The sequence below is a fragment of the Proteus hauseri ATCC 700826 genome, from assembly GCF_001654965.1.
GTDB classification, from domain to species: Bacteria; Pseudomonadota; Gammaproteobacteria; order Enterobacterales; family Enterobacteriaceae; genus Proteus; species Proteus hauseri.
This window is the reverse complement of sequence record NZ_LXEV01000034.1, coordinates 115,344-165,977: the sequence shown is the minus strand read 5'-3', so window position 1 is coordinate 165,977 and position 50,634 is coordinate 115,344. Positions and strand designations below refer to the sequence as shown.

Annotated in this window: 40 protein-coding genes, 1 tRNA gene and 1 pseudogene; 27 read left to right on the top strand and 15 right to left on the bottom strand. The window is 37.1% G+C overall.

Annotation, left to right across the window (positions count from 1 at the left end):
- A partial coding sequence (locus M997_RS17635) for a hypothetical protein (protein WP_211267752.1) occupies positions 1-205 on the top strand: 205 nt, incomplete at its 5' end.
- A 39-nt stretch (positions 206-244) separates the two neighbouring features.
- Here the strand turns inward: M997_RS17635 and M997_RS16080 are convergent.
- From M997_RS16080 to M997_RS16065, 4 genes and pseudogenes are all read right to left on the bottom strand, one after another.
- The gene (locus M997_RS16080) at positions 245-2,008 is read right to left on the bottom strand and encodes a hypothetical protein (RefSeq protein ID WP_064721125.1); all 1,764 of its coding nucleotides are present in this window, start codon (positions 2,006-2,008) and stop codon (positions 245-247) included.
- Positions 2,009-2,160: 152 nt separating this feature from the next.
- Complete coding sequence (locus M997_RS16075) at positions 2,161-3,027, bottom strand: YjjW family glycine radical enzyme activase (protein ID WP_064721124.1); 867 nt, start codon at positions 3,025-3,027, stop codon at positions 2,161-2,163.
- Complete coding sequence (locus tag M997_RS16070; RefSeq protein WP_064721123.1) at positions 2,999-4,540, bottom strand: YjjI family glycine radical enzyme; 1,542 nt, start codon at positions 4,538-4,540, stop codon at positions 2,999-3,001. Before M997_RS16070 ends, M997_RS16075 begins: the two co-directional genes overlap by 29 nt.
- A gap of 376 nt (positions 4,541-4,916) precedes the next feature.
- Positions 4,917-5,600 (bottom strand): annotated as a pseudogene (locus tag M997_RS16065) (YtjB family periplasmic protein); the annotation flags it as partial.
- Between the two features lie 109 nt (positions 5,601-5,709).
- Here M997_RS16065 and serB point away from each other — a divergent pair.
- From serB to M997_RS16020, 9 genes are all read left to right on the top strand, one after another.
- Entirely contained in the window at positions 5,710-6,687 is a 978-nt protein-coding gene (serB, locus tag M997_RS16060; protein ID WP_064721122.1) for a phosphoserine phosphatase, read from the top strand.
- A gap of 54 nt (positions 6,688-6,741) precedes the next feature.
- Positions 6,742-8,133, top strand: coding sequence for a DNA repair protein RadA (gene radA / locus M997_RS16055; protein WP_064721121.1), 1,392 nt, complete (start codon positions 6,742-6,744; stop codon positions 8,131-8,133).
- A gap of 11 nt (positions 8,134-8,144) precedes the next feature.
- The gene (gene nadR / locus M997_RS16050; protein ID WP_064721120.1) at positions 8,145-9,389 is read left to right on the top strand and encodes a multifunctional transcriptional regulator/nicotinamide-nucleotide adenylyltransferase/ribosylnicotinamide kinase NadR; all 1,245 of its coding nucleotides are present in this window, start codon (positions 8,145-8,147) and stop codon (positions 9,387-9,389) included.
- Between the two features lie 411 nt (positions 9,390-9,800).
- Positions 9,801-10,940: an ElyC/SanA/YdcF family protein gene (locus M997_RS16045; protein ID WP_082918459.1), complete on the top strand. Its 1,140-nt coding sequence runs from the start codon at positions 9,801-9,803 to the stop codon at positions 10,938-10,940.
- Between the two features lie 174 nt (positions 10,941-11,114).
- Positions 11,115-12,677 carry an alpha/beta hydrolase-fold protein gene (locus tag M997_RS16040; protein WP_239994701.1) on the top strand — a complete coding sequence of 521 codons (1,563 nt, stop codon included), beginning with the start codon at positions 11,115-11,117 and terminating at the stop codon, positions 12,675-12,677.
- A 193-nt stretch (positions 12,678-12,870) separates the two neighbouring features.
- The gene (gene phoA, locus M997_RS16035; RefSeq protein WP_064721118.1) at positions 12,871-14,310 is read left to right on the top strand and encodes an alkaline phosphatase; all 1,440 of its coding nucleotides are present in this window, start codon (positions 12,871-12,873) and stop codon (positions 14,308-14,310) included.
- A gap of 420 nt (positions 14,311-14,730) precedes the next feature.
- Positions 14,731-16,362, top strand: coding sequence for a Na/Pi cotransporter family protein (locus M997_RS16030; protein ID WP_064721117.1), 1,632 nt, complete (start codon positions 14,731-14,733; stop codon positions 16,360-16,362).
- Between the two features lie 2 nt (positions 16,363-16,364).
- Positions 16,365-16,913: a GNAT family N-acetyltransferase gene (locus M997_RS16025; protein WP_064721116.1), complete on the top strand. Its 549-nt coding sequence runs from the start codon at positions 16,365-16,367 to the stop codon at positions 16,911-16,913.
- A gap of 199 nt (positions 16,914-17,112) precedes the next feature.
- Complete coding sequence (locus M997_RS16020; RefSeq protein ID WP_064721115.1) at positions 17,113-17,376, top strand: DUF1435 family protein; 264 nt, start codon at positions 17,113-17,115, stop codon at positions 17,374-17,376.
- 48 nt (positions 17,377-17,424) lie between these two features.
- On the opposite strand, the gene M997_RS16015 is transcribed toward M997_RS16020, so the two are convergent.
- Positions 17,425-17,511, bottom strand: a tRNA-Leu gene (locus tag M997_RS16015).
- A gap of 169 nt (positions 17,512-17,680) precedes the next feature.
- Positions 17,681-18,697 carry a 16S rRNA (guanine(1207)-N(2))-methyltransferase RsmC gene (rsmC, locus tag M997_RS16010; protein ID WP_064721114.1) on the bottom strand — a complete coding sequence of 339 codons (1,017 nt, stop codon included), beginning with the start codon at positions 18,695-18,697 and terminating at the stop codon, positions 17,681-17,683.
- Between the two features lie 129 nt (positions 18,698-18,826).
- On the opposite strand from rsmC, the gene M997_RS16005 reads away from it, so the two are divergent.
- From M997_RS16005 to deoD, 11 genes are all read left to right on the top strand, one after another.
- On the top strand, positions 18,827-19,237 hold the full coding sequence (locus M997_RS16005; RefSeq protein WP_064721113.1) for a DNA polymerase III subunit psi: 411 nt from the start codon (positions 18,827-18,829) through the stop codon (positions 19,235-19,237).
- On the top strand, positions 19,206-19,652 hold the full coding sequence (gene rimI / locus M997_RS16000) for a ribosomal protein S18-alanine N-acetyltransferase (RefSeq protein WP_064721112.1): 447 nt from the start codon (positions 19,206-19,208) through the stop codon (positions 19,650-19,652). Before M997_RS16005 ends, rimI begins: the two co-directional genes overlap by 32 nt.
- Before the next feature lie 722 nt (positions 19,653-20,374).
- Positions 20,375-21,964 (top strand): peptide chain release factor 3, encoded by a 1,590-nt coding sequence (gene prfC / locus M997_RS15995; RefSeq protein WP_064721111.1) that lies wholly within the window; start codon positions 20,375-20,377, stop codon positions 21,962-21,964.
- A gap of 433 nt (positions 21,965-22,397) precedes the next feature.
- Positions 22,398-22,739 (top strand): BON domain-containing protein, encoded by a 342-nt coding sequence (locus M997_RS15990; protein ID WP_064721110.1) that lies wholly within the window; start codon positions 22,398-22,400, stop codon positions 22,737-22,739.
- Positions 22,740-22,867: 128 nt separating this feature from the next.
- On the top strand, positions 22,868-23,929 hold the full coding sequence (locus M997_RS15985; RefSeq protein ID WP_064721109.1) for a patatin-like phospholipase family protein: 1,062 nt from the start codon (positions 22,868-22,870) through the stop codon (positions 23,927-23,929).
- Positions 23,926-24,720: a TatD family hydrolase gene (locus M997_RS15980; RefSeq protein ID WP_064721108.1), complete on the top strand. Its 795-nt coding sequence runs from the start codon at positions 23,926-23,928 to the stop codon at positions 24,718-24,720. The genes M997_RS15985 and M997_RS15980 overlap by 4 nt, the downstream gene beginning before the upstream one ends.
- 354 nt (positions 24,721-25,074) lie before the next feature.
- A complete protein-coding gene (locus M997_RS15975) occupies positions 25,075-26,376 on the top strand; it encodes a NupC/NupG family nucleoside CNT transporter (protein ID WP_064721107.1) in 1,302 nt (433 codons plus the stop codon).
- A 519-nt stretch (positions 26,377-26,895) separates the two neighbouring features.
- Complete coding sequence (deoC, locus tag M997_RS15970) at positions 26,896-27,675, top strand: deoxyribose-phosphate aldolase (RefSeq protein ID WP_064721106.1); 780 nt, start codon at positions 26,896-26,898, stop codon at positions 27,673-27,675.
- Positions 27,676-27,745: 70 nt separating this feature from the next.
- Positions 27,746-29,068: a thymidine phosphorylase gene (gene deoA / locus M997_RS15965; RefSeq protein WP_064721105.1), complete on the top strand. Its 1,323-nt coding sequence runs from the start codon at positions 27,746-27,748 to the stop codon at positions 29,066-29,068.
- 66 nt (positions 29,069-29,134) lie between these two features.
- Complete coding sequence (gene deoB / locus M997_RS15960) at positions 29,135-30,361, top strand: phosphopentomutase (protein ID WP_064721104.1); 1,227 nt, start codon at positions 29,135-29,137, stop codon at positions 30,359-30,361.
- A gap of 79 nt (positions 30,362-30,440) precedes the next feature.
- Complete coding sequence (gene deoD, locus M997_RS15955; protein WP_064721103.1) at positions 30,441-31,157, top strand: purine-nucleoside phosphorylase; 717 nt, start codon at positions 30,441-30,443, stop codon at positions 31,155-31,157.
- Between the two features lie 89 nt (positions 31,158-31,246).
- Here deoD and M997_RS15950 read toward each other — a convergent pair whose 3' ends face one another.
- Positions 31,247-31,696 (bottom strand): hypothetical protein, encoded by a 450-nt coding sequence (locus tag M997_RS15950; RefSeq protein ID WP_064721102.1) that lies wholly within the window; start codon positions 31,694-31,696, stop codon positions 31,247-31,249.
- A 707-nt stretch (positions 31,697-32,403) separates the two neighbouring features.
- Between M997_RS15950 and M997_RS15945 the strand changes: the two genes are divergently transcribed.
- Positions 32,404-34,140 (top strand): pyridoxal phosphate-dependent decarboxylase family protein, encoded by a 1,737-nt coding sequence (locus M997_RS15945; protein WP_064721101.1) that lies wholly within the window; start codon positions 32,404-32,406, stop codon positions 34,138-34,140.
- A 99-nt stretch (positions 34,141-34,239) separates the two neighbouring features.
- On the opposite strand, the gene M997_RS15940 is transcribed toward M997_RS15945, so the two are convergent.
- From M997_RS15940 to M997_RS15925, 4 genes are all read right to left on the bottom strand, one after another.
- Positions 34,240-34,506 (bottom strand): DksA/TraR family C4-type zinc finger protein, encoded by a 267-nt coding sequence (locus M997_RS15940; RefSeq protein WP_064721100.1) that lies wholly within the window; start codon positions 34,504-34,506, stop codon positions 34,240-34,242.
- A 178-nt stretch (positions 34,507-34,684) separates the two neighbouring features.
- Positions 34,685-35,845: an MFS transporter gene (locus M997_RS15935; RefSeq protein ID WP_064721099.1), complete on the bottom strand. Its 1,161-nt coding sequence runs from the start codon at positions 35,843-35,845 to the stop codon at positions 34,685-34,687.
- Between the two features lie 28 nt (positions 35,846-35,873).
- Positions 35,874-37,163: a hypothetical protein gene (locus tag M997_RS15930; protein WP_064721098.1), complete on the bottom strand. Its 1,290-nt coding sequence runs from the start codon at positions 37,161-37,163 to the stop codon at positions 35,874-35,876.
- Positions 37,164-37,204: 41 nt separating this feature from the next.
- Positions 37,205-38,392 (bottom strand): ROK family transcriptional regulator, encoded by a 1,188-nt coding sequence (locus tag M997_RS15925; RefSeq protein WP_239994700.1) that lies wholly within the window; start codon positions 38,390-38,392, stop codon positions 37,205-37,207.
- Positions 38,393-38,664: 272 nt separating this feature from the next.
- On the opposite strand from M997_RS15925, the gene M997_RS15920 reads away from it, so the two are divergent.
- A complete protein-coding gene (locus tag M997_RS15920; RefSeq protein ID WP_064721097.1) occupies positions 38,665-39,063 on the top strand; it encodes a Rap1a family protein in 399 nt (132 codons plus the stop codon).
- 104 nt (positions 39,064-39,167) lie between these two features.
- Here the strand turns inward: M997_RS15920 and pyk are convergent, their stop codons facing one another.
- Together pyk and M997_RS15910 are read right to left on the bottom strand one after the other, a co-directional pair.
- On the bottom strand, positions 39,168-40,619 hold the full coding sequence (gene pyk, locus M997_RS15915) for a pyruvate kinase (RefSeq protein ID WP_064721096.1): 1,452 nt from the start codon (positions 40,617-40,619) through the stop codon (positions 39,168-39,170).
- A gap of 65 nt (positions 40,620-40,684) precedes the next feature.
- On the bottom strand, positions 40,685-42,022 hold the full coding sequence (locus tag M997_RS15910) for an MFS transporter (RefSeq protein WP_064721095.1): 1,338 nt from the start codon (positions 42,020-42,022) through the stop codon (positions 40,685-40,687).
- Positions 42,023-42,334: 312 nt separating this feature from the next.
- Between M997_RS15910 and M997_RS15905 the strand changes: the two genes are divergently transcribed.
- The 3 genes from M997_RS15905 to M997_RS15895 are packed head-to-tail and all read left to right on the top strand — an operon-like array spanning position 42,335 to position 47,312.
- Entirely contained in the window at positions 42,335-43,624 is a 1,290-nt protein-coding gene (locus M997_RS15905) for an ABC transporter substrate-binding protein (protein WP_064721094.1), read from the top strand.
- 57 nt (positions 43,625-43,681) lie between these two features.
- Positions 43,682-46,057, top strand: a complete 2,376-nt coding sequence (locus tag M997_RS15900; RefSeq protein ID WP_064721093.1) for an ATP-binding protein — start codon at positions 43,682-43,684, stop codon at positions 46,055-46,057.
- Complete coding sequence (locus tag M997_RS15895) at positions 46,035-47,312, top strand: sigma-54-dependent transcriptional regulator (RefSeq protein ID WP_064721092.1); 1,278 nt, start codon at positions 46,035-46,037, stop codon at positions 47,310-47,312. The genes M997_RS15900 and M997_RS15895 overlap by 23 nt, the downstream gene beginning before the upstream one ends.
- A gap of 100 nt (positions 47,313-47,412) precedes the next feature.
- Here M997_RS15895 and M997_RS15890 read toward each other — a convergent pair whose 3' ends face one another.
- Positions 47,413-48,006 (bottom strand): common pilus major fimbrillin subunit EcpA, encoded by a 594-nt coding sequence (locus tag M997_RS15890; protein WP_064721091.1) that lies wholly within the window; start codon positions 48,004-48,006, stop codon positions 47,413-47,415.
- A 630-nt stretch (positions 48,007-48,636) separates the two neighbouring features.
- Between M997_RS15890 and M997_RS15885 the strand changes: the two genes are divergently transcribed.
- The gene (locus M997_RS15885; RefSeq protein WP_064721090.1) at positions 48,637-49,590 is read left to right on the top strand and encodes a hypothetical protein; all 954 of its coding nucleotides are present in this window, start codon (positions 48,637-48,639) and stop codon (positions 49,588-49,590) included.
- A gap of 58 nt (positions 49,591-49,648) precedes the next feature.
- On the opposite strand, the gene M997_RS15880 is transcribed toward M997_RS15885, so the two are convergent.
- A complete protein-coding gene (locus tag M997_RS15880; protein ID WP_064721089.1) occupies positions 49,649-50,335 on the bottom strand; it encodes a fimbrial biogenesis chaperone in 687 nt (228 codons plus the stop codon).
- Between the last annotated feature and the right edge of the window lie 299 nt (positions 50,336-50,634).

The window sequence follows — 50,634 nt, the reverse complement described above, 5'->3', positions numbered from 1 at the left end:
AGGCGGTCTTGCTCTGCTTTATCTTGCTCTGCTTTGTCTTTCTCCGCTTGTACTTTGTTTAGGCGGTCTTGCTCTGGTGCTTGTTTATTTTTTTGAATTAGCGTACTTAATGTTAATGTTGCCTTACTCTTTTTATATTCATATTCAGTTAGTTTTAGTGTTTTATCTAGTAGTTTTAGTTTGTTACCACCTAGCTTGTTATTAAATTCGTTATCATTTAATAAGTCTTCAGGCTTACTATTATTTAATAGTGTGATTTTTTTTCTATTTCTTCTATTTTTTCTTCTTCTTTATCTTTATAGAGGTTATGTTTATCGCTATATTTATTATATCTTTCAGACTCACTACTAATGGTGCCATCGCCATCATCAATAAGTTTTTCAATTCTCTCTTTTTCTTTTCTCGCTTCTTCTTTTTCTATCTGTAATGTGTTTAATTCAGAGTTTAATTTAGTGTTTAATTTACTTTTTTCTTGTTCTTGATTAAGTATCGCTTGATTAATTTCATCTGTAAGTTTCGTTATTTTTTTGTTTGCTGAATCAGAAAAATTTTTAATTTTAGTTATGTCATTATTGGCCAGAAGTGTATCGTATTTAATATCTATTGCTTTTCTATTTTTATTATTATTTAAATCTTCTTTTGACATTCTATCTATATCCCATGCGACAGTAACCCAGCGATTATTTGGTTTTTTTGATACGCCAAAAATAGTATTGCCATCCTTAGATATAGAGTGTGCTTCTGTTTCGTAATTACTTTCTAATAATGTTAATTCTTTATTGTTAATAAAATATATAAATCCACTTCTAGGATATTCTGATTTAAAATGTTGATTTACTGTTACATGCGTACTGTTTTTGAATTCTGTCCATCCAACAAAGAAATCGCCATTTTCTGAAATATCCATTGCTTCTGAATTATAATAATTATTGCTCTCCATTGGAGGTTTAATATTTGGAATGTGAACTTCTTTTTTTGATGAGTCATAGATAAAAGCTTGGCGGATAAGATAACTATCGGCTTGACCTATAGATTTTACTAATGATTCAGTCCAACCAACAAAAATATCATTTTTAGAAACAGCATTTATTTTTGATGAACCATAACCTGATGTGGTAATGGTGTTAATGCTATCACTTGATTTATCATAGATAAAAGCAAGCTTAACATTGTTACTCTCTTGGTTTTCTCGCTTTAAAGTACCATAAAGATATTTTCCACTATGAGAAACGCTAGTAAGATTTGGTGTTAACGCTATAAATTTACCAAAAAAATTTAAATTACTAAATGCTGTGAATTTATCTTTTTCTATATGATTTTTTAGGGGGGAATTATCAATTTCATTAAGTGGTATCGATTTTTTATTTACAATATCATAAATAAAAAATATTTTTTCATTAATTGGAAGATACCGTTTTTCAGGGTTCATATCTTCAGAATAAAGGCTAAATAATCCATCTTTAGTTGTAAAATAATAATCATCCTCAACAGTATATGAAAATTCGTTGTTAGTAAATAAACTCGTTTCTTTTAAATAAGTATCATAAACAAAAAATAGATCAGCTGTATTTTTATTTTTATTTTTATAAATTATATCTTTATCTCTATCTTTATAATATTGGCCATGAGCTATTAAGTAACGACCATCCTCAGAGAGAGAGAGAAGTGTTATATTATCGAAATCTTTAAGGTCTAGAGTGCTAAATATTCCTCCAGCTCCAGAAAGATAATTAAATTCTATTTTATCTTTATATGATATTATTTTTCTGCTTTGATATTTTGATGTTAATACTTTCGGTAGAAATCTATCATTCATGGTACCATGATGATGTTTATTACTTTCAATTGAAAGATTATATTTACCAGCATCAAAAAAACTGAAATTAATTTCTTTAATTTCAGTATCACTTAATTGGTTTGCATTTTTATTTAATGAATAACAATATGTTGAGCTAAGAATAAGAGGTGTTATTATTAATGTTTTTAATTTCTGTTTTTTTATAGGCATGAGTTATAGTTCCATATTTTATCAGCAGGTTTCTGGAGATTAATTATGGATTATAATTCTGTCAATATAAGTGTTCTTTATTTTAAAAAATAAATAATAATTATTATTATTGTTATTTATTTTGGTGATACTTTAAATTTTTATTATTTTATTTATGTATAAATCTCTGGTGTTTTTATCAATTTAATCCCTTTCAATATTAGTTTTTTTTGTAATAGATAAATATCATCTTTCTTGGCTGAGTGCCATGTGCTGGCAACACCATAGACTCCATGTTGATGAAATGCATTAATTTTAATTAGTATTGATTCACCAAGTGAATTAATAAAACAAGAAAGTTCATCTATATATTCTAAATAATCAGTTTTTCCCGGAATATATAAAATACGTAATTCTGTAAGTAATTTATTATTCGCTAACCATTTTATTGACTCTTTAATTCGTTTATTTCCTCGACCCGTTAAATAACGATGTGAGTCTTCACTCCAACTTTTCAAGTCGATCATCGCCCCATCCATATAAGGTGCTATTTTTTGCCAGCCGTTAATAGAAAGCGTGCCATTGCTATCAATTAAGCAAGTGAGATGCTGAAGATCGGGAGATTGTTTTATTGCTTTAAAATATTCAATAAGAAAGGGAAGTTGCAGTGTTGATTCGCCACCACTTACTGTTACACCATTAATAAATGCAGCGTATTTACGTGTAATAGCGATTAATTCATCAACGGTATAACTTAATGTCATTGGGCTAGATTGGCGGGGGCATTGTTGAATACAAGTATCACATTGTCCACAGCTGTTGCTGTTCCAACTGATAATTCCTTGTTGCAGAGTAAGTGCTTGCTGAGGGCAAGTGGGAATACAGTCGCCACAATTGTCACAGATCCCCATAGTGTAGGGATTGTGACAATTCTTGCAGCGTAGATTACACCCTTGTAAAAAGATGGCTAGGCGATTGCCCGGGCCATCGACACAAGAAAAGGGCAGAATTTTATTTATCGAAACGCATCTGCTGTTCATAACTGATAACTCGTGGTTTACGCTCAGTAATATGGCAGTTCGCGGTGGCTTCATCGCCTAACCAAGTGGTGTTTAAACGAGAGCCTTCTTCTTTGTATTTTTTCAAATCAGATAAGCGCACCATATAACCGGTGACTCGCACTAAATCATTTCCACCCACGTTTGCTGAGAATTCTCTTAAGCCTGAAGCGAAAGCGCCTAAACAGAGTTGCATCAATGCATCTGGGTTTTGTTTAATGGTTTCATCTACCGTTAAAATATCGCTAATACCTGAAGTATAAAACGCATGATGTGGTGCAACAGTCATTAAGTGGGTAACAGGATCTGGCTCTTTACCATAAGGAATACGCGTTGCAGGAGTTGTGTCAATATCCGAACTAATGCCCGATTGCGCATGTAGCATAGCGCGTTGTTGCCAACCATATTTTACCGGTGTATCCGCAACAAATTGCGCTAATTTTTCACTGATAACATAGCTAAGTTGATTGGCTGATTCATTATCGCCATAAGCCGCATTTTTGCCTTCTTTTTCAAGTAATAAAGCAACAGCTTCTGCCATTGCGTAAATACCAAACATCGGGGCAAAGCGATCCGGCGAGATCAAACCCTCTTCCACTAAAAAGCTTTGTTTAAAGAAGTTTGATTTTTCATACAGGAATTCGCAGCGAGCATCGATAATCTCGATTTGTTTTTGCATATAAAACGGCAATATATTTTCAAGAAAATCTTGGCTATTTTGGCTGCGCTTTGCCACTTCTTTTAAGTTAATACGGACTAACGTACTACCGCCACCACTTTGTGGTAATGAGTTATAGCAGCTCACAATACCGTATTCATCTTTCCCAAAGACAGCATCTTGTAATGTGCCATTGGCAATATGGGGCTTGCTACTATGGCAAATATTGGTGATTGCCTGATGTAATAAATCAGATGGCGTTAAATTAGCGTCATAAATAAAAGTGAGGTTAGGAGCCACTTGCTGAAGCTCGACATCTACTTTTAGAATTAATCGCGTAATAATCGAGTCTTCAGGGCCAATATTGGCATGCATAAACGCATCAGGCAGTGTTCTATCAAGATAGCGCCAAAAACGTTTTAATTTAGGATAAAGCTGCTCTTCGGTAAGAGAACCGACATAAGGCAGTAAAATTTTATCAATACGTCCTAAGTAAACGGGCATTGAGGTAACTGATGGAACATGATGATAAAGAATGGTCAGCATATTTAAAGCATCATCAAAATCTTGTGCAGGTTCTAGCTCTAAATAGTGAGAACCTTGTGCTAAAAATTTCGCGTAATCAGGTAATACATAACGAGGTTTATAAGGTGCATGACCTTCATACATATCGCAAATGACCCGTTCATCTAATGCGCTAGCTGCATCTTTAGGAAGTGCAGGATAAGGCAGCATATTTTCAGCTTCTAAAGCGAGAAAATGACGTTTTTGTTCAGGGGAAAGGGTTGGGTTTTCTACGATTTGTTGACAACGTTGGATAACAGATTGTTCAGTCATAACCACCTCGGTACTTAAAGAACGAGAAAAAGATCCAAAACTTATTCTTTTAGGTTAATGAATCGATAAAGGTATTTCTGTGATATTAAACAAATCCCCTTTGAAGATTAAGGGAATAGCACGAAAAGACTCACTTTTCACGCTAATATACGATTAAACGGATTTTAAAAATAAAAAAGAGCTAGCAATAAAACGATTAAATTCAATTGGCTAGCTCTTATAAATTTAAATAGATGCTTTATGTCTTGTTATTTTTCAGACTGTCGATTTTTTCCATATCATCGCTGGTATCTTGCTGAGCATTATTATCTGCGGCTAATTCTTTGTTATCCGTTTCTATATCGATGGGCTTTTTAAATTCAGTACTGTTCTCATCTTTATTTTTTTTTGTATTATTCTCATCTTTTTCCTCTCCATCTTTCTCTTCATCTTCTTCAGGGCGAGAATACAAATTTGCCGTGAGTAAATAAGGCGATTGTTGCCAATGGACGGGCGTGAGTTGCAAAAGATTATGAGATAACAAAAAGCCAATGGCCAATGCGACTAATAACATAACTCGTAATAAGTTAGTGGTGTTATCGACTTGGCTTGATTCGGTCACTAATTGGTGGGTATCTAAAGTGAGTCTTAAAAAGCCTTTAGGTTTATCTTTACCTGGTACAGGTACAACAAGCTGATGATTAAATGAACCACCACTTTTTTGCCCTTCCAATGCGAGTCGCTCTTTAACGGTGACGTTTTCACCGCTATGGGCGATTTGTGTACCGTCTTCTAAATAGAGACTCGCATCAAGCACCCGACTATTGTGAGTCAGATGATTTAAATTAGCCATAATGAGGGGATTTACGTTATCTTTGCTGCTGTCATCCATATAATTGGATAAAGAGAACGCAACTTGTTCTGCCAGCGTTTTAGCAAGCTCTTCAAACTGAGTAATACGGGCATGTTGATTAGCACGACTAAAATAAGACGCGCCTTGCATAAGAAATGCCAATAATGCGATACAAATCAGTATAATCGCCGTTTTTTGTAGTTTGAATTTTAGTTTATCTTTAAGCATGTTCATCCTTTTGCGTAAGCAAGTATATGCATGTTGCCAGATGAGCCAGAGATAGAATAGGCTGAATAACGATTATTTTGTTCCGACAGGGGAAAACAGGAGAATAAGTATGTCAAATAGTCTGACCTATTGCTATTTACCGGATGAGATCCGTAAATGGCCGGGTCTACCGTTATCATTAAGTGGTGAAGAAGTAATGCCACTTGATTATCGTGCTGGCGATAGCGGTTGGTTACTTTATGGGCGTGAACTCGATAAAAAAAGAATAAGTGAGTTCCAACATAAACTGGGGGTCGCTATTGTTGTTGTCTCTTCATGGCGTATTGATGATTATCAAGTTGTTCGAATTGCTGGCAGTTTAACGCGTCGTATTCGCCGTTTATCTGATGAATGTGGTTTAGATGTCGTGCCATTGGGTGAAATTCCGCGTTTGCGTTCACCGGGACTTTTAGTGATGGATATGGACTCAACCGCCATCCAGATTGAGTGCATTGATGAAATTGCGCGCCTTGCAGGGGTTGGCGATAAAGTGGCTAAAATCACTGAACGTGCAATGCAAGGTGAAATGGATTTTAGTGAAAGCTTAAAACTGCGTGTCGCGCAACTTGAAGGGGCAGATGCTGCTATTTTACAAACAGTAATGGAAGATTTGCCACTGATGCCGGGTTTAACCAGCTTAGTTCGTAAGCTCCAAGCAATGGACTGGCATATTGCAATAGCATCAGGCGGTTTTACTTATTTTGCTGATAATTTAAAACAAAAGTTACGTTTAGTGGCCGCGGTTGCCAACCAACTTGAAATTAAAGATGGTAAATTAACGGGCAAAGTAAAAGGCACAATTGTTGATGCCAAATATAAAGCACAAGTGCTTGCGCGATTGGCGAAAGATTTAGATATCCCAATGGAACAAACCATTGCTATTGGCGATGGTGCAAATGATTTAAAAATGATCAGAAAAGCGGGGCTAGGTATTGCTTATCATGCAAAACCAAAAGTGTATGCGCAGGCAAAAGTCGCTATTCGTCATGCCGATTTAATGGGTGTGATGTGTATTTTAAGTGGTGGTTTAAAACACGAAGAGCGCTAAGTTTTTCTGGTATGAGCTGTAATTTAGGATTTGAGTCATAAACGGGAGAGAAGTGTGGCAAAAGCAGCAAAAAGAGCCTTTGTATGTAACGAATGTGGTGCAGATTATCCTCGTTGGCAAGGACAGTGCTCTGCGTGTAATGCGTGGAACACAATAACAGAAATACGACTTGCGGCTGCCCCTTCTTCTCGTAATGAGCGCTTTAGCGGATTTGCGGGTGATGCAAAAGGTGTTAGTCGGGTTCAAAAGCTATCTGAAATTAGTTTAGAAGCGTTACCGCGTTTCTCAACCGGATTTAAAGAGTTTGACCGCGTATTAGGCGGCGGTGTTGTGCCTGGTAGTGCCATCTTAATTGGTGGGAGCCCGGGAGCAGGTAAAAGTACACTGTTGCTACAAACCATGTGCCGCTTAGCAACAGAGATGAAAACGCTTTATGTCACCGGTGAAGAGTCATTACAACAAGTAGCCATGCGAGCACATCGATTGGGATTACCTACAGCCGAATTGAATATGCTGTCAGAAACCAGCATTGAGCAAATTTGTTTAATTGCATCACAAGAACAACCCAAATTAATCGTGATCGACTCCATTCAAGTTATGCATATGGCAGATATTCAATCATCCCCCGGTAGTGTGGCGCAAGTACGAGAAACCGCGGCTTATTTGACTCGCTTTGCTAAGACCAATGACATCGCCATTATTATGGTGGGTCATGTAACAAAAGATGGCACATTAGCGGGGCCAAAGGTGCTAGAACACTGTATTGACTGCTCGGTTATGTTAGATGGTGAAACAGACTCGCGTTTTAGAACGTTACGCAGTCATAAAAACCGTTTTGGTGCGGTCAATGAGCTGGGCGTGTTCGCCATGACAGAACAAGGTTTACGTGAGGTGAGTAATCCATCGGCTATCTTTTTAAGTCGTGGTGATGAAGTGACATCAGGTAGCTCTGTTATGGTTGTATGGGAAGGTACAAGACCTTTGCTGGTGGAAATACAAGCACTTGTCGATCATTCGATGTTATCGAATCCTCGCCGGGTTGCTGTAGGTTTAGAACAAAATAGATTAGCTATATTATTAGCGGTATTACATCGTCATGGTGGATTACAAATGTCTGATCAAGATGTTTTTGTTAACGTAGTTGGCGGTGTAAAAGTCACAGAAACGAGTGCAGATTTAGCCTTGTTATCTTCTTTAGTTTCTAGCTTTCGTAATCGTCCTTTACCACGAGACTTAGTTATTTTTGGTGAGGTTGGATTGGCGGGAGAAATTCGCCCAGTGCCAAGTGGGCAAGAACGTATCGCTGAAGCAGCAAAACATGGTTTTAAACGAGCTATTGTTCCGCAAGCGAATATGCCAAAGAAAAATCCCCCTGATATGAAAGTTTATGGCGTAAAAAAACTATCAGATGCGTTATCAGTACTTGACGATTTAGAAGACAACTAAAGGAACATAGAATGGGATCTTTTGATTATATCAAACAGGCTATTAGAAAAAATGGTTATACCTTACAGCAAGTTGCTGATGAAAGTGATATGACAAAAGGTTATCTTAGCCAACTTATTAATAATAAAATTAAGAGTCCCAGTGCTCAAAAAATGTCTGCATTGCATCAATTTTTAGGCTTAGAGTATCCAATAAAAAAGAAAACTATTGGTGTGATTTTTGGTAAATTTTACCCACTTCATACAGGGCATATTTATCTTATTCAAAGAGCATGTAGCCAAGTTGATGAGCTACACGTTATTTTATGTCACGACGATCCACGTGATAAAGAGCTATTTATTAATAGTGCAATGTCACAGCAGCCTACGGTTAGCGATAGATTACGTTGGTTATTACAAACATTTAAATATCAAAAAAATATTCGTATTCATGAGTTTGATGAACATGGTATTGAGCCGCAGCCAGATGGTTGGGAAGTGTGGAGTGAAGGTATTAAAGCGTTTCTAAATGAAAAACAGATAACGCCAGATTTTGTTTATACCAGCGAGCGTGATGATGCGCATCAATACAATACTTTCTTAGGCATCGAAACGGTACTGATTGACCCAGAACGTTCATTTATGAATATCAGTGGCCGACAAATTCGCCAAGCGCCATTTAAATATTGGGAATATATTCCTACTGAAGTAAAACCTTTCTTTGTGCGTACTGTTGCTATTTTAGGGGGGGAATCGAGTGGAAAATCAACTTTAGTTAATAAGCTCGCTAATATTTTTAATACTACAAGTGCGTGGGAATATGGGCGTGATTATGTTTTTTCCCATTTAGGTGGCGATGAAATGGCATTGCAATATTCCGACTACGATAAAATCGCATTAGGGCAAGCACAATATATTGATTTTGCGGTTAAATATGCCAACAAAGTTGCTTTTATTGATACGGATTTTGTTACGACTCAAGCATTTTGTTTGCGTTATGAAGACAAAGAACACCCCTTTGTTCAAGCACTTATTGATGAATATCGGTTTGATTTAGTCATTTTACTCGAAAATAACACTCCTTGGGTGGCTGATGGGTTGCGTAGCCTGGGGAGTGAGAAAGACCGCCGTCGTTTTCAAACGTTATTAATGGAAATGCTTGATAAAAACAGTATTGAATATATTAAAGTGAACTCGCCTGATTATGACGAACGTTTTCTTAGTTGCGTTGAATTAGTCAGAGAATTATTAATGATGCAATCAAAGCATATTGAATAGATTTATATCCAAATATAACAACGCTATTTAAATGGCGTTGTTATTAATAACGTAAAAATTATGTCCTTTACCATCCTTCCAATTACCACCATCTCAAACGAAGTATGATTAATCTTGCGGGTAGATACTCCATGATTGATTGCTTCTCAAAATTAAATCGCTTATTAAAAGAGAAAAATACATAAAAAAAACTGTAAAAAGAGTTATATACATAATAATGCTATTTTTTTCAATAAGGTGAAAAAGGTTACTGAAAATTAATTTTGGATCTCTATTATAGATGCTAGGTATAGATTGATTTGTGTGTATTTCTTTTGCCATAAGGTGTGAGGATCCACATTTTTATCTTTATGTTTATCTTTATGTTATTAGGTGAAGATGTAGAATATTTTTCGTAAAAAGGACAAGAAAATGGCACAACCTTCCCGTGTTTCGCTGCATATCAAGAAAACTGTAATTTCATTAGCGATAGCTGCTTTGGGTTTTACAGCATCATCAAGTGCATTGGCGTATCAAAAAGTCCACCAGCCAGATAATAGCTATCAACAATATGTTTCTCAGCGTCAAACTGTTGATATCTTAATTCAAGATGCTTTAGAAGCCTTTAAGTCTCCAGCTCGTGTTTCTGATGCTGGATTTACGGGAAAATTGCCGTCCAATATGGAAATTGTGGCGCAAAAACTACAACAGGCTTATAAACTAGAGCCTTATCGCTTAGATTTGTTGTTTAGTGCCGCAAGTGCCTATGTTTATAACAATGATATTGAACGTGCTGTCACTATTTATAAACAGGTTTTAGAAGCCGCACCTGATGATATTGATGCGTTAATCTATGTCACTTCGTGGACGCGTTTTGAAGGTAAAGATAAAGAGAGCGAAGCTTATTTCAATAAACTAAAATCGTTAAATCCAGCAAAAGCCGATGAAATAAAACGTTTTTTCGCTGAAATAGACCGCGTGAGTAAAATGCCATTAAGCGATAAACTCACTCAAGCTGATTTAGCAAAACTTAATAAAACCAAAGGGAATAATGCCATTGTGACATTGGGTTATGCGTTAAATCCAGATGGTACAATGAACAAGATTTTAGTTGAGCGCCTAAATAAAACCTTAGAAGTAGCAAAACAATTACCCGACGCGATGATTGTGGTAACAGGTGGTGTGCCTAAAGCGCATCAAACAGAAGGTAAATTAATGGCAGATTGGCTGGTGAAAAATGGTATTCCAGCAGAGCGTATTTTCCAAGATAACTATGCGCGTACCACCGTTGAAAATGCCTTGTTTAGCCGTTATGCCTTAACTAAGCATCGTATTAAAACCGCAGTCATTATTAGCTCGGGTAGTCATGTGCGTCGCGCTGATGCCATCTTTACATTAGCAAGTTGGCAAAGTGGCCCAAGTGATATCACCTATTTAACGGTTGTCGCACCAGATAAGCCATTAGCAGAATTGCAAAAAATAAGTAAATCAGACTTACAAGGTATTTATCGTGATGGCTTAAAAGCGCTGGGATTATGGAGTTTCCGTAGTTATCCATTAGAAGAGCGTTGATAGAAACGTTTTTAATATTATTTCCAGCAATAAAAACGCCACAATAATATCAAGGAATTGTGGTGTTTTTATTTTTTACTAAGGCGCCAAATTTATACACCAATGAATTTTCATTGAATTGATAACAATTATCATTACTATAATTTCTCACTGAGTAATAACGAGAAAAATAAAGTGAGAATTCCTCTGATGATATGTGCGCTAATGGTTTCTTTTTCTGCTTTATCAGATTGCTTACCTCTAATTGAAGGAAAAATGACAAAAGGGCAATTTGATAATCACCAAACACATTGCTTTACGTTGGATCTAACAAAAGAGCGTTATGTCGATTTAAAGATAGAAGGTATACAACATCTGCGTTTAGTAAAACCAGATGGGACTCATATTCGCAGTCTATTAAAAGAGGTACCTGCTGATGGTCAGCAAAAAGTCCGTTTTTTATCACCGGAAACCGCACAGTATCAATTAATTGCCCAAGGCGAAGCAAGTACATCGTGGCAATTCACTTTTACCACTCAGCCTTATAAGCCGTTAGAGAAAAATGCAAATATTGCAACTATTAGCCCACGTTTGCAGGTGTTAACGCAAGATCTGAATAATAAGACGCTCCAAGCATTTTGGCAGTACATTAGTCAACAAGGTGCACCACTAATAGAACCTTATGATAATGATAAAAAGTTAGTGACCTTTTTATGGCAAGGGGCTAAGTCGAATGTTTATTTATTAGGATCACCAGCGGGTAATCATGATCCACTAACACGTTTAGAAAATAGTGATATTTGGTATCGCAGCTATATCGTACCTAACGATACATTAATGCAATATAAACTGGCGCCAGATGTACCCATTATTGAAGGCTCAACCGCCTTTGAACAACGTCGTGCTATTTTAACCACAGCACAAGCAGATCCTTTAAATCCTCAAGCGTCACCTCAACAATCAGAAGATGTTTATAACCATTTTTCTTTGCTCTCGTTAGATGCACAAAGAGAGTGTCAATTACCAGATATTTTGCAGCGAACCATAAAAGGGAAAACAGAGGTTTTTCGTTTTAACAGCCAAATCTTAAATAACGAGCGTGAAATAGCCCTATATCAACCTGCGCAATTAATGAAAATACCAAGGATGTTGGTGTTGTTTGATGGACAAACTTATCGTCGACAATACGGCATTGATAAATTTTTTGATAAACAGATCGAAGAGGGCAAACTTGCTCCTATGATGATCTTATTTGTTGATAGCATTGATAGTGATCGTCGTAGTGTTGAATTACCGCCTAATCCTGATTTTTATCGCTTTTTAGCCGACGAATTATTTGTTTGGTTGGAAAAAGAGAAAGGCATTCGAGTATCAGGTGAAGAGACGATAGTCTCAGGCTCTAGTTACGGTGGCTTAGCTTCTGCTTGGGTGGCTTTTAATCGGCCTGATCGTTTTGGTAAAGTATTAAGTATGTCTGGATCGTTTTGGTGGTCGCCAGAAAAAGAAGATCCCGAATGGTTGATCCGACAATTTGATCAAGCGGATAAAAAACCGCTTACCTTTTTTTTAGAAGCCGGTTTATTTGAATCTCGTGGCGGTTTAGGCGGCATTTTAAATAATAATCGCCATCTTAAACAAGTATTAGAAAACAAAGGATATTCTGTAAAATCGTTAGAAATGGCAAGTGGTCACGATTATATTTCTTGGTGTGAAACGCTTTATATTGGCGCCAAAGCGTTAACTGAAGGTAAATATTAATCTGGTGTATTAGAAAAATATTAAAAGCTTACTGCTGATAATTGGTCGTAAGCTTTTTATTTGTCATTAACTCGTCATAAAGCTGTCATCAAAATCGCTTTTAGTTTTCATCTCTTTGTCATTTAACTACCGTAAGCTTTTCCTGACTTAAACATTAATTATGTTTTTTACTTTTGAGTGCAAGGAAAAAGCTATGTCTCATCGTTACCAACGTTCTATTTTATCCGTTATTGTAACAACGCTATTGGCTGGTGCGAGTTTCTCTTCTTTTGCAGCTCCCGTTGCTGCGGATGCCATTTTGGCTCAAGATCGCGCAGCAAAAGGTAATATTACTGAATTTGGCGGTGCTCGCCGTATGACTCAGGATCAAACTGAGGCATTAAAAGCCGCGTTACATAATAATCAAGCTAAAAACGTTATCTTATTTATTGGCGATGGCATGGGGGATTCTGAAATCACCGTTGCGCGTAATTACGCCGAAGGTGCGGGTGGTTTCTTTAAAGGCATCGATGCCCTACCAATTACGGGTCAATACACACACTATGCGCTTGATAGAAAAACACAAAAACCTAATTATGTGACGGACTCTGCTGCTTCTGCAACTGCTTGGGCTTCAGGTGTAAAAACTTATAATGGTGCATTAGGGATTGATGTATTCGGTAAAGATCACCAAACCATTTTGGAATTAGCAAAAGCCAATGGAAAGGCAACAGGGAATGTTACAACATCTGAAATTCAAGATGCGACACCCGCGGCACTTTATTCTCACGTTACTGGTCGTAAATGCTATGGCCCAGTTGAAACGTTAGAAAAATGTTCAACGAATGCGCTAGAAAATGGCGGTAGAGGTTCTATCTCTGAACAGCTATTAGTTACTCGTGCCGATATCACATTAGGTGGTGGTGCTAAAAGTTTTGCTCAAACGGCTGTAGCGGGTGATTATAAAGGAAAAACGCTAGAGCAGCAGGCGATAGAACGTGGCTATCAGATTGTAAAAGATGCTAAATCTTTAGATGCGATCACTTTAGCGAATCAAGATAAACCGGTATTAGGCTTATTCCATGACGGAAATATGGCAGTAGCATGGGAAGGCCCTAAAGCAACCTATCACGGTAATCTTAATAATCCACCTTTAGAGTGCAAACCTAACTCTAAACTTGATCCAAATGCACCCACATTGGCGCAAATGACCAAGAAAGCGATAGATGTGCTGAAAACAAATGAAAATGGATTCTTCTTACAAGTTGAAAGCGCCTCTATTGATAAGCAAGATCACAACGCTAACCCTTGTGGCCAAATCGGTGAAACGGTGGCATTGGATGAAGCGGTACAAATCGGTTTAGATTTTGCGAAGAAAAATGGTGATACATTAGTGATTGTTACCGCAGACCATGCTCACTCTAGTCAAATCATTGAAGCCGATGTGAAATCAAGTGGCTTAACACAAGCATTGATCACTAAAGATGGTGCGGTGATGGTAGTGAATTATGGTAACTCAGAGGAAGAGTCACAAGAACATACGGGTGCACAATTACGCGTAGCTGCTTATGGCCCATATGCGGCTAATGTTGTGGGATTAACTGACCAAACTGACTTGTTCTTCACTATGCGTGATGCGATGGGATTGAAATAATATCAATTTTATCTGATAAGTCTGTCTGATGTTGTAGTCGAATTGCCTTACTAAACTTGTTGTATTTTATCGCGACTTAGAGAGATACCCTCTAGTCGCGTTTTTTTATTTTTAAGTCGAAAAAGAATAAAATGATAATAAATCAATAGGTTATTATTATGCTGGTTTTGAGTATTTTCCCTTTTCTGCTATAATCATCGAGACTTACATATTCATTCATACAAAATTCTTAATTTCTCCATTGATTATTGCACTTAATTTGCAATATCTTTTTGCCTAGTAACATCTGTTTTTTGTTGAGGCATTATTCGGCAAAAAATCTTTTCTCAGATAACTTATCTGCTCATGGTCTTTCTCTTTTTTATGAGATTGAAGGAGAACAGAGTCAAATAAACAACGATAAAAAAAGGTTATTTCTCTATGCTGACACTGCTTCATTTACTCTCATCCGTTGCACTTCTTGTTTGGGGTACACACATTGTTCGTACTGGAATTATGCGCGTTTTTGGCTCTGATCTGCGCCGAATTCTTGGTAAAAGTATTAATAAAAAATCCCATGCCTTTCTTGCTGGCGTGGGTGTAACTGCTTTAGTGCAAAGCAGTAATGCGACTGCACTATTAGTTATCTCTTTTGTTACTCAAGGGCTTATCTCAATTACGCCTGCTCTAGTCATTATGCTGGGGGCGGATGTTGGTACTGCTTTAATGGCTCGGGTGCTAACTTTTGATCTCTCTTGGCTATCACCATTGTTAATTCTAATTGGGGTTATCACGTTCCTTAGTCGCAAAAAAGAGCGAGTTGGGCAATTAGGGCGTGTAGGTATTGGCCTTGGTTTGATCATTCTGGCACTGCAACTTATTGTTACCTCAGCTGAACCCATTACTCATGCCAGTGCAATGCAGGCGATTTTTACCTCGTTAAGTGGCGACACGGTATTAGCATTATTAGTTGGCGCATTATTTGCGATGGTAAGTTACTCCAGCCTTGCCGCAGTGTTGTTAACGGCAACATTAAGTGCCACAGGCTTAATGCCTTTATACATCAGCTTATGTATTGTGATTGGTTCCAATATTGGTAGTGGATTATTGGCGTTAATGAGTAGTCGAGGGCAAAGTGTTGTAGCACGCCAAGTTGTATTAGGTAGCCTATTCTTTAAATTAATTGGTGCATTAATTGTTCTTCCTTGGATAACCTATATTGCAACAAAGATCCAGCAATATAGTTTTTCACCCGCAGAAGTTATTATCTATTTCCATGTGATTTATAATTTTGGGCGCTGTTTGCTGATGATCTCTTTTGTGGCACCAATGGCAAAATTATGTCAGCGTTTAATCCCTGAATTGCCTACCACAGAATCTGAAATGGCACCGCGCTATTTAGATCCGTCAGCTATTGATACTCCTTCTTTAGCTATCGCCAATGCGGTAAGAGAATCATTGCGATTAGGGGATGTTGTTGAACAAATGCTGCAACGTTTTCATGCCTTAATGGAAGGGGATCGTCAGCAAAAAAGGGAAATTAGCCAGCTAGAAGAAGAAGTCGAATTACTTCATAGCAGTATTAAATTGTATATGGCGCAAATTCAGCAGCATGATTTAGGGACAGAAGACTCTCGACGTTGGGCTGAAATTATTGATACAGCGATGAATTTACAGCAATCATCAGCTATTATTGCGCGCATGTCAGCTGAAGTGGTGAGTAAAGGTTTAAACCATCACTTGTTTTTATCGGAGGAAGGACGTCGTGAATTACAGACACTCCTTGAGCGTCTGCAAAGTAATCTGAATCTGGCGATGTCGGTTTTTGTTTCCGGCAATATGGAACATGCTCGCAAACTGCGTCGAGCAAAACATCGTTTTCGTTTACTCAACCAACGTTACTCGTTTGCTCATGTTGAACGTCTTCATTTGCATAATATGCAAAGTATTGAAACAAGTTCGCTGCATACCAGTTTGTTGGGGGATATGAAACGGTTGAATTCCTTGTTCTGTGCAGTGGCTTATCACGCATTAGAACGAAGTGAATCATCTTCAGAACAGGTTAATCAATAATAATGAAAAACAATATTCGTCAATTAACACGCAATGAAATTCCTTTAGTGTGGGAAATTGATAGAACCGAGCTTATTGAGCAGCTCTATATCTTAAAAGAGGGACAATTAGTTTTATCAAAACAACGTTTTGATATGAAAGATTGGCCTGAAGGTGAAGCTGAACATTACACGCCAATATTAGTTGAAAGTGTGGATAGAGGTGCACCTTTTTGGGGTATTTTTAGCCAAGATAAATTAATTGCTGCTGCCAGTGTTGATCCGCAATGGCGAGGTCAAAATGCGGTGCTTTTACAGCTCTCGTTTTTACATATTAGCCACCAACAACGAGGGCAAGGCTTAGGTCGGATATTATTTAATTACTGTGTAGAATATGCAAAAGAGAAAGGTGCTGGTGGATTATATATTTCATCAATACCGTCTGAAAATAGCGTCAATTTCTATCAACATTTGGGATGCCGTTTAATTGATGTTCCGGATACTGAATTATATGAAAGAGAGCCAGAAGATATCCATTTAGTTTTTGATTTTATGGATATGGCTAATGCTTAATTGAATTAGCAAATTCTACTATGTTATCAAACGCTTTATCGTATAACGGTAAGGCGTTTTTTATTTTTCACTGTAATAAAAATTGACTTAACCTCTTAAAAACTAAGGATATAGCATTATTTTTTTTCTTGTTATACGTTGATTTAGCAGGAGTGTTATATATAATAATGAAAATCATTATCATTAGTGGTGTGACATTATGGCTAAATCAACGCGCTTACCTCAATCCGTTTCTTGGACTTCACGTATTAGCTTATGGGAAATGTTAGCTGTCTCTTCACTACTAACAGTAATAACTCACTCCATTGCAGGCACAGCGGCATTTACACTAGTTTTAGTTATCTCAATGTTGTTATCAACACTGATGTTATTTCATCAAAAATTACGCATGTGGGTGATCATCCCCGCAGGTGTTGTATTAACCTACAGTTTAATCACGCTTTTAACGTCTTATAATGGATAGTTGTGAGAGATAATAATATCGAAACACTCAAGAAAGGAATAAATTGAGTGGTGCGAAGTGGGGGACTTGAACCCCCACACCCGTAAGAATACTAACACCTGAAGCTAGCGCGTCTACCAAATCCGCCACCCTCGCATCTTACTCAATTTGCTATCTTATCTATTAAAATATTTATCACAGATAGACAGGGGATCTTAGGTTTTTTATTTATGACGTCAATTATTTTTTTACAATAAACTTTTCTTGTGATGAAAAAAAACATCATAAAAATTGATGCCCTGCCTAGTCAAAACAGGGCTTGTTATTACACTTTCTTCGTTGCTTGGTAGACTTTAAATTTACCTGTTGAAGCAAGAACTTCATGAGAACCAAATACATGATCAAGAATATCTGGGTAAGGGATAAATGAGTTTGCAACTATTCTCAGTTTTCCACCTTTTTTCAAGAAGTTAGGTGCTAGGCGAATAATATCTTCTGCGGCTTCGTAACTTGTACCTAAGCCATCATGAAAAGGCGGATTTGAGATAATCCAGTCATAGGTTTCTTCAACCGCAGAGTAAACATTACTTGCGATAACTCGGCCTTCTAATTCATTAACGTTTAATGTTGCGATACTTGAAGAAATAGCGGCTGCATTAACATCACATAGAGTCAGTTTTAGCATAGGGTTTTTCTTACCCAACACGGTGGCTAATACACCACAACCACAAGCCATATCGAGTAGATCACCAACCATAGCATCATCAAATGTAGAGAGTAATAATCGGCTACCTTCATCTAATGCGCTTTGGCTAAATACGCCAGGTAAAGCCATAACGGTAAGATCGTTATGGCGATAAGTCTGCCACCAATTATTACGATCAAACAGTGTTTGATAAGTTTGAGTACCAAAAAAGAGGCTACAACGGCGAGCGGAGTCTATTTTTTTCAGTTTGGCGATACCATTCATTAATTCGGTCGCGCTTTTTACACCACTACGGTTTTCGCCAACGATAAAAATTTCTGTTCCAACTTGTAAATTAGAGCACAGACTACGAAGTTGAAAGGTGGCTTCATTTTTATTTTTAGGCCAGAAGTAGATAAGAGTATCGCAATATTTAACAAATGATTGATCTGCAACTAAACCAAACAGTGCATTATCACCCATTGATTTCAGTAATGGTAACCATTGGTGGTATTGGTTTGTATAAGCTCTAACACTTTTTGCCTGAATCTGCGACGCTAGTGTGTCTTGAAGATCGCCCGCAATAAGTACGTGCCTGTCTGCGAAATGATCAAGGTGACGAAGAATAACTTCGCTTGCAGGGGACAGTGAGGACATTATGATTATTACTCCTTAAAAAACATGAGACGCATGATATCAGATATAAAGAAACCGACGCTATTTATTGGCGTAGATTATGCCCTCTGATACTATGTACCGTTGTTCTACACTTGATAGGTAAGCATAATGAGCCGTAAAGACAGAATGTTATCCCAACTTGGAATTAATCAGTGGGTATTACGTAAGCCTGCTGTACTTAAAGGCGATCATTCTGTTCAATTTCCGGGGACAACACGTTTACTTATCATTACTGATAATACCGTTGATCTAAATAACGGGCTTTTCTCTGATATTTTTAGCGCCATGGGGATAGATAAAAGTGAAATCTATTGTATTACAACAGATGATGTGAGCATGCTCACAGAATCATTTGATCTTCCCTGTTGGTTATTAGGCACTGATCTCTCTCTTCCCTCTCAATATACTTCTTTGAGAAGCCCTTCGTTACATCAATTATATTTTGATGCCGATGCAAAACGCGATCTTTGGAAACAAATCTACCAATATGAAGACTATTTCACCACTAGAGCCGGCTGATTTACCTTTGGCATGGCAAATTGAAAAATTAAGTCATTCATTCCCTTGGAGTGAAGCTACTCTTTATAGCAACCAAGGAAGTAATTATTTTAATCTGAAAATTTGCACTGATAATATTATTGTAGGTTTTGCAATTACGCAATTAATATTAGATGAGGCAACACTTTTTAATATAGCCATTCATCCTGATTATCAAGGGAAAGGTTTAGGTAAAACATTGTTAATGGAACTTATTGATACGCTTGAGAAAAAAAATATCTCGACTTTGTGGTTAGAAGTAAGGGAATCAAATAAAAAAGCGTTTAATCTCTATGAATCTATTGGATTTAATTCGGTCTCTGTACGTAAAAATTACTATCCAACAAAGACAGGAAAAGAAGATGCGATAATAATGGCTTATCCTATTTCTTTCTAATTAAATATTATTTTAAGTTAAATTTAAGACGCCTTATTTGGGGCGTTTTTTTATTTTTATTTTAAATAAATAATTTTTAATTTGTATGAATTTTATTTAATTTTATTCTTTTTGTTACCTTAATCGGAATTTATCTAAATAATTTAACTTTTGTTATAGATGTATTTTTTATCTAAGTTATTAGCATAATGTTACAAAACCTAAATATTTTGATAAATAAAGTAAAGCACCTATTTACTTTTGTTTTAAATAAAATCATCTTTATAAAAAATAGATGATATTAAAATCAAGGAGAGACAATTTATTATTCTAATTTTTATCTTCATTCATCCTTTAGCATAAAATAAAGCGTCTAATTCTTTGCTTTATTAATACATTCTTGATGTGTTTTGTGCTCCCAGTTGTGATTTATTTACTTTGTTAATCAATTTTTGTTGAGATGATGAACAAGAAAGTCGCCTATAAATATAAGACTATGGAGTGGATTCTATAGGTTATTGGGTGAAATGCATGTGATTTAATTATCACAATCACTAGGCTTTAATCTCTTCAGCAGATAAAATAGCAACCATCGATTGTTTATGCAGACAAGATAGGCGAAAATAGCCGCCAATTAAGATTAACTTACGGATTGAATGTCTTTAACCGCCACTTAATTATTATTTATCTAAATATATCAGTGCCTTGCATTCATCCGTCTATCAACCAGAAGATTACCATTGATGTCTAATCCTATTTTTCAGCAAGAAGTTGCTCGTCGTAGAACTTTTGCCATAATTTCCCACCCCGATGCGGGTAAAACAACCATCACTGAAAAAGTGTTGTTATTCGGACAAGCCATTCAGCGCGCAGGAACGGTAAAAGGGCGTGGTTCAAACCAGCATGCAAAATCTGACTGGATGGAAATGGAAAAACAGCGTGGTATTTCGATTACAACTTCTGTGATGCAATTTCCTTATGCTGATTGCCTAGTTAACTTACTCGATACCCCAGGACACGAAGATTTCTCTGAAGATACTTATCGTACATTAACTGCCGTTGACTGCTGTTTAATGGTGATTGACTCCTCAAAAGGGGTTGAAGATCGTACACGTAAATTAATGGAAGTGACTCGCTTACGTGATACTCCAATCTTAACTTTTATGAATAAATTGGATCGTGATATTCGTGATCCAATGGAAGTTATGGATGAAGTTGAAACAGAATTAAAAATTGCATGTAGTCCTGTAACGTGGCCTATTGGTTGTGGAAAGTTGTTTAAAGGGGTTTATCATATTCTCAAAGATGAAACTTACCTTTATCAGACAGGGCAAGGTCATACTATTCAAGATTCTCGTGTTATTAAAGGATTAGATAACCCAGATTTGGATATTGCAATAGGCGACGATTTAGCAAAACAATTACGTGATGAACTGGAATTAGTACTCGGCGCTTCTCATGAATTTGATCATGAAGCATTTTTAGCTGGCGAGTTAACACCCGTTTTCTTTGGTACTGCATTAGGTAACTTTGGTGTAAACCATATGCTTGATGGCTTGGTAAAATGGGCACCAGCGCCAATGCCACGAAAAACGGATGTCCGTGAAGTCATTGCATCAGAAGAGACGTTTAGTGGATTTGTCTTTAAGATCCAGGCCAATATGGATCCTAAACATCGTGACCGTGTTGCATTTTTACGCGTTGTTTCTGGCAAGTACGATAAAGGCATGAAACTGCATCAAGTTCGTATCAAAAAAGATGTGGTTATCTCCGATGCACTAACCTTTATGGCGGGTGATCGTTCTCATGTTGAACATGCTTATCCTGGCGATATTATTGGTTTGCATAATCATGGTACCATTCAAATTGGTGACACCTTTACACAAGGTGAAATCTTGAAATTTACTGGCATTCCAAACTTTGCACCAGAATTGTTCCGCCGTATTCGTTTACGTGATCCACTGAAACAAAAACAGTTACTCAAAGGTCTGGTTCAGTTATCAGAAGAAGGCGCGGTACAAGTATTTAGACCACTGGCTAATAATGACTTAATTGTGGGTGCTGTTGGTGTGCTTCAGTTTGATGTGGTGGTTGCTCGACTGAAAAGTGAATATAACGTTGAAGCGATTTATGAGTCAGTAAACGTTTCAACAGCACGCTGGGTTGAGTGCAGTAGCGAGAAAAAACTGGAAGAGTTTAAGCGTAAGAATGAGCAAAACTTGGCGCTCGATGGTGGTGACAACTTAACCTATATTGCTCCTACAATGGTTAACTTAAACTTAACTCGTGAACGTTATCCTGATGTCGAATTCCATCAAACTCGTGAACATTAATTTTTAAGTTAAGCGTACTTATTGATTAAAAAGTCATGCATTTTTGCATGACTTTTTTGTGGCCTAATTTTACTGTTTTTCTATACTGTTTACTCGTTATTGGCTTGTTTCTTGTCTATTTTTATGATGATGACTATTTTCTGCATTAGTTAATATCCTATCTAAAAGTCCTTCTTAATAGAGAATTGTTCCTTTTTTTTTCTGTTAGCATAACGCCAAAATATATCGTTACTTATAATTATCTATAAGATTATTTGTAGTTATTAATGACTTTTTTAGAATAAAGTTATTAGGAATACTCTTTATTTGCTATTTTTTGCTTTATTTAACCTTGGTTGTTCATTAGGGTGAATACATTATTTGCCAATAATTTGTATTACTTAACTCAAATATACATATTTCCTATCCACTTATTGTGATTAAGGAGAGAGCAATGAAAAAACAAAAAAATATAAAGCGATTACTCGTTATGGTTGTAGGGTTATCTCTGCTTAGTGCTAATGCGCTCGCTGAATCATCTTGGTATGGTGAAATTAATAGCGGAGTAAATACAACGGGTCATTATCTTAGTGATACCGCTATTTCTAAAAAAATTAAAGATACATTATTGCCTATCCAAAGCATTGATAGTGATTCACTTTCTATTCGTACTGAGTTTGGTCATGTGTTTATTTCTGGCTTTGTTAGCAGTAAAGAACAAGAAGCACAGCTAATTCAAATTATTGAAAAAGTTGAAGGTGTTAAAAGCGTTGATTCTTCAGCCAATATAAAATAATGGTTTTTAAATGCGTTTATTAGTAAAAAAAATCAACTTTATTCGATTTATTTTGCATTAATACGTAAAAATAATGACGCAAAAAAAATGTACAGGTATCCTTTATTAAGTTGTATAAAGGAGACATTATGGGGAAATATATACCTGTCACATTAAATGATATAAGTGCACTCGAATTTCAGTCATCCCTTCCTCAAGGCAAAGTGGCTTTAGTATGCGAAGGGGGTGGGCAACGTGGTATTTTTACTGCGGGTGTTCTTGATGAATTTATGCGTTCACAATTTGACCCTTTTGATGTTTTACTTGGGGTTTCTGCGGGCGCACAAAATTTATCAGCTTTTGCATGTGGACAGCGCGGTTATGCGCGTAAGATAATTAATCGCTATACAACTAATAACCAATTCTTTAATCCTATTCGCTTTGTGCGAGGAGGAAATCTACTCGATCTCGACTGGTATATCGACACGACAGCAAAAGAAATGCCCTTAGATATGCACAAGGCTTTGCGCCGATTTGATGCAGGGCGTGAATTTTATATGGTGGCGTGCCGTGCTGATAATTTTGCTGCTAATTATTTTCAACCAGATGAAATGACTTGGCTCGATATCATTAAAGCATCTAGTGCTATTCCTGCTTTTTATCGCAATGGTGTACTGTTTGATGATGTTGTTTATCATGATGGCGGTATTAGTGATGCTATTCCTGTAAGAGAAGCTTATCGTCGAGGATGTCGCACTATTGTTGTTGTTCGCACCGTACCTTCAGAATATCAATACACTACAGAGTGGGTAGAACGAATGGGGAAATGGTTTGAGAATAGCCGTCTACAACGTTTTACGCATATGGCTCAAGTGCATATTGAAACCTATACTCAAACGCTTGAATTTATTCAGTCTCCGCCAGAAGATGTTGTCATTATTGAGATATTTCCACCCACAACATTGCAATCAAGTGCATTAGGAAGTCGTTTAAATGCGTTAAATCATGATTATCATGTTGGTCGCCGTTGTGGACGCTATTTTCTTGCGACGATAGGGCAACATTTTTCTCATAAAAAATTCAAACAGCACGATAAAAAACTCTTCAGCTTATTTGAAAATGAAGCAAAATCAGATAAAGCAGAAGAAGCACAGATTATTCAAAAAGGGACTCGAAGTGTGCATCCTGATGTACGGAGTGTCCAAGAATGAATAAGTTTATTGATACCCACTGCCATTTTGATTTTCCTCTCTTTCAACAAGACCTTACTCAGAGTTTGTCGTTGGCACATCTTGCTAATGTAGAAAAAATAATTATTCCCGCAGTTGCTCGTTGGAATTGGGATATTATCACTGAATTATCAAATAAATATCATCAATTATATGGTGCGTTAGGATTACATCCTTTATATATCGATGAGCATACAGAGCAGCATTTAATTGAATTAAAAGAACGATTAGAAACTGCTTCGTGTTGTGTTGCTGTGGGTGAGATTGGGCTAGATAATTATATGGCTGAACCCCAAACACAAAAGCAGGAACTTTTTTTAATCAAACAACTTAAACTCGCTGCGCAATTCGATTTACCTGTTATTCTTCATTCACGTAAAAGTCATGACAAATTGCATGCACTGTTGCGCCGTTATGATGTGCCTCGTAAAGGGGTTATTCATGGTTTTGCAGGTAGTCAACAGCAAGCAGAAAAGTTTATTGAACTTGGCTATTTTATTGGTGTGGGTGGAACAATCACCTATGAACGGGCACAAAAAACGCGTCGTGCAATTACTTCATTACCTTTAGATAGATTATTGTTAGAAACTGATGCGCCCGATATGCCGGTAAGTGGATTTCAAGGCGAACCCAATCGACCTGAGCGTATTAAGCATGTCTTCTACCAACTTTGTGAGCTACGTCGAGAAACACCAGAAGCTATTGCAGAGCAACTCTATTTGAATAGTCTACAATTATTTCGGTTAACGGATGATATTGTCTCTTTGAATTGAATTTAAGCTGAGTAACTTCCACCTAAATAGATTTTATATTATTGATTTAACTAATTAAATAAAACATCTTTACTTTTATATTCTTATAAATGGTTGATTAGTAATAAACCTATCTTGTTAATTAGATGATATTTTCCTTCTCGTAAAATTGTCTTTTATACTTTTCGCTCCCTTTTATTGTGATCTATGTCTCATTTGTAACTTTTATGTTACTTTTTTCGAGCTTTAAGTGTGATGGATATAGACGGTTCTTTTTCTGGACTGGGTATAATTATTTCGTAAAAGAGTCAGTAGGCTTGAATTCAAGTATTACTGATAATCCATTAAATTTTTTAGGTGAACAGGGATCCTTCAATGCAACTCATTATGAGCTTGGTCGGAATGGTAACGTTAGTATTAATTGCTATTCTTTTTTCCAGCAATCGACGAGCTATTAGATTACGCACCGTTGGTGGCGCATTCCTTATTCAGATTGGCTTAGGGGCATTTGTTCTTTACTCTGAAGGAGGGCGTGAGGTACTTCTTGCGGTTTCTGATGCAGTTAAGAATGTTATTGATTACGGCAATAATGGGATGAGTTTCTTATTTGCTGGATTAGTATCAGATAAAATGTTCGAGCTATTTGGTAATGGCGGCTTTGTTTTTGCTTTACGTGTCTTACCGGTTATTGTTTTCTTCTCTTCATTAATCGCAGTACTGTATTACTTAGGCATTATGCAGATTGTGATTAAAATTCTTGGTGGCGGTTTACAAAAAGTTCTAGGAACTTCGCGTACCGAATCAATGTCAGCAACAGCAAATATTTTTGTTGGACAAACCGAAGCACCACTGGTTGTGCGTCCTTATATTGCGCGTATGACAACCTCTGAGTTATTTGCTGTAATGTGTGGTGGATTAGCTTCTGTTGCTGGTTCTGTACTTGCGGGTTATGCAAGTATGGGCGTGCCATTAGAATATTTGATAACTGCGTCGTTTATGGCTGCACCTGGTGGTTTATTATTTGCTAAATTACTGATCCCTGAAACTGAAACGCCTGACGATCAAAAAGATGCACTCGATAAAATGAGTGATGAAGAAAAACCAGCAAACATTATTGATGCAGCTGCGGCTGGTGCATCTTCGGGTTTACAACTAGCACTTAACGTAGGTGCAATGCTATTAGCATTTGTTGCCTTAATTGCATTAGTCAATGGTATTCTTGGTGGTATCGGTGGTTGGTTCGGTTATGAGAATTTCTCATTAGAACTCGTTTTAGGTTGGGTATTTGCCCCAATAGCCTTCTTGATTGGTGTGCCTTGGAATGAAGCGACTATCGCGGGTTCTTTCATTGGTCAAAAATTAGTTATCAATGAGTTTTATGCTTATTCTGAGTTTAGTAAGTATCTTCAAGAAGATGCCAATGTATTGGCTTCTGGATTAATGGTACTTTCTGATCAAACTAAAGTAATCATCTCCTTTGCACTATGTGGTTTTGCCAACCTTTCTTCCGTTGCCGTATTATTAGGCGGATTGGGCGGTATGGCACCTAATCGCCGTAAAGATGTTGCTCGTTTAGGAATGAAAGCTGTACTTGCAGGTACGCTCTCTAACTTAATGAGTGCGACAATTGCTGGATTCTTCTTTGCATTAACCGCAATGGCTGTTGTTGCTGCGTAATTATTTTTCTGATTAAGAGCAGATAGGTTATTCATCTATCTGCTCTTTTATGTTTGTTTTCTAGTGTGATGTTAACTACTTTTATTATGAGAGATATTTCGCAGATTGTACTGAATATCGCCGATTAGTCTGTTGTTTTGTTTAGATTAAGATTTTTTTGCGTTATAACGACGACTTAATAGCGATATTCGAGTAACATTAAAGCAGAAAATAGCCAAATAGTGACTTCTATCACGTTTTAATGTCATTGATTGCAAGTTGCATTTGATTAGTGTGATGTAAAGCACATCTAATTGTTCCTTAGCGTGTTCAAATAAGATGTGCTGAAACTTCATGGAATGGCGAAAGCTCAATGACGGGTCGCCGAAGTGAGCATAGCGCGGTGAGAAGGATCTCAGCTGTCGTTGTGGTGTTAAGCTGCAACAACATCTTCAAGGAACCAAGTCCGCTCGCCAACAAAATTAATCGCTAACCTTAAGCGTAGCCCAAAGGGCTTGAGAAACATCGTTGGAGAGTTTTATGACAGATTTAACCGCTGCAGCGCGCCTTGCGCTGTCTTTGATGGATTTAACTACATTAAATGATGATGATACTGATGCAAAAGTGACTGCTTTGTGTCATCAGGCTAAAAGCCCAGAAGGCAATACGGCCGCTATTTGTATCTACCCTCGCTTTATTCCTTTAGCGCGTAAAGTGTTACGCGAACAGGGTACACCAGACGTTCGTATCGCAACTGTAACCAACTTCCCTCATGGTAATGATGATTTAGATATCGCATTAGCAGAAACCAATGCGGCATTAGCTTATGGCGCAGATGAAGTTGATGTTGTTTTCCCTTACCGTGCATTTATGGCAGGTAACGAACAAATCGGTTTTGATATCGTTAAAGCATGTAAAGAAGCATGTGCTGAAGCGGGTTCATTACTGAAAGTAATTATAGAAACGGGTGAGCTGAAAGATCCTGCGCTGATCCGTAAAGCATCTGAAATTTCTATTAAAGCAGGTGCAGACTTTATTAAAACATCTACAGGTAAAGTGCCTGTAAATGCAACACTGGAAAGTGCTGAGTTAATGATCCAAGTGATCCACGACATGGGTGTTGGCAAAGAAGTTGGCTTTAAACCTGCTGGTGGCGTTCGTACCGCAGAAGAAGCCGCTCAATACCTTGCTTTAGCTAATCGCATTATGGGTGATAACTGGGTTGATGCCCGTCACTTCCGTTTTGGCGCGTCAAGCTTGTTAGGTAATTTATTAGCCACTTTAGGTCATGGCGAGCAAAAATCGTCTAGTGGTTACTAATCCATTCGTGAAATACGCCCACGGCTAATAAGCATGGGCGTTACTAGTACTATAAAGCCAGGAGGTTGCAGTGTTTCTTGCCCAAGAGATTATTCGTAAAAAGCGTGATGGTCATCCTTTAACTGAGGAAGAAATTCGCTTTTTTATTAACGGTGTCAGAGATAATACTGTTTCTGAAGGTCAAATTGCTGCGTTAGCAATGACTATCTATTTTCATGACATGACTATGCCAGAGCGTGTTGCACTGACATTAGCTATGCGTGATTCCGGTACAGTGCTTAACTGGAAAAGCTTAAACCTAAATGGTCCAATAGTTGATAAACACTCAACAGGTGGTGTTGGTGATGTCACTTCACTGATGTTAGGGCCAATGGTCGCGGCTTGTGGTGGTTATGTACCTATGATTTCTGGTCGTGGACTCGGCCATACAGGTGGAACACTTGATAAACTCGAAGCAATTCCGGGTTTTGATATTTTTCCTGATGATGAAAAGTTCCGCGATATCATTCGTAATGTAGGTGTTGCAATTATCGGGCAGACTAACTCCTTAGCACCTGCTGATAAACGTTTCTATGCAACCCGTGATATTACTGCAACAGTTGATTCGATTCCGCTTATTACTGCATCAATTTTAGGTAAAAAATTAGCTGAAGGCTTAGATGCATTAGTGATGGACGTTAAAGTTGGATCGGGTGCTTTTATGCCAACTTATCAGAAATCTGAAGAGCTGGCGGAGTCTATTGTAAAAGTTGCTAATGGTGCTGGTTGTCAAACCACAGCGCTGTTAACCGATATGAACGAAGTTCTGGCTTCTAGCGCAGGTAATGCGGTTGAAGTTCGTGAAGCGGTTCAATTCTTAACTGGAGAATACCGTAACCCACGTTTATTTGAAGTTACCATGGCTTTGTGTGTTGAAATGCTAGTATCAGGTCGTTTAGCAGATGATCGCCAACAGGCTCGTCAAAAACTGCAAGATGTATTGGATAATGGCAAAGCGGCTGAAGTATTTGGTCGTATGGTTGCAGCCCAAAAAGGTCCATCTGACTTTGTTGAAAACTACAATAAATACCTGCCAACTGCGGTATTAAGTAAACCTGTATTCGCTGAAACTGCGGGATTTGTTACTGAAATGGATACCCGTGCTTTAGGTATGTCTGTTGTGACACTAGGCGGCGGTCGCCGTAAAGCAACTGATGCTATTGATTATAGTGTTGGATTAAGCGATATCGCAGCGCTGGGTGCTGAAATCAGCTCTGATACGCCTTTGGCGATGATCCACGCTAATAGTGAAAAATCATGGCAAGAAGCCGCTGCTGAAGTACGTAAAGCAATAAAAATTGGTGACAGCAAACGTGAAGCATCACCAATGGTTTACCGCCAAATCAGCGAATAAGAACTCAATTACGATTTATAAGTGACATATCCGTGGTCTACGGAAAATGACACAGGAGAGAGAATTATGAAACGTGTATATATCATGGTATTAGATTCCTTCGGTATCGGTGCTGCCGGTGATGCGGAGAAATTTGGCGACCAAGGTTCAAACACTTTAGGTAGTATCGCAAAAGCGTTTGCTGAAGGTAAAGCAGATAAAGACGGTCGTAAAGGTCCTCTTCATTTACCTAATCTATGCCGTTTAGGTTTAGCCAAAGCAGCAGAAGAATCTGCTGGTGAATTCCCTATTGGTTTAGATAAGAACGCAGATATTATCGGTGCGTATGCTTATGCAAGTGAGATCTCTTCTGGTAAAGATACTCCGTCAGGCCACTGGGAAATTGCGGGTGTTCCTGTTCTGTTCGATTGGGGATACTTTAAAGATCTGAAAAACTCTTTCCCACAAGAATTGTTAGAAAACATCGTTAAGCGTGCAAAATTACCGGGTTACTTAGGTAACTGCCATGCATCAGGTACAGTCATTCTTGATGAGCTGGGTGAAGAACATATGAAAACCGGCAAACCGATTTTCTACACCTCTGCTGACTCAGTATTCCAAATTGCTTGTCATGAAGAAACTTACGGCTTAGATAAGCTGTATGAACTGTGTGAAATCGCTCGTGATGAATTAAATAAAGGCGATTACAATATTGGTCGTGTTATTGCTCGTCCATTTATTGGAGACAAACCAGGCAACTTTGCACGTACTGGTAACCGTCATGACTTAGCCGTTGAGCCACCAGCACCAACCATGTTGAAAAAACTGGTTGATGAGAAACAAGGGCATGTAGTTTCTATCGGTAAAATTGCGGATATCTACGCTAACGTAGGTATTACGAAAAAAGTGAAAGCAACCGGTATTAATGCATTGTTTGATGCAACGATAGAAGAAATGAAACAAGCTGGTGATAACACTATCGTATTTACCAACTTTGTTGATTTTGACTCTTCTTATGGTCATCGTCGTGATGTAGTTGGTTATGGTGAAGCGTTGGAATTATTTGACCGTCGTTTACCTGAGCTGATGGAATTGGTTACTGGTGATGATATTCTTATCTTAACCGCAGACCACGGTTGTGACCCATCTTGGCCGGGTTCAGATCATACACGTGAACATATCCCTGTTTTAGTTTATGGTCCTAAAGTTAAACCTGGTTCATTAGGTCATCGTGAAACATTTGCCGATATCGGACAAACTGTTGTGAAATACTTCGGTGTATCACCTGTCGATTATGGTAAAGCGATGTTTTAATTTTACTTCGGTAGGTATAGCAATATACCTACCGATTTATTTGAATAGTAAGTAAAAAGATTAATTAAAAGGAAGAATTATGGCTACCCCTCATATTAACGCAGAAATGGGCGATTTTGCTGATGTCGTTTTAATGCCGGGCGATCCGCTTCGTGCTAAATACATCGCTGAAACTTTTTTACAAGACGTTCGTCAGGTAAATAGTGTTCGTGGTATGTTAGGTTTTACAGGTACGTATAAAGGCCGTAAAGTTTCTGTAATGGGTCACGGTATGGGTATCCCTTCCTGCTCTATTTATGCGAAAGAACTTATTACTGACTTTGGCGTAAAAGTGATCATTCGTGTTGGTTCATGTGGTGCTGTATTACCTGATGTTGAACTACGTGATGTTGTTATTGGTATGGGGGCATGTACTGACTCTAAAGTTAACCGTCTGCGTTTCAAAGACCAAGATTTTGCAGCTATCGCTGATTACCAATTAGTTCAAAACGCTGTTGATGCAGCGAAAGCAAAAGACATCAAAGTTCGCGTGGGTAATATCTTCTCTGCAGATCTGTTCTATTCACCAGATCCTGAAATGTTTGATGTAATGGAAAAATACGGCATCCTAGGTGTTGAAATGGAAGCTGCTGGTATTTATGGTGTTGCTGCGGAATACGGTGCAAAAGCACTGACTATTTGTACTGTATCTGACCATATCAAGAAAGGTACACAAACGACAGCTGAAGAACGTCAAACTACCTTTAACGAAATGATTGAGATCGCATTAGAATCTGTTTTGTTATTAGAAGACTAATCGATAGAGCCTCGTTGCTTAAAATGAAAAAGCCCAATTTTAATTGGGCTTTTTTTGTTTAGTTTTATTTTTAATAAATAAATTAAAAACTAAGGAGCATAAATATAAGTTTCTAAATAAGGATCAACTTTAATCGTATATTTATCAATATCGCCTAAATTAAGAGATGAAGGCTCTTTGCACTCTTTTTTACTAATAATATTATTATCTTTATAAATGATCACACCATTAAAGTACCAGCCTCGTCCCTCACCATCATAAACCACATAACTGTAGTTACCGTTTTTAAAGCGTACATAAGTAGAGGCACCTGCCACAAACATCTGATGACCATAAAAAACATTGTTATTTTGTTTTTGAGGAACTGGAAGCGTTATCTCAGTTTTCGCTAATGTGCCATATCGATAAATGGGTGGTTTACCTTGTTCAGCGAAGACGCTGACATATTTTCCATTTTCAAGCTGACAAGAATACTCTTTAGCTTCTACATTTGAGGCTACTAATACGAATACTGCAGCTGCAATAATAGATGCTCTCATATTGTTCTCTCCATTTAACGCCCACCTCATATTGTTTCGAGTATTACTGTAAGTATCGGCTAAGACCGAAAAATATGTAGAGTAAAAACTCCTAATAGTTTAGATACGTAATTATATTTTCACTTTAACTAAAATTTATCAATTATACAGAATAAATAACTAGTTATGGTTATCTGTTTTTTTATTTCAAGAAAAATAATAGTGATAGTTAACTTATGTGAAATTTTATTTCTAAGTAGTGATTAAAATTAAATATATAATCTAAATTATAAATAAAAAATAGTGTTTTATTTTTAATTTAAAAGGCTTGATTGCATTTAATGTAATCAATTGGAGTTCTATTATAGAAAAAACAGATTAATATAACTTATCGAATGAAGAGGTTAGTAATATCAGTATGTTAGTTGTAAATGGCTTGTTTTTATATATTTATCAACATATTGTAATTATTTCATTCAATATCTTTGTTATTAAAGTATTTTTCATTGTGATCTCAATCACATAAAAGAGATTATTAAAATACCTTACTTGTAAATATAGCTTTCCATTCTCTTTTAATTTGTTGATATATATAACTATTATTGTCCATATAATGTTACCATGTGATTATTCGTTATCACATAAGTAACTAACTTATTTAATAAGAAATTGTATAGTATTGTTATGCAATTAATTTAAGTTATCATCGGTTTTATTTGGAGAATATAGTGAAAAATCAAGATTTATTAGGTTTATCTTCTGCTAACATTCTAAACGCTGAATTTGAGAAGAAATACCATGACGTTATTGCTCACTTTTTCAGCCGTAACCCGAAGTATTGGCCGATATTTCAGGATAAAACAATCCAATCTATTACACAGTTTAGAAAAACGACAACCAATGATAAGGATCAATTACAGCGTTATTCTAATGGGCCTGAGTTATTTGAACGTTTAATGTCTGATACACAAGTTCAACAGCATATTAATTATCCAGAAAACGATCCTAATGAACTGCTGATGCTCGTTTCTACTCTTTGTAAAAACTGGGAGAATCCATTAGCGGTTGAAAACGTAATTGCAATGCCAAGTGATCCGGGTGTTTACGGTTCAATATTAGGGTTAATGGGTAACCCTAATATGGTGTATTGTGAATACTCTGGTATTGCAGATGGATTAGAAAAAGTCACAATCAAAAAAGTTGCAAAGCTGGTGGGTTATGATCCTGAAGTGGCGTCGGGCGTGTTCACGCAAGGCGGTACCATGTGTAACTTATACGGTTATTTATTCGGGTTACGTAAGTCTATGCCTAATTCTAAGCATTTAGGTATGGCTGCTGATCAAGATTATCGTATTATCAACTCTCAAGGCGGTCATTATTCTAATATGACGAACCTTGCGCTGCTAGGTGTTGATGTGGATAACAAAACTATCCGTATTAAAGTAGCTGAAGATAACACTATCGATTTAGATCACTTAGAACACGAATTAAGAGCCTGCTTTACAGTGAAATGTAAAGTGCCAACTATTATGCTCACTACAGGCACAACCGACACTTTTGGTGTTGATGATGTTAAAGGTGTTTGTGAGCTGCGTGACCGCTTATGTGAAGAGTTTGAAATTCCAGTTAAGCCACACGTTCACGTTGATGCCGCTGTGGGCTGGCCTATTATATTCTTCTTAGAATATGATTTTAGTGGCAATCCATTAGCTATTAATGACGCGACATTAGAAGGATTACGTGAAAATGTTGAGAAATTCAAACATCTGAAATATGCCGACTCAATCACTATCGATTTTCATAAATGGGGTTATGTCCCTTACACTTCAAGTATGGTGTTAGTTAAGAATGGTAATGATTTCGTTGCACTAGAAAACGACCCAGAAAACTTTACTTACTTTGAACATGAGCTAGAAGGGCAAACTCACTTACAATCTACTATCGAATGTACGCGTAGTGGTGTGGGGATCTTTGGCGCTTATTCAGCTATGCATTATATGGGCGTTGAAGGTTATCAAACCATTATTGCTCACTGTCTACAAAATGCGAACTATATGCGTCACCAATTATTAGAAATGGGTAATGCAAAGGTTATCGTGCCACAAAACCAAGGGCCAAGTGTTGGTTTTAAACTTTATGATCCTAATTTAGTTAAAGATCCTAATGTTGCTTTTGATTTAGAGCTAACGTGCTCTACGGATAAAGACGCTTATGACTTTATGGTTCATAATACACAGTGGCATAGAAAACTATTCTTACAACGTGGTAGAGAAGGATTATTTACTAACTGGGTAGACTCTATTGCATGTTCTAAATATGCGAAAAATAATCGTTATGTTTATATTCCGGGTGAGAAAGCTGTATTTATGAATCCGAATACAGAGCGTGCGCATATAGATAATTTTTTGAAAATATTAACTAAGATGAGCCAAAATCAAAGTTCAAAGAAAGTAGCAAAAATTTAATTAAATAATTGGCTGATTAAATAGAAACAAACTGTACTTTAGTTGAGAGTAATTCATATTGAAGTACAGTTTTTTTGTTCTATGCACTAATGCTAGAGATTATCTGAGTTGGCTATCTTTGCTGCCTCGGCGGTTATAACCACTAAATGCATTATTCTTTTTATCTAAGATGTCTTGGCAGTTTATGCAATAACGTACACCGGGTACGGCTTTTTGCCTAGCAAGAGAAATAGCATCTCCACATTCATCGCAGTACTCAGCACTTTCACCTTGTGCCATTTTATTACGGGCTCTTGCAATTGCGTCTTCAATGGTGGCATCTATTTGCTCTTGAACAGCACTATCATTAGCCCATCCACTTGCCATAATATTCTCCTATTCCAACATCGAATATAAATACTATTATTGGGGTGCTGATTAAAAAATCAACACTCACCATTAAAAAATGGCAATTTAAATATTAATAAATTTAGCAAATAAAAATAATTAGAAATAAAAATCCCCTCATAAAGAGGGGAAAACTTCAGAGGCATAAATATCGTTATTATTGTTTTTGTTCTCTAATAAATAGAGAAAGGATAAAGAATAGAGCAACAAAGACGATGATTAAATTAAAGCCAACAGAAACACTATAGCTTTCTGATACTTGTCCGATTAGTGACCCCGCTAATGCGCCACCTAATCCAGATGCAACATAGATTAAGCCCATCACAGAACCGCTTTTACTGGTTAATTTGGTTGCCACCGCAGCAGCCGTTGGAAACAATACCGATAATGCAAAACCAAACACCATAAATAAATAGACAACATCTTGTACAAAAATACGGCTAATAATAATTGCCACTAAAGAGAATAATGAAAACAGAATTAAGGTTTTACGATCACCTAATGCGAGGTTGATAAAGCCACCAATAAAGCGACCGATAGTAAATAAGAAAGCAAAACTTGAAATAACATAGGCTGCGGTTTCTGCTTTCTGGGCATTGGTTAAATTACCAATATCCATTGAGGTATAAAAAATAGGGAAGAAGTTTAAAAATGCTGCTTCAGCTGCAACATATAAAGTAATAAATAAGATAACCAGTAGTAACGATTTCTGTGTTAGCAACTCTAAAATGTCACTAAACTTCATATCAACTTGTGCGCTATTTTCTATTTTTAAAGTGCTTAATACCACAATGATCAGTGCAACAATCACTGCAACACCGACATAAAATGCGCGCCATGAAATAGAGTGGGAAAATAGATATTGTAAAATAAGTGGTGTGACAATCATCCCTACGCCAAACATCGCATTAGAGACATTAAACATCATACCGGCTTTTTCTTTATAAAAAGTAGGAATAACGGTAACGATAGACACTAACATCGAACCAATACCTAAACCAATAACTAGATAAAAACCAAAAAATAACATGACATTAAAGGCTAGGCTGGTTCCGGTTAAACCGACAGCCATCATTAATGAGCCAATAAACATCATGATTTTTAGGCCTTTTTTATCGGTAAAATAACCCGTTAATAAACTAGCAACTAAAAAACCAATTTGGAAAAAAGTAATTAATGAGCCGACTTGGCTCATATTTAATGAAATATCGTGTTGAACTTGTTCGAGGATAAGCCCTTTAGTGTTCTGTATGCCACCGAGTAAAAACATCGTGACAAACAGGAGGAAAAAAACTTTCCATTTTTGTTGTTTCGCCATAATTTAATCCTAGTTTTTCTACGGTATATTATTTTTTAATAATGGTCTTATCTTCAGATGTATTGTGTTTACCAATAGCATCAAATAACGCTTGTGTAGCCCAGCCATAACAGTAATAAAGCAGTGAATCACAAGCACTTTCTTCAGCAGCGATAACTGCTTCAATTAATTGATCTGCGGGTAAATTCCACATTTGAATACCGCTATAAATAAAGGTATTTGGTTGTGAGATTTGGCGCACTCGATTATTTTGTTCCGCTACAAATCGAATAGGAAAGCCTTGCTGTTGAAATGTCTTGTAAGATAAGTCATAAGGCAGGTCGAATAAGCGTTTAAATGCGGTGAATGCACGTTCTTGGCTCTCACTATCATGAGCAAAATGATTAATTAGCCCTTGAACATCAGCACCTCCGCCTAATTTATGGTAAGGAAAGTGTTTTAATGTTGAGCAATAGCGAGTTAACTCATGATAATCCTGCCCTAAAATCCAGCTATAAGCTGGTGGCCATAAATCAAGCCATAAGGTAATACCACCCGCAGTTTGTTTTGCATCAGTCAGCAATTTTTCAACTAATTGCGTTACGCTTTGCTGGCGAAATTTTTGCCATACTTTGAGTAATGGCTCTTCTTTTAATGCGGTAACTGGGGTGTCAAAATCACCTTGTTTTAATAAATCAGCTAATGCAGCAAGACGGTTTTTTATTTGCTCGACCGCTAAGCCTTGTTGCACCATTTTCTTTTCGCAATGAGGGCAAAAACAGGTAAATAATCCGGCGGGATTAACTTCTTTACCAGCCCAATCGGGAAAGCGAATTCGGTCGATTAAAAAGGTATCGTAGCCGTAGTTTTGTTTTAATGCTGTGAATGTCTTTTGCCAAAGTTGTGCGACATCAGGGGCATTAGGACAAAGCCAATGCGCTTGTGGACGCCCTTTAAAATCGACAACTTGATTATTTTCTACCTCGCCAATGAAATCACCGTTGAGGATATTTGCCCAGGGTATGACTTTGTATTTCCCGCCATCTGTTGCTTTTTTAATGACCATTAACGGATCTTCGCCCGCTAAAATAGTCGGATCAACTCGCTGACTAAGATGAGGAAAATCGGTATTTGTATTAATGTGTAGGGTACCCGTGCCCATAACTACATTATGAACAGGGTTATGAGGCAAGTTACCTACAGGATAAGGGTTGCGTTCAAAAATTGTATTAATTTCAACAAAAAGATGCTCCACATGCTTCATACCATCAAGGCGTTGAAGAATGGCTGACATGCCTTCGTCTAAAATATCATGAGGATGAAGATGTATTCCTGCCATGAGTTGCTCCCATCTCGTTTAATAGACTCTTTTATTTAGGGTTATCTCAGTTGGATTTCGGGCATAAACTGAATAGAAGGGTAAGCCGTTGCAAGGGCTAATATGGCGATGCCATATAACGGGCCTTTTTCCCATAGTTCAGAAAGCTCGATACTTACTTTTGTGTTAGCAAATAAATGTCTATCTAAATTGGCTTGTACACGCGGTAAAAAAGCCTCAGCTGAACGTGTCATTCCTCCGGTTAGTACCACTTTTTCTAGATTCGCAATGGCAACTAAATTCATAATACCTATAGCAAGATAGTCCGCCATTTCTTCAATTAATGACTGAGCAAGTGAGTCGCCTTGTTGAGCTGCGTTAATAATTTCAATAGCGCTAAGGTGCTCATCACGTAAACCTGTCATGCGTTCGCTTAAGCCAGAGCCAGAACAAAAGCTTTCAAAGCAGCCTTTATTACGCCAGTTACGAAAAAGGTGATCGCGGGCAAACATCATATAGCCAATTTCACCTGCAGCATTGTTTGCGCCGCGGATCACTTTTCCATCCATCAATAGTGCCGAACCTAAACCTGTTCCGATGCCGATTAATGCACAGCTATGAGTGTGGCGACAACGTCCTTTCCACATTTCCCCCACAAGTGCAGCACGAATGTCATTTTCCAGAACAACTTGTACGCCAAGCTTGTTTGTAAGATGTTGTGCTAATGGCAAATTATCCCATTGTGGTAAATTGGGTGAGCCTTCAAGTACAACCCCATTTTTGATATCGATGATCCCTGGTGTGGCAACGCCGATAACATTGATCTTTTTGCGGTCTACGCCGCTTTTATCGATCACATTCTCAATACTTTGTGCAAATTTTGCTAAAAAGAGTTCACGATCATCCGTGTCAAAGGTTGGTTCTTGATACTCATAAAGTAGGTCAGCATTTAAGTTAAAAACGGCATACGCAATTTTTGTTCCACCTAAATCAACACTCACACCTAGGCTATGCTGAGGATCGTAATTAACTAATATGCCTCTTCTACCTTGCCCTGACTGATCGCTAATTCCACTTTCATAAACGATTTTTTCTTCAAGTAAATCATTGATGATCTCAGATACCGTTGCTTTTGTGATGCCACTTATTTTTGCAATCTGAGCACGTGACAAAGGGCCTTGATGGCGAATGACATTTAATACAAGAGAAGCATTCATTTGCCGTAATGTATTGGGCACGTTAGGTGTCACGCTATTACTCCATTTGTTTAGAAACAAAACTAAAAAGTGTTTTTTTTATATGAAATCGTTTATTAATGATATTTATGCACCTAATTATATTTTTTGTAAAGTATAAAACAGCCAATTAGTTTGGAAACCATCCCAATTGCGTAACAGATCACAATTTATTGACTTGTTTAATCGGTGACCTCGTTTCTAAAAGATATTTTCTACGGATATTTTTAATTGAATAAAACAACTAAAATAAAAATATCATTTATTTTATGAAAAAAGGAATGCTGATGAAAAAGGGCGTGATATTAAGAACTATAATTGGGGGAATGTTGTTATTTCCACTGTATTCACAAGCAATTACATTAAGTGGATATCTTGAAGTAAAACAACTTCTTACGCAGGAAAAAACCAGCGAAGAGTTTAAATCGATTTCTCAAGCTTACTTTAATGGTATTGCTAACGGCTTTAATTTTTATGCAGTTGCAGTAAAAATTCACAATAAAGATACTGATTTTAAATTACTTTATTGTCCACCGCCTAAGACGATACAAAATGCAGATTTTATGATTGAACATTTGGATAACTACTTGGAAAAAAATCCTTTAGTCAAAAAGAAACAGGCTGATAGCCCTATTGAGTTAATTTATATTGCAGCATTGCAAGATGCTTATCCTTGCGAAGATTAAAATAAAAATAGCCACAATCCTTGTGGCTAAAACGATTTGGTGTGCTCTTTTTCTTGTTATTTACTTCAGGTTGCCTCTCTCATAAGCCCCTTGATGGAAGACACTCAAGCTGTTGCTGGTTGTGCTTGTTTTACTGAAACAAGATGGCAGCAATCGCTATCACCTGTTTTCTCAAAAGTAGATAAACGGGTAATTAAGAGTGAATTCATGTCTGTTAATAATCCATCTGCATGTAGTTTTTGCATGATGCTTTCATCGCAATCAGTATGATTTTTGCGTTGATAAGCCACAGGTGTTACACCGCGTAATACAGTGAGCTGCCCTGCTAATACGGGATTATCAGTTAATGCATAAACGGTATTATTTGGCATAAAACGTGATAATAAAGTCACTGATTTGCCATTTTCTGTTAGAGCCGCAACACTAAGATGTTTGTCATCATGAAATGCAGTTGTTGCAGCAGCTAAGGCTATCCAACGTCCTGTTTGTGAATAATAAGAAGGTGATTGCCACGGATTTTCTGCATTAGCAGCAAAAGAACGTTCTGCACCTTCAGCAACGCGTGCCATTGCGCTTACTGCTTCAACCGGATATTTACCTGCGGCAGTTTCGGCAGATAACATTACGGCATCAGTACCATCGCCTATGGCGTTAGCGATATCCATCACTTCTGCGCGCGTTGGCATTGGGCTTTCAATCATTGACTCCATCATTTGCGTTGCTGTAATCACAGGGCAACCCAAAGCGCGACAACGAGCAATTAACTGTTTTTGTGCCCCAGGTAAACTTGCATCCCCAATTTCTACGGCTAAATCGCCACGAGCAACCATAATGACATCAGAGGCGTTAATGATATCGTCCATATTTTCTTCACAGGAAACGACTTCTGCACGCTCTACTTTTGCCACGATTTTTGCATTACTACCGGCAGCAATAATCAGTTCACGAGCATATTCAATATCTGCGCCATTACGTGGGAATGAAACGGCGATATAATCTGCTTTAATTGCAGCTGCTGTGTGTATGTCTTGCTTGTCTTTATCAGTTAATGCAGGGGCAGATAACCCACCACCCAGTAAGTTAATGCCTTTACGGTTAGAAAGCTTTCCGCCTACAGTAACTTTGGTTTCAATTTTATTATTATTTACGCCACTGACTTGTAATTGAATATTACCGTCGTCCAGTAACAGAATATTCCCTGGTGTAACTTCTTGAACAAGTTGCGGATAATCTAAGCCAACTTGTTGCTCATCACCTAATGTTGCATCGAGATCTGCATTTAGGATAAAGCTATCGCCTTGCTGTAATTGAATAGAATCATTTTTAAAGTTAGCGATACGAATTTTCGGGCCTTGCAGGTCAGCTAAGATCCCGATGAATACACGATGTTTTTCTGCGACCTGACGGATAGTTGCGGCTGTTGCCTGATGTTGTTCGCTAGTGCCATGTGAAAAATTTAAACGAAATACGTTAGCGCCTGCCAGAATCAGTTTTTCAATCATCTGTTCTGAGCAGCTAGCTGGGCCAAGAGTCGCAACAATTTTAGTCTTACGCATAATGACATTCTCTTTTTAAGGAGGGATGCCTAATAGCATCCCTCAGTGACAACTTAATTAATTCATTAATTCATGGTGACTTTTTTCGCATTCCAGACCAGCGTAGCTAAGATCATGGAAACGATGGCAGAACCAATCCAGAAGTACTGTACTGTAGTGAAGTCGTAGTGAGTGATATCACCAACTTCAGTCACTTTAATCAGTGATGCTGAAATTAACTCTTGAGCAGAGGCTGCGATGTAAGCAAACAGTCCAATAAAGCCTTTTACTGCACCTACTGCGTTTTTCGGCATCAGATCACAAGCGGTTAAACCTGCTAAGAACACAACCAGACCACCCATTGCGAAACCAACCATACTTAATGCAACAGCATCCATTACACGGTTTTGAGGACCCCAGAACATCAGTGCGAAACCTGCGATGTTAGCAAGACCATAAATCAGTGTAGGAATATGACGGTTAGCGTTAAATAGTTTGTCAGACGCCATACCCGCTAAGATTGCGCCAAAGAAGCCAGCAATAGGGTAGGTAGACATTGCGAAACCAGCATCAATCAGTGAGTATCCTTTTGAACCTTGTAGGTAAAGGACAGCCCATGAGCTGATTGCATAGCGAGAGATGTACATTGCCGCACAAGCTGCTGCGATAATCCATACAGTAGGTTGTTTTAAAACAAATAGTTGAGCACGACGAGTTTCTTTCGGGTCACTTGATTTAACGGTTTCTGAATCTTCGCCATAAGCTGTTGCTGGGTCAGGTAAACCATAAGTACGAGGACGGTCTTTTAAGATCATCAGTAAAATGATACCCGCAGCAATACCTGCGATACCAGCACCAATGAAACCTGCACGCCAGCCGAAGAAGCTCACTATAGTGGCTGTTAAGATCCAAGTGATAGCTTCACCGATATTACGTGAACCACCCCAGATGGAATAAACGGTACCGCGTTGTTTTGGTGAGAACCATTGGAAGATCGACACACAAGAAGGTGCTGAACCTACAGATTGGAACCAACCATTAATACCCCATAACAGGATAAAGAACAGGCTAGCGGTTGACATCCCCATAAAAATACAAATGAAAGAAGATGCAATCAACGAGATGGACATAAAGCGTCCGATATTGGCATAATCTGACAAGAAACCGTTAGAGAACTTACCAAATGCGTAGGTAAAGAAGAACGCAGAACCCATTAAACCGAGCTCAGACGTTGTTACGATACCCGCATCCAGCATAGGTTTTTTCACCACACTGAGTGCCATACGGACTACATAGAACATGGCATAACCAAGAACGAGGCCGAGGAAGACCTGCCATTGATGCTTTTTATATATTGCGCGGATCTTTTCACTTGACGCTTCTAACAGCGGCAGATCCTTTCTGGTTTTAAAGAAACTTAGCATAGAGATGACTCCGAATATTATTCATGTCTGAAGCTGATTTTGGTTTTCAGAGCTGATGCTATTCATTTAGGCCATCTTGGTGCAAAAGTGGGTTTTTGAGTCAGCGATGACACATTCGGCTCAATTGATGAGTCAAATTTGTAACATCGCTATTTGGTGTTGGTTTAAAAATGAGTGAAGATATCGTCGTATCATTTCTACAAATGAGTCATTAAAGACTCATCAGCTAAAAATAATAAATATTGCTAAATATCAGAAGTTTGAAGTTCGACACATTTTTATGTTTATTCAAAATAAAACCAGGGGTATGTCATGAGAATAAAAATAACACTTAGCCTCGTCTGTTTACTGTTTAGTTGGCTGTTTATCACGCCTGTGCGTAGTGATGAACAGCCTCTCATTATTCTGACGACACTTTCTGATACACCAATGCGCCCTTTAACCGAGGCTTTTAGCGCACGTTATCCTGATACAAAAGTTCAGGTTGTGTATCGTCGCGTTGCTATTGCGACGCGTATGATGAAGCAGTATCCAACACAACCTGTTGATATTGTTATGTCATCTTCAGCAAACTTTTTTCATCATTTAGATAGAGAAGGTTTACTGGCACGTTTGCCTGTTAAGTATGAAACGCCCAAATGGCTAATGCGTCATAGCGATATTTTAAATGACAAAATAACCACTGTCGGTTATTCCGGTATTGGTATTATGAGTAATACACAGTATTTACAAAAACATGGTATTCCAGCACCTAGAAGTTGGGTTGATCTGAGTAATCCAATTTATCAAGGGCACCTCACTATGACGACGCCTGCAAACTCTGGCACTATGCAATTGATGGTTGAAAATGTATTGCAAGAGTACGGTTGGGATAAAGGCTGGCAGATTCTCCTTGAGACTAGCGGAAATTTATCTTCCATTTCAGCGCGTAGTGCTCGTGTTGGTGACGCCATTGCTAGGGGCATTGTTGGCGCTGGGCCTATTATTGATAACTATGCCTTTAATCACCAAAAACGCTTTGATTTTGTTGAATTTAGTTATTTCGATAAATCAATCATTTTGCCTGCTTATTTAGCGATAGTGGCTGAAAGTAGTAAACGTGAAACGGCGGCAAAATTTATTGCCTTTCTTTTGTCCGATGAAGGACAAGAGATTATTTATAAAAGCGATATGGCAAAAATTCCACTAAGCAAAGAGATCTTAGGCAATAACGATGAGCTGGCAAATAACACCGAATTTATTTTAAATAGCAATGAAGCTTATCGTCGAAGTGAAGTTGTTAACGCGCTATTTGACCAAATGATCACCCATAATTTCCCTTTAATGAGACAAGTATGGAATGACATTCATGAAGCCGAAAAACAAGAAAACAAAACACCTGAGCGAGTTTTAGCAATCAGTAAAGCAAGAGAAATAGCCAGTACAGTATTAATTAGTGAGAAAGAAGCCAATTCTCCGACACTTCAAGCGTTATTTATGAAAGAAGCTGATCAACGAGAATATTCAGATCAAGCATTGGCTGTGCTTTATCAATGGCGTACACAAGAAGCACAAAATCTAGAGCAAGCACTGGCTTTACTTAAAGAAACCAAATCACCCTGATCGCCTTGTGGTACAGATATACAGCAGGAAGCGCTGTTTTAATGAAAGGTATTACGGATGAAAATATTGATGCCTAAGCAATTTGGCAAACTAGGTAGACGCCTTTATATGGCGTTTACTTTTAGTTCATTACTCACCTTACTTATTGGTGTAATTATCTTTTTTATGTGGGGAAAACTGGCGACACAAATTAATGCGTCAGTGGGAGATTCTCTACCTATGTTGACCACCAGCTATAATATGGAGCGTTATAGCACCAATTTACAAATGCTATTAAAAGAGCGAGAACAGACTCAACGTAAATCAATTTCAGAACAACAAAAGCAAGAGATTCATCAGTTACTTGATAACTTGCGTCAGTTTCCAATAGAACAAAAACCGCAACGAGACTTTTATACTCATTTAGTTGATGAGTTAACAAATATTATTGCTGAACAAGATGTTTTATTAGATAAACGGCGTGAACTCGAAAATAGGCTGGCTCAATTGCTAGGGCAGCTTGCGTGGATGCATGATGCTGTGGGGGAAGATATTAAACCGCTACTCAATGAAATTGAGTGGCATGTTAGTCAGATGATCCAAGAGAAAAACGTTCAAGAAAATAGCTTGCAGTTATTGCTTGAGTCAACACTCTTACAAGAGTTATTTACGACGGAAAATGAACTTATTAGTTTAGTTGAAGAGATTGCGCATCAACGCTATAGCCGTGATATTGATGTCGCCTTTCACTATATTAATGTTAAAATTGATGAGATTATTGCATTAAATCAAAAGCTAAAAAATTTCCCATCAACCATTGCTCATCGCCAAATCTTGCAAGAAATTATTGCTATCACTCGTTATGGTGGTGATATTTATCAAACCTTACTTGATGATGTTGAAAACGAAAAAAAGCTTAAAGCATTAACGCCAGAGCTGACTCAAAAACTAACACAATTTGATGATGCTGTACGTGGTAATGTTTTTGCAACCACGGAATCTCTTAATGAGCTAAACGCGAATACACGTAAGCTAATGGGAACCGGAAAAATCGTTATTGTTGTGATTATTGTCGTATCGCTGTTACTCAGTATTATTGTGATGAAAATTCTGATTGATAGGCGATTAATCGCAAGACTCAATAAATTAAGTGACGATTTAGCTAATGTGGCGAAAGGAAATTTAACCGAGCCTGTTTTAATTGATGGCCAAGATGAGATTGGTTTGTTAAGTCGGCGTTTACGGCGATTTTGGCGACAAATGAAGGAAGTTGAAACCAGTAATGCGCTAAATTTAATTAACAATACCGATGCAAGTTTAATTACGTGTCATCATGATGGCAGAATGGAAACGGTTAACCCAAGTGCGGCATCTTTATTAGGAACTGGAAAAGAGCAAAGTAACAAACCGTTATGGCTGCTCTTTAATGGTGAAGCTAGCACTATGTTAAAATCACAGTTTAGCTCTACTAGTCAACTTTATCGCTTAGGTCAAAGTGAATGTATTATCCGAATGATAAAAGCAGGAGAGCCGCATTTCTTGCAATTTAATATTCGTGAATACCCTCATAAAGAAGAACATAAATATATTGTTACCATTACCGATATTACTCGCCAAGAGTTAAGTCGATTAGAACTTCAGCGTCTTGTTGCGCTGAAAACTCAAGATTTACAAGAGAAAAATCAGCAGTTAAATGAAGAAATAGTACGCAGAGAGCAAGCGCAAAAGCATCTCATTCAGACACAAGAAGAGTTAGTTCAAGCAGCAAAAATGGCGGTTGTCGGTCAGGCAATGACGAGTTTAGCGCATGAGCTTAACCAGCCACTCTCAGCGATTAATACCTATCTGTATAGTGCAAAACTCACTATACAGATGCAGAAGTATGAGCAATTACCTGATTCTATTGAACGCATAGAAAAACTGTGTGCTCGAATGAATCGAATTATTACGGCACTGCGTAATTTCTCAAGAAAATCATCATCTGAAATTAGTTTTGTTTCAGCACCATTAAAAGAGCTGGTGGAAAGCGCTATGGTGTTGGTAGAGTCTCGTTCTAAACGACAGCAATGTAAAATAATTAATAATGTGCCTGATAAGCTGACTATCTGTGCCGATCCGACACAAATAGAGCAAGTATTAGTTAACTTATTTGTTAATGCGATGGATGCGATAGCGGGCATTGGTGAAAGTCAGATTTCAATCGATCTGTTATCTGTTGACCCTAAACGTAAACTCGTCGGTATTGCTGATAGTGGTAAAGGATTTAATCCCGATGTTTTACCTAAACTCTTCACGCCATTTACCACCACAAAAGATGTCGGATTGGGATTAGGGTTATCTATTTGCCGTTCTATTATGCAACGGTTTGGTTATGATATTTATTTGGCATCAGCGTTAAACGGTGGCGCCATGGTTGTTTTGGAGTTTACTAATGACACAATCACTGATGCCTGATGTTGATGTTCTATTAATTGATGATGATGAAGATATTCTTGAGTCTTATCGTCATTTACTCAATCTTGCTGGTATGGTTGCCAGAGTTACTGACTCACCTGAAAAAGCATTAAATGCATTAACGCCAGAGTGGCAAGGTGCCGTGGTATTGGATATTTACATGCCAGCGATGAACGGCATGGAAGTATTAGAACGTATTAAACAGATTGATCCTCGTATTCCCGTCATTATGATCACTGGACACGGCGATATACCGCTAGCTGTCGAAGCTGTTAAAAAAGGGGCTTATGATTTTATTGAAAAACCAATAAATCCCCCAGCCTTTTTAGAATTGGTGGCTAAGGCGCACAAAGAACGACTCTCAACCCTTGCGCTTAGAAACACCATGATCAACACCACACAAGAGCGTTTAGTGGGTGATAGTGCACAAATTACGGCGATTAGAGAGCAAGTTCAGCAAATTGCTGATATTGATAAAGATTTAATGATTGAAGGTGAAATGGGCACTGGCCGTCATCTACTTGCTCAGCTTTTGCATGAATTAAGTCCACGTAATGAGCAAAGTATTCAAACTGTTGATTGTCAAAATCTACCTGATATTAAGCAAGTTATTGCTCAAATTGAAGCAGAAGGTATTGGCACGCTGATTTTACGTTCACCTTACTATTTATCTTCAGAGGCTCAGCGTTGGTTAAGTTCTTATTTATTAGATATAGAACGTCAAGGTAAGCGCCATTTTAGAACTATCGCTATTTTAGAAAATAACACGCAAGAACTAGTGACTGACGGGCGATTAATTCCTGAGTTCTATTATTATTTCTCGCAAATTACTTTTTCATTGCCACCATTAAGCGCACGACGTCCAGATATTATTCCGCTATTTAGGGCTTTTTTACGCCAAAGCGCGCAACGCTTAGGGATCGCTATTCCTAAAATAGATCGTAATTATCTCGATATTTTAAAACGGTATGATTGGCCAGGAAATATTCGTGAACTGCGTAATGTTGCTGAACTGTATGCGGTTGGTATTGTAAAAATGGTCGATAGTGAGCAGCATCGAGCTATTATTCCACCAGAAGGGCCTCTTGATAATTTAGTCGATGAATATGAACGTCGTTTAATTGAAGATGCATTATATCTATTTGCAGGGCGTGTGAGTGATGTGGCAGATTATTTAGGTATTCCACGCAAAAAGCTTTATTTACGTATGAAAAAACATGATTTAGATAAAGATAGCTACAAACCGAAAATGTAATTAGAAGATGGATAAAATCAATTTTACAGATAATTAATCATAAAGAAGCGCCTAAACGGCGCTCTTTAATGTATTTTTTGCTGCGAGATAATCACTAACATTATCGTGAGGCGAGAGTCACAAAATCCCCCGACCATTTACTGGTAAATTCAATGCGTAGTGACCCTTCCCATGAGCCATTGGGTAACGATGCTAAAGGTGCTGATTGATTATTATTGATTAAATTAAATAAAAATGCGCTCTGCATATTTTTAAGCTCACTTTTTTCTTCTTCGCTATTTGTTGCAACTAATCCGCCATTAACCCCTTTATGACTATCAAGAATGGTTGTTTCGTTATGTGTAGATAATGGCTTACCATTCCAATGTGTATTAACTGTTAATACTGATTTATCTGCTGGGTTTTTTAGTTCATTGCTAATAATTTTTGAGGTTAATTTAAAATCGGTCGCACCTTCAGCATCTTTAACCGTAATATCAAAAGATCCTGATTGTGAATTAAAACGTTTTTCATTTTCAGCAAATTCAAAATGCAGTGCATTTAAAGGTGTTATTGTTAATTCACTTTGTGGTTTTTTTACTGCTGTTGCACGCCAGCTTGCAGTGGTTTGCAATGATAAAGCCTCTGCTGCATAGACTGCATGAGTAACAAAAAAAGTGAGTAACAATACTAAATATGAGGTCATTTTTTTCATGGTTTATTCCTAAACGGTAAAGTCGATGTTAATAGCTATATCGGCTAAGAAATATTTTTCATGAGTATGTTTATTTTACTATTTGGATGGTCAAAAAACGAGTATCCATAAGAAAAATTATTAAATGAATTTGAAAAATATTTTATTTTAATGTTCGTAAAAAATAGGAATAAAATGTAATAAATATTTTTAAATGGTGAGTAATGTAAAGTTTAACTATATCAATATATTAAAGATATTACCTGGTCAGTTGTTGATTGAGTTCTTAATGTAAAACAACATAAATATTAAAAAGAATAAGTTACTCTAAGGAATTATATATTTAAAAAAATAATATATTCTATGTTGTTAAATTATTTTTTTAATAAATTGAATTAAAAAAATGAGAATCAATTAAGAAAAATAGCAAGAAAAATAAGTATAAAAACGTAGCTCTAAGTAAAGAAAAATAGACAAAAATAAAGGTTAGTATCAGATAATTAAACTAAAAAATAATAATTAGGGAGGTGTAATTATTTGTGATGGACTTATCATAAATAATTTTTAAAATATAATACTGTATGTATTAACAGTGTTTTGTGACAGTAGACGACACATGAAGTGTCTTTTTAATAAAATAAGGATGTTATTATGAAAAATATTAATATAGAAAAAAGTGCTTACATTAATCAAAATGCTAATGTTTTTGTGGTTAATGATAATGCTAAATTAATGGCAATGGGGGCAGAGCCTGAACCCGCTTATGTTTATTCCCAAAGTAATAACTCAGAAATTGTATGTTTTGAGGAGAGAGCTCAAATATACGGCGATTCGAGTGAAGTTATTTATGAAAATCCTGCCGAGTTTACTCCTACGACCAATAATAAATTTGTTACTTTTGCTGAAAATACAATTATCTGTCCTGGCAATAAATCAGTAAACTGTGCTTTTGGTAATGGTGCTATTTTTTATACAGGATATGAGTTATTAAAAGGACAAGAGTTAACTCATAAAACAAACTCTTATAATGATTATAAATTTTTAGAAAATAGCATTTGCTTTTCTTCTGGAAGTGATTCAACTATTTATACATCTCCTTCTAACTATTGTGTTATTAATGCTAAGTTAATTACTACAGGTAATTATTCTCGTATCGATGATTATTCACCTGCGTCTAATAATATTATTTTATCAATGGGTGATAAAAATAGAGTCGGCTCAAAGGGCTGTCGTGCATTATTATCAACGGGCGATAATGTATATGCTAGAATTGAAAACGCAGCATTAAGCGAAAAAGTTAATTATCTTGTTGAAAAACAAGAAATTATTTGTTTGGGTAAAGAGAGTCGAGTTTCTACTGATAACAAATCAATTGTTGTTGTAAAAGAAGATATGGAATGGGTTAAAGTGGGCATCAAAAGTATTTTGGCGGTTATAACCATGATAAATGATCGGCCTGATATTTTGCTTTTTTACACCGAGAATGAAGAGAATGAATATCCTGCTAATATTGCAGATGCACAAAAAATCAATTCAGGTTGGTATTACAAATTAAATGAAAATAAAGAATTAGTTAAAGTGAATAACCCAAATTATCAACCTTAATCTTATTTAAATAAAAGGTCACTTTGGTGACCTTTTTAATTTAAATAATTATTTTTAGCTATTCTTTAAAACAGTCACTTTTTAATGAAATATAACGATCAAACGCGATAATCAGTTGCTTATGTTCTTTCTTAAGCCAAGGGTGTTGGTAACTTTCACCGGGTAATAATTGTAATATTTTTGCATTTTCTTCTTCTGAATCACATTTATCATTCAGAAGTAGACGGAAATAAGTATTACCGGTATTTGTTATTGTGCCTGCAATATTATCGTGATTATAAGCAAAATTAAGCTCACGAGGACGTATCACCATCACTGTATTTAATCCAACAGTAGGAACTACCAAAGGCTGCTTGGTATTTTCATTATAAGGCACTAAATTTACCGGAGTTTCTTCAATAATAATTCGGTAATAGCGCTCTTTATTATCGCTAGCTCCTTTATAAAATAATTTAAAAAATTCATGCTCGCCAGGTAATAATACTTTCTGCAATGGTGTATAAAGTATTTCACCATTTTCTATGGGAAGTTGCACTTCATCCTTCTCTTTGCCACCCGGTTTTTCAATTTTATAAATATGAATTTTATAGAGGTTTGTTCTATCGGTATTATTTAGATAAGTACGTGAAAAAAAGGTTTTATTTGATTCTAAAGTAAAAACCTCAGAATCAACATAAAGTGCATTGGCATAAAAAGAATATCCAAAAAAGATTAGTGCGCCTATCGCTTTTAATAGTGTGTACATAACAGGCTTTCCAATGGTGAATTTAAAATAAGTTATCTAATAGTACCGCAAAATTAGAATAATGTGGTGATAATCCTATTAGACATAATAAAAAGAAAACGGATACAAATAGGTGCTTATATCTGTTGGCTATACATTAATGAATATCAGTATCAGACCATTTAGCAAATACAATTACATAACCGCTTGCTTATACGACACCAATCCAGTTTTCACATGCTAATAAATAAAGAGAAATACCTTCATTTATGGGATCCGAGAGCTATAAATCAGTATGGTAAAAATAGCCTTCTAGCTGA

Coding starts and splice junctions, on each gene's coding strand:
- prfC (WP_064721111.1), top strand. CDS start 20,375: ATGTCTAATCCTATTTTTCAGCAAGAAGTTGCTCGTCGTAGAACTTTT.
- deoB (WP_064721104.1), top strand. CDS start 29,135: ATGAAACGTGTATATATCATGGTATTAGATTCCTTCGGTATCGGTGCT.
- M997_RS15985 (WP_064721109.1), top strand. CDS start 22,868: ATGGGGAAATATATACCTGTCACATTAAATGATATAAGTGCACTCGAA.
- M997_RS15905 (WP_064721094.1), top strand. CDS start 42,335: ATGAGAATAAAAATAACACTTAGCCTCGTCTGTTTACTGTTTAGTTGG.
- nadR (WP_064721120.1), top strand. CDS start 8,145: ATGGGATCTTTTGATTATATCAAACAGGCTATTAGAAAAAATGGTTAT.
- deoD (WP_064721103.1), top strand. CDS start 30,441: ATGGCTACCCCTCATATTAACGCAGAAATGGGCGATTTTGCTGATGTC.
- M997_RS15990 (WP_064721110.1), top strand. CDS start 22,398: ATGAAAAAACAAAAAAATATAAAGCGATTACTCGTTATGGTTGTAGGG.
- M997_RS15900 (WP_064721093.1), top strand. CDS start 43,682: ATGAAAATATTGATGCCTAAGCAATTTGGCAAACTAGGTAGACGCCTT.
- M997_RS16070 (WP_064721123.1), bottom strand. CDS start 4,540: ATGACTGAACAATCTGTTATCCAACGTTGTCAACAAATCGTAGAAAAC.
- M997_RS15920 (WP_064721097.1), top strand. CDS start 38,665: ATGAAAAAGGGCGTGATATTAAGAACTATAATTGGGGGAATGTTGTTA.
- rsmC (WP_064721114.1), bottom strand. CDS start 18,697: ATGTCCTCACTGTCCCCTGCAAGCGAAGTTATTCTTCGTCACCTTGAT.
- M997_RS16030 (WP_064721117.1), top strand. CDS start 14,731: ATGCTGACACTGCTTCATTTACTCTCATCCGTTGCACTTCTTGTTTGG.
- deoC (WP_064721106.1), top strand. CDS start 26,896: ATGACAGATTTAACCGCTGCAGCGCGCCTTGCGCTGTCTTTGATGGAT.
- M997_RS15895 (WP_064721092.1), top strand. CDS start 46,035: ATGACACAATCACTGATGCCTGATGTTGATGTTCTATTAATTGATGAT.
- M997_RS15975 (WP_064721107.1), top strand. CDS start 25,075: ATGCAACTCATTATGAGCTTGGTCGGAATGGTAACGTTAGTATTAATT.
- M997_RS15930 (WP_064721098.1), bottom strand. CDS start 37,163: ATGGCAGGAATACATCTTCATCCTCATGATATTTTAGACGAAGGCATG.
- M997_RS16025 (WP_064721116.1), top strand. CDS start 16,365: ATGAAAAACAATATTCGTCAATTAACACGCAATGAAATTCCTTTAGTG.
- M997_RS15940 (WP_064721100.1), bottom strand. CDS start 34,506: ATGGCAAGTGGATGGGCTAATGATAGTGCTGTTCAAGAGCAAATAGAT.
- M997_RS16075 (WP_064721124.1), bottom strand. CDS start 3,027: ATGAACAGCAGATGCGTTTCGATAAATAAAATTCTGCCCTTTTCTTGT.
- M997_RS16005 (WP_064721113.1), top strand. CDS start 18,827: ATGAGCCGTAAAGACAGAATGTTATCCCAACTTGGAATTAATCAGTGG.
- M997_RS15890 (WP_064721091.1), bottom strand. CDS start 48,006: ATGAAAAAAATGACCTCATATTTAGTATTGTTACTCACTTTTTTTGTT.
- rimI (WP_064721112.1), top strand. CDS start 19,206: ATGAAGACTATTTCACCACTAGAGCCGGCTGATTTACCTTTGGCATGG.
- pyk (WP_064721096.1), bottom strand. CDS start 40,619: ATGCGTAAGACTAAAATTGTTGCGACTCTTGGCCCAGCTAGCTGCTCA.
- M997_RS16020 (WP_064721115.1), top strand. CDS start 17,113: ATGGCTAAATCAACGCGCTTACCTCAATCCGTTTCTTGGACTTCACGT.
- M997_RS15910 (WP_064721095.1), bottom strand. CDS start 42,022: ATGCTAAGTTTCTTTAAAACCAGAAAGGATCTGCCGCTGTTAGAAGCG.
- M997_RS16045 (WP_082918459.1), top strand. CDS start 9,801: ATGGCACAACCTTCCCGTGTTTCGCTGCATATCAAGAAAACTGTAATT.
- M997_RS15935 (WP_064721099.1), bottom strand. CDS start 35,845: ATGGCGAAACAACAAAAATGGAAAGTTTTTTTCCTCCTGTTTGTCACG.
- M997_RS15950 (WP_064721102.1), bottom strand. CDS start 31,696: ATGAGAGCATCTATTATTGCAGCTGCAGTATTCGTATTAGTAGCCTCA.
- M997_RS15885 (WP_064721090.1), top strand. CDS start 48,637: ATGAAAAATATTAATATAGAAAAAAGTGCTTACATTAATCAAAATGCT.
- phoA (WP_064721118.1), top strand. CDS start 12,871: ATGTCTCATCGTTACCAACGTTCTATTTTATCCGTTATTGTAACAACG.
- M997_RS16080 (WP_064721125.1), bottom strand. CDS start 2,008: ATGCCTATAAAAAAACAGAAATTAAAAACATTAATAATAACACCTCTT.
- M997_RS15880 (WP_064721089.1), bottom strand. CDS start 50,335: ATGTACACACTATTAAAAGCGATAGGCGCACTAATCTTTTTTGGATAT.
- serB (WP_064721122.1), top strand. CDS start 5,710: ATGTCAAATAGTCTGACCTATTGCTATTTACCGGATGAGATCCGTAAA.
- M997_RS15980 (WP_064721108.1), top strand. CDS start 23,926: ATGAATAAGTTTATTGATACCCACTGCCATTTTGATTTTCCTCTCTTT.